This is a genomic window from Fructobacillus evanidus, from assembly GCF_963580165.1.
GTDB lineage: Bacteria > Bacillota > Bacilli > Lactobacillales > Lactobacillaceae > Fructobacillus > Fructobacillus evanidus.
This window is the reverse complement of record NZ_CAUZLM010000008.1, coordinates 1-56968: the sequence shown is the minus strand read 5'-3', so window position 1 is coordinate 56968 and position 56968 is coordinate 1. Positions and strand designations below refer to the sequence as shown.

The following is a 56968-nucleotide window of genomic DNA, read 5'->3' as shown; positions in this document are numbered from 1 at the left end:
GTATGTGTTCATGGGATATGGCGATTCATACACGTTGTGGTTGGCATCTGATTTCGTCAACATTGTCCTTTGGTTCACGGCATTATCTGCTGGTTATTCAGCTAGTTCATTGCCAATGTTGTTGACGATGGCGTTTTACTTGATGACAGCATTGTATGGTCGATTCGTATCAGTTTGGAGTAAATGACGGCATTGCTGTCAGAAAGGGCAGTGATGAGAACGAAAGTAGACAAGTGCTTTTATGGCTATTTCTCAGGACAATTTAAAAATGAGTACGAATGGCGATTGAAGAATTTAAAACATCCAACATCAAGAGCTGATGAAAATGTAGGTGGCGGAAAATTAGAAAACGTCAACACTGCAAAAGAATCTACCGAGAATCGAATTATCAAAGTTGAAGATGATGAACGATTGAATGAGATTATTCGATTAATTGATGCAGTTGACCGTTTTGTTCGTATTATTGACCATGATGAAGTCGAACTGCTAAGGATGCGTTATAAACGTCATCCAGATAAGTGGAACTTCATTTCGGTCAAATTGTGTAAATCAGACAGGCAATTGCAAGATGATTTGAAAAGTCTTAAGGCTGAATTCTTAGCTAGTTATTATTACCCTGTGGATAACTAATTTAGACGAACGACTTCGCTAAAACTTCGTACATTGTTCGTATTATGGCTAAAAAACGGCGTTAATATGGTAGTATGGAAAACTTAGATATTTAAGTATTTCCACAAGGGCACATATCTTCCAAACTACCAATGCCTCTTTTTAAAAACAAGATGTGCTCTTGTTTATGCAATCATGTAGCTCAATAGGACAGAGTGCGGGAAGCAGAATTTATTTCTGTTATCCCGAGGTTGCAGGTTCGACTCCTGTCATGATTGTAGGTTGCGGAAACAACCGAAAAACTCCTTTGAGAAAATAGTCAGTCTGGAATGGCTGGCGTACATATCGGTGGTTAAATGTGGCATTCAATCTCGGTAATTCGAGGAAAAAGAATGACCAAGTCGGATTGGTGCCTTGCCGCTGCATTAATCCTGTGGTATTTGCCGTTTGAAAACTAGAGCCTATCCAAGTTGCAGGTTATGGATTGTGGTATCAGGGGAGGCGTGACGAATCTGGTGCGGAAAATGTGGGATAGCTGGTTAGAGGTCACGGACTCTAATAGGGTAGCGGAAGCTATCAAAGCCTAGAAAGCGTTCTGGCCTTCAGCAAGTCAGTGTACATATCGAACTGTTGCAATTTTTGCAATGGTTCTTTTTATTTGGAGGAACAAAATGTACGAAGATAAAGAGATAAGAATGAAGCGACACAAAGAACAGGCAACGTCTGTCAATAAACAGTTCGCTACTGTGACTGATGAACGGCCAGATAAACACGATTATCGGCACGCTAACATGCGGGCAGGATTTCGAAACGGCGCTATCAATTACCACAAGCATATGAGGTGGTTGGACAAATGATAATAGCTTTATTAATAATCGTTATAGCATTGTTCCTGATTGAACTGATGGTCGATGCCATAGCACTGACGTTGGTGATTGTCTGGTTGTTCTTTGGATTAAAGGTAGCACTGATTGTGTTAGTAGTGATGTTGATATTAGGGTGGTTGTTTCATGCCAAGAGTTAAGCGATGTCGAGCAAATGGTTGTCATGCAATGGTGGCGTTTGATTCACGATATTGCAAACGACATCAAGACTTAGCAATGGACGAACCAAAGCCAGTGCGCAACACCTATCACTATAATCACCACACTAGGAATAGGAATGGTCAGAAGATAGATCAGTACAAGTTCTACAGAACACGCCAGTGGGTTCAATTGCGGCAGTCGACATTAGATGCGCAACATTATCTGTGTCAGTATTGTTTGGCTGATGGGATTGTAACCACTGCTAAAACAATCGACCATCGAATCCCGATAGAATTTGATAGCAACTTACGAGCAGACATCAACAACCTAGATGTTATCTGTTCGAGTTGTCACACTAAGAAGACAAACTGGGAAAGAAAGTGGTATGGCACTGGAAACGGCAACAAGTTGCGACAAGTTCGAGCGATTGACGATGTGAAAACAATAAATAAAATGATGAATGACGTTTAGAGTGCCTAATAGGCGTTTTAAGCGTTTTTTATTTGTGCGTGTGTAATTACACTAAAAATGTTTTAAAATCGCAAATACCCCCCCCTAACGTTTGAATGACGAGAGAGCGCTCACATATCGTCATCTTATAAAAAAATCGAATTTTCAAAATTTTTTACCCTGGGGGGGTGGTGGCCATGTAAAAGGAGGGCGGGAATGCCTAAAAAATCGAATAAAAACGTCAACGGTGGGCGCTTACGCAAAGACCCTCCCGACTATTTTGGAAGACAAGCGGGTGTCACATGGCGACAGATAGTCGATTTTTTAAAAGACTATCCAGACGTAACCAGAATTGATTCAAATTTGGTTGAAATGTATTGCACGCAGTATGAATTGTACCGAAACGCCTATAAGCACATTCAAGAACACGGTGAAGTGCAGGCAATTTATACATCCGTCCAAAACGCGGCCGGTGAAGTCATTGAAAAAGATTTCAAAGGCTATAAGCGAAATCCAATGACACAAATTTATAACGATGCAGTTAAGAATTTGAACAGCATTGGTTCAGAGTTAGGTCTATCACCTAAGAGTCGTCGCGCTTTGTTTGGCGAACTGTCCAATGGTGCTGATGATACTGAAGAAATTATGAAATTGTTTGGTGGTAGCTGATGAAAAAAATCGACTTAACCGTTTCGCATAAAGTTGACGAAGCGTTCGAACAATTGAATACAGACGAGATTAGAAGTAAGTACACTGACAAAGGAACACGCTATGCTTTCAAAGTTTTAAAAGGAGAAGTAACTGCTGGCTATATGATGAAGTTGGCAGCATTCCGCCACATCCGAGACTTGCAACGCCAAGGTGATGATGACTTTCCATTTACTTACTCAATGAAAAAGGCGGAACAGATTCTGCTATTTGCGTCCATGTGTCCAAATGTTGACACTGGTGAGCCAACAGAACTGATGGATTGGCAAGAGTTTATCCTAACTCAGTTGATAGCATGGCGCAATGAAGACAATGGTAAACGTTTCAGTCGTGCCATTGTTTCGGTAGCCCGTGGACAGGGCAAGACTTACCTGATGGCGATTGTCATGTCTTACTCTTACTTCATTGAATCGATCGGTTTGGAAAACCAGGACTTTTTAGTGTCATCCATCAATTGGAAGCAGACAACCAAGCTGTTTGGCTACATCAAGACCATGATGAAATCGTTGGCGCATGATTCCATTTTTAAGAAGCTGGCAGATGAAAGTGAGTTGGCCATTCAGAACGACCAAATCATCATGAAGAAACACAACAACGTGATTCGGGCCATCAGTCATGAATCAGGACAGTACGATTCCTACCATTTCACAACCGCTATCGTGGATGAGATTGGTGAAATCAAAAGCCGTGAGCGTATTTCTAAGATTGTATCTGGCCAGGTCAAAGTTAAAAATCGTCAGTTTATCCAGATTTCAACCGCTTATCCTGATCCGTCTGTGCCATTCCACGATGACCAGAAGATGATTCAACAAGCAATGGAACAAGATTATAACCGAGATGCCGACACGTATTTGGGTTTGATCTGGGCTCAAGATGATTTGGCGGAAACGTATGATGATGAGTCATGGATTAAGTCGAATCCGCTTTTGTATTTAAAGGGGCAATATGCCAACTTGATTTCTGGCTTACGAGACAAGCGAGATGCTGACAGTTTGTCGGGCACACTGTCCGACTTCCAAAACAAGAACCTGAACATGTGGCTACAAGAATCAACCAATTCATTTCTAAAACTAGCCGACATCGAGAAGTCTATTATTCCAACATTCAACATGGATGGCCGACAAGTCTATATGGGATTTGATTACTCCATGTTTTCAGATAACACGGCCATCGGCTTTGTCTTTCCATATGAGGAAGATGGCGAACGTAAGTGGCACATCTACCAGCACAGTTTTATTCCATGGGAGAAAGCAGGTTCAATCGAGGCCAAAGAAAAGCAAGATGGCATCGAGTATCGGCATCTGGCTGAACTCGGTTACTGTACCATCACAAGCCACCCGCAAGGCCTGATTAATTCTGACCAGGTGTATCAGTGGATGCGTGAATTCGTGGAAGACCATCGTTTGGATGTGGTGTTTTTTGGTTACGATGCTTGGGGTGCAAAGCCTGTCATTAAACAACTAGAAGCCAACAGTTCCTGGCCGTTGTTAGCTGTTCGTCAACGGACGAGTGAACTCAAAGATCCAACAAAGTTCCTGCAGTCATCAATGGTTGAAGGTTCATTGACTCGGTTGGATGACAAGATACTGGAAAAGGCGTTGATAAATGCCCAAATTATTGAAGATAAGATTGGCATTCAAGTCGATAAAGCAAAAGCTACGCTCAAAATTGATGTGGTCGATGCCATCATTGATGCGATGTATCAGAGCATGTACCATTTTGAGAGTTTTTCAACGGTCAACGACCCCAACCAACAGTATGAACGAATGACTGACGAACAAAAATTGGAGTTCTTATTGAATGAGTCGGGCATGGTATAGGAGATTTACAACATGATTAAACGTTTATTAGCGCCTATATGGCGCTTTTTTGATGTCATTTTTTTCACGATTTCGATGGTTTTTATCAATATTTTTGCGTTTTATTGGGGAAATCGATGGGGTTTTCTCAGTTTAGCAATCACATCATTTCTCGTGGCACGGGCCAGTGAAATTCTGGCCTATCAAATGAAAGGGGGTGATGATTAATGCCACTATTTAAGCCAAATTTCCAAAACGGTTTGGCAGTTCCAGGTGGTGAAGAGATTGGTTTTACCGACGGTGATGTTATTAACTTTTTAAACGTTGATGGTAATGACAACAAGTATGTAACGGCTGATAAAGCGTTGCAAAATTCAGATGTGTACTCCGTTGTTTATCAGTTGAGCTCTGATTTGGCGACTGCAAAGTTGAATGCTAATAAGAAACAGTCCCAAGCCATGATTGATAATCCAACAAATAACTGGTCAAACAGTCATGCGTTCTGGCAATCAGTGTTTGCTCAGTTGCTGTTAGGTGGGGAAGCCTTTGTTTATCGTTGGCGAAATGTGAATGGAAACGATATGCGCTGGGAGTATTTGAGGCCTAGTCAAGTGACTATTTATGCACTAGAGGACTTCTCAGGCGTTTACTACAATGCTTCATTTGACAGCCCATTGGTTGGCTACAAGGAAGCAATTCCAGCTAACGACATGATTCATTTTAGAATGATGAGTCAGAACGGTGGGGCTACTGGTATAAGCCCACTTAGTGCTTTGTCCAATGAATTTAAGATTAAGGACAATTCAAACAAGCTGACATTGAACGCGTTAACGCAGTCGGTTCTGTCGCCTGGAATTTTGAAGATGGATATGGGTCTGCTAAATGATAAAACCCGTGCTGCGGCTTCACGAAAGTTCATGCAACAGATTAACGAATCAAACGGCGGACCAATTGTGCTGGACAATTTGTCTGATTATTCGCCATTGGAAGTTAAGAATGATGTGTCAAAGCTATTGTCGCAAACGGATTGGACGGGGACACAGATTGCCAAGGTATATGGTGTACCTGATTCTGTTTTGAATGGGCAAGGAGACCAACAATCGTCTCTTAATATGATTGGCGGTGAATACGCCAAGGCATTGATGCGATTCGCCAATTCAATCACGTCTGAACTATCTAATAAGTTGGGTGCGAAGGTATCAATTGATTTGAAGCCTGCACTCGATCCACTGAACAACGACTTCGCCTCTAATATCCAATTACTCTCACAATATGGAACACTCTCACCAGAACAAGCACAGTGGTTGCTGAAGAACTCGGGATATTTGCCAGAAGACATGCCCGAGTATGTTGTGCCAGCATCACCACCTAGCGCTGGTGGAAAGGAGGAAAGTTAAATGACAGTTATTGATGTAAAAGGTCCAGTCGTGGATAACGAAACGGCCATGATGTATGACTTTTTCGGGATGAACTCGGTATCACCTAGCACAGTTAGCGCGGCAATTGATGAGGCCAACGATAACGATGATGTAACCGTTAATATCGCTTCAAACGGTGGCGATGTGTTCGCTGCTTCTGAGATTTATACGATGTTGCGGTCAGCGCCTAACAATGTGGTCGTAAACATCCAAGGTTTGGCAGCTAGTGCCGCTTCCGTGATTGCAATGGCTGGCGATACAGTCAACATCAGCCCGACAGCTCAAATTATGATTCACCAAGCATCCACAATTGCCCAAGGGAATAAAGACGACCTCGGCAAGCAAATCAACGCCTTGTCTGGTATCGACCAGTCAATTGCTTCAGCTTATGAAGAGAAGACGGGTATTGACCAAGGGCAGTTGTTGAACATGATGTCCAATGAAACGTGGATTGGTGCGAAGGATGCGGTTGACCAAGGGTTTGCCGACAACATTATGTTTGCAGAAGAACCAACACTACAAGCAGTCAACACTGTGTCGGACATTATTCCAAAGTCAGCCGTGGCCAAGTTCTTAAATTTGAAAGCTAAGGCTGATTTGGAAGACCAACACGAACAGGTTGATGAACCAGTGGCCGAACAAGACCCGTCAGAAAAGACGGAAAAATCAACAATTGAAGAAGAACACAACGATAGTCGCTTATCTGATTTACGCAATCAGAAAGCGGCTATTTTGTTAGGAAAAATTTAAGGAGAAAACTCAATGTCTAACATCAATGAATTAAACACTGTGTTTACAGATGCAGGTCAAAAGGTGTCTGATTTGCAAGCTAAGGCGCAAGCCATGGCTATCAATGACGAAGTGACAGCCGAAGAAGTGTCACAAATTAAGAATGAAATCGAAAATGCGATTGCTAAGCGCGACTTGGCCAAGCAAAACTTGGAACAGGCTCAAGAAGCTCAGGCGGTTGAAGTGTTGAACACTAAAGCTGAGCCTTTGAACAAAGAAGAAAAAGATTTGAAGGCTTCATTCGTTCAAGATTTTAAGGATATGATTACCGGCAATCCACGTTTCTTGAACTCCGTTAATTCAACGACTGATGGTTCAGGAACAAACGCAGGTTTGACAATTCCGCAAGACATTCAAACTCAGATTCACCTTTTGGTTCGTCAGTACGAATCATTACAAGAACTGGTCAAGGTTGAAACGGTCGGAACGTTGTCTGGTTCTCGGGTTTACGAGAAGTGGACTGACATTACGCCGTTGCAAAATTTGGATGCTGATGATGCCACTATTAGTGAAATCGACGAACCACATTTGACGATGGTTAAGTATTTGATTAAGCGTTATGCAGGGATTCAAACTGTTACAAACTCATTGTTGAAGGACACGGCTGAAAACATCATGGGTTGGTTGACAACATGGGTTTCTCGTAAGGTTGTCGTTACTCGTAACCAAGCGATTATTAACCAATTGAACCAAGCTCCTAAGAAGGCAACGGTTGCTAAGTTTGATGATATTAAGGATTTGATGGGGCAACTTGACCCTGCTATCCACATGTTGTCTAGCTTTGTTACCAATCAAGCAGGTTGGGTTGCTTTGAGCAAGGTAAAGACTGCCACTGGTAAGTATCTGTTGGAACAAGACCCAACTCAACCAGACCAGTACACAATTCTCGGACATCAATTGAAGGTCGTTTCAAATCGTTGGTTGCCTGATGTTTCAGGAAACCACCCATTGTACTTCGGTGCATTGGACCAAGCGGTTACATTGTTTGACCGCGAAGACATGACGATTCAAACAACTAACATTGGGGCTGGCTCATTTGAAACTGACACCACTAAGTTGCGTGTTATCGATCGTTTCGATGTACAACCAACTGATTCAGATGCTTACGTGGTGGCATCATTTGCTGCGTTGGCTGATCAACCATTTAATGGTTCAACACCAGCAGCGGCCGCATCACACTAAAATTTAAAAAGTCGCCTTAAAAATACACAGTCTGCACATGCAGGCGGCTGATAGGAGGCACAATGCTCGTATCAATTGATACATTGAAGTTGTCCTTACGAATTGATGGTAGTGCTGATGATGTTTTGTTGACGGGCTATTCAGAAGCGGCTGAGACGTACATCAAGAACGCTATTGGATATGATTATGATGATTTTTACACAGAAGAACGGGTAGCACCGCTATTTGAGACGGCAGTAATCGCCCTTGCAAGTAGTTATTACACGTTTAGAACGTCGTTATCATTGGTTCAGTCTTATCCAGTGGACGTTGCGGTTGAGTCGATTATTGGCCAATTACGTGGCGAATATTTGTTGTTCGAGGAGGAAAAGCAGAATGCAAATAAATCCACTTGAATTTAACGAGCGCTGTGAGTTTGGCGTAAATGATTACAAACCGTCACCTAAAAACGGGAACAACGTTCCAACGTTCCAGCATAAGTTTGCTCGTTGGTTTGGTTGGCGAACCCAGACGTTTAATCAGCAGTACGCCTTATTAGGTGTAACCAAAACAGTGACCAAGCAGATAGCGGTACGACATGACCCAGCAATTACACCAGACATGATGGTGCGAATCGATGGCGTTGTCTACCGTTTTATTTTGTTCTCGCCTGACAATCGGTCGATGCGTGAAACATACGACCTTCTAACCCTCGAGGAGGTGGTCAAGCCATGAGTGATTTTGAAAATATGATGAATGGGTATTTGGAGAAGGCCGGTGGATTGGTCAATTTAACTGTTGAGGAACGTTCGGAAGCAACTCAAAAGGGTGCGGAAGTGTTGAAAGAGAACATGTCTGATTTGACACGCTCACTTCACTACAACAAAAACCGCAAAATTGGCAAGATGCCTCACTTGGCTGATTCCATCACGACTGGTCAATTGGATGGCACAAAAGAGGATGGTGACACAGCGGTTGGCTTCACAACTAAAGACCATAATCACGCCCGAATTGCCAGGTTTTTAAATGATGGCACAGTCAAAATGCGGGGCGACCACTTCGTTGATAAGGGCTTTGTTGAGTACGAGGGCAAGGCATTTCAGACCATGGGGGATGCACTAACTGCTATCCAAGAAAGGAAGGCTAAATGACAGCATTAAGTAACTTATATGCAGTGATTGATGCCAACCCGACTTGGACTGGCAAGACTTACATCAAATCTGTACCTGAGACTATCGGGGAAAACAAAACATTCATCATCGTGCGGGACAGCACACAACAACTTCTGGATTTTGCAAGCAACTCATTTCAAACAATGCAGTTCGACATGCAAGTCCAGATTTTTTATAGCAACGAAAGCGATGACGATTTCGACCAAGTCGAAATGGACTTGATGCGTTATCTGCAATCAAACGGTTATTTTATTGAGAACGTTCGGGGACGAATTCAAGACCCTGACACTTTTCAAGATTACCAAACAATTATTTTAGGCAAACAAGAAAGGAATTAATACATGGCTACATTAGGTATTAAGCGGGCATGGGTTGCTCGTGTCGACCAAAATTTTAAAGTCATCACTGGGGTAAACGGCATCAATGGTCAGGCATCTGACACTGATGGCCGTTTTTTGATTGACGAGTCAAGTTCACAGGGCGTTGCATCAGCTAACATGACGAACTTGCAAGGGGCTTTGTCAGACATCTATGGATCTAACAAGCTTGTTTATAAGTCTGCTGCCAAGGGTAACGCCCAAACAGTGTTGACGGTTAATCATTTGCCAGCAGACGTTAAGCAACGAATGCTTGGCGCTGTTGATGATGGTCGTGGTGGCTACTCTATCAATGGAAAGGCCAACTCAAACAATCGTATCGCCTTGTTGGTGGAATCGTCTGATGCCTTCGACATCACTCAACCTGTTTACTTCGGTTTCTATGCTGGAATTGTGACAGAAGCATCCGAAAACGTTGCCACTAACGATGCTTCAGAAAAGCGGACACAAGATGCTTTGACATTTGGACACTTGGAGCGTGGTGATGACGGCTTTGGTAAACGATATTTCTCATGGCTTTCAAACTTTGATAAGACCAAGATGATGAATGATATTTTCCCTTCAGCATCTGGCACATCAGCTTATTCAAACACTTCAACGTCAACTGCAAGCACGACTGCTTCAACAACGACAGCAAGCAACTAATTTTTACGAGTCACCGCAAGGTGGCTTTTTATTATGGTCTGGATTAGGCCACCTATCAAGTTAAATTAAGGAGAATTTTATGGCCGTTTTAATCAACGTAAAAGAAGAACTCGGAATTTCTAAACCAATCAAGGTTAAGGAATCAAACGCGAATATGCGTAAAACACTTCAATTCCAAAAGGAAATGGCTCGTCTACAAGTTGAGCAAGAAAAATTGCAAGGTCGAGCTGATAAGTCTAAATCAGACGCACAGGCGGCGCAATTGATGTCAAATATGTTCGACATGATGATGAAGATGCTGGACAACGTTCAAGTCTACATCGTTGAAATCCTGCATCTTGATGAAGAAAAGCAGGACTACATTGAAGAAGAAATGGACTTTAATGAAACGATGGATCTAGCCAATAAGATTTCAGGAAAAATTATGAAGGTTGAACCGACTGATGCTACAGAAGAAGGTGATGATTTAAAAGCTTAAATGGGCGTTATGAGTTTTTTGATGATGCCTTGAAGGACTTTGATTATACGTATCAGCAGGTTTTACAGAATCTGCACATTTTGCCATCAGAATTTGATGAAGAAAATTATTATCGAATGGCCGAAATCGTTAGCGCACAAAAGAAGGAAGACCGTCCATTGTCTGGAAATGCCTTCTTGCGTTCGATTGGTATCGACCCCGATGCGATTAACGAAAGTGACCAAGGGAAGGAGGTATAAGACTTGAAAATTAGTAACGAGATGGCCACGAACCTGACCCTTGATATCAGTCATGCTAAAGGTCCGCTGAAAGACCTGACAGCCGAGGTTAAAACAGCCAACAGTGAGTGGAAAGTCCAGGAAGCTCAATTGAAGGCGGCGGGCGATGCTGTTGGGGCAAGTAAAGCCAAGTATGATGGCCTTAACCGAACGGTTAGCGAGCAAAAAGATAAGGTCGAAGCACTCAAGCAGTCGTTGGCTAACAACAACACTGAAACGACCAAGGGCCGTGAGTTGCAAGCCTATTTAACTAACGAATTGGCCAAAGCTGAACGGCAGTTAAATAGCTACAATGGCCAGTTAAACAAGGCTGAGGAAGCCTACAAATATCAGTCAAGCGGATTGGCCAAGGTCAACAATGATTTAAGCCACAACACGGAACTGACAGAAGCCAATGTCCGTCAGTTAAAGGCGGAAGGCAACGAATCAGAAGCCAATAAGGTTAAGTTAGCAGGGTTAACCAAGACCCGCGACAGTTTGAATAAGATTTTGAAAATTCAGACTGATGAATTAGACAAATTAGCTTCAACTGGCGATAAAAACTCAGAAGCCTACAAGAAGCAAGAGTTGCGTGTCGCTCAAATGTCGGCAAAAGTAGCGGAAGCTAATAAAGACATTAAAGAGTTGAATGAGCGAAACATTAAGCCAAAAACATCTGGAATTGATTCAGTTAAAGAAAAGCTTGATTCAATGAACAGTAAAGTTAAAGAAACGAATAGCCGTTTCCGAGACATGTTGGGCGCTCAACTAGTAGCAACAGGTATAATAAACGCCTTTTCTAGCATTCGGAGCCATATAACAGGAGTTGTTAGTGCTGGTGCTGATTACAATAAAACGATGCAAGGAATTCAATCCAGCTTTGACACGTTTACGAATGGTAATCAAAAATTAAACAAGCAACTAACCGACAATGTTGTCGCTATTAAGAATACATCCGGATATGCTGAGAACGTTGGCGCTGCAATGACAAAGGCGGCGTATGGCGTTAATCAAAATCAAGATTCCATTAAGAAATTAACCAATTCATTTGGTGTTTTAGGTCGTGCCTACGGTAAGAATGACGATTCAATGGCTGCTTCAGTTAAAATGTTTCAACAAATGAGTTCGACGGGCAAGATTACTTCTGGTTCCATCTCAAAGATGGACAAACAATTCAAGGGATTTGGCAATCAATTAGCTAAAACAATGGGAGTTTCTCGTACTCAGCTTGATAATTTTGCCAAAAGTGGAAAAATCAGCATGCAGGACGTTGCTAACGCGATGAATTCGTTAGCGGCTACAAAACCATTAGCTTTGGACAACTATTATAAGACTTTTGATGGTTTTACCAATCATTTTGAAAGCAGATATAAAGAGTTATCAGGTAAGATAACAGCTGGATTTTTCAATAACTCAAATACGATGTTGGCTAGTTTGTCGAAGTCATTAGACGGTAAACAAGTTGATGATGCGTTTAGTCGGTTGGGTGATTCGGTCAATAAAGCCGCTAACACAATCTTTGGTTCATTCTCAAAAACGTTTAAAACTGGTAAAAATCCAGTTGTGACGTTTGCAGATGATGCTTCAAAGGGTATTGAAAAATTTGGAAACTTTATTGCCAACCATGCTAAGGATATTCAAAACTTTTTCGAAATGGTTAAGGATTTAGGCAAAGCTGGATTTGGAACAATGGGAGCAACATTAAAAATTGTGCTTCCAATTTTGGAGTCCTTGGGAAAATTTGCTAAGAATCACCCGAAAGCATTCAAAGCGTTAGCAGTTGCTATTCTTGGTTTTAACCTTGCTTTAAAAGGTACTATCGGTGTTCTTGGAGGAATGAAGAAGGCATCGGATGCGTTTAAATTTGGGAAGGGACTATTTGTTAAAGTTGATGAAAAAACGAACGAAAAGGAACTTACCAAATTAGGTTCAGCGGTTAAGAAAACATTTACCGGAATTTGGTCAGCCACAAAAGCAATCGGTAGAGGGTTAAAATGGACTGCCAAATTAGCTTGGTCTAGTGTTAAAAAGTCACTAAGCCTTATCGGAAAGGCAGCCAAAGGAGTTGGCAAAGGTCTAAAATGGACGGCTAAGATGGCTTGGTCAGGTGTCAAGAAATCATTGAGTTTGATTGGTAAAGCTGCTAAAGGAGTTGGCAAAGGGCTAAAATGGACAGCTAAAATTGCTACTAATGTTGCAAAAAAGGCCCTTACTGGATTGCTTTCAGTTGGAAAAATGGTAGGCCGCGGATTGAAAACAGCTTTTGAATTTGCCAAGTCAAATCCATTGTTGATGATTGTTTCGGTAATTGGGCTAGTTATTGGTGCTTTAACTGAACTGTACCAGCACAATGCCAAATTTAGAAAATTTGTCAACGGTATGTTTAAGGCTGTTCAAGAGTTCATTGCTCCAATTGGTGACTTTTTTTCTGGCATTATGAAGGGCATCTGGGATGTTATTAGCACTTATCTTGGTTTTGTCGTTAAATTTTGGTCTACTGTCTGGAAGGGGATTAGTACAGTAGCCAGTGGTATATGGAACGGTATTTCGAGTTTCATTAGTGGTGCCATCCATGGAATCAGCTCAACGATTTCAAATGTATTGAGTGGTATTTCTGGCACTTGGAAAGAAGTGTGGGGCGGAATATCTTCATTTTTCGGCGGATTGTGGGACGGTATCGTCAACACAGTTGAAAAGGCCATCGACAAGATTAAGAGCGTTATTAATGGCGTTAAGGATGTAGTGGGTGGCATCGGTAAATCAATTGGTAAGATGATTCCACACTTCGCACGAGGTGGAATCGTTAGTCAAGGTGATCAAGTGGTCATGGTCAATGATGGCGATGGTCAGGATTATAAGGAATTAATCCAATTGCCAAACGGCAAGATGACCATGACTAATCAGCGTAATGCCTTGATCCCATTACCTATTGGCACACGGATTTATTCGGGCGAAGACACCAAGCAAATCATGAACCGTCATGGCATTAAGAACTATGCCAAAGGAGGCGTTGTCGGAGGTGGTAACACTTATGACATCGTTAACAACTACCACCCTTCAACGATTATCCCAATTAGTGGTGTTGAGTCGTCAGAAGGCTATGAGTTGCTGAACCGTTCAGCTAATTCGTTTAGTCAACCATCATCACAACCAGTTCAGGCATCAAATGGCGATGGCGCAAAGTTGGACCAAATCATCACCTTGTTAGCCATGATTCTTGGGGTTAATAAGGAACAGTTGAACTCTGGCCATCCTAGCAATAACAATGCGTTGACGGCATTGTATCAACAAATGTCGCGGGATAATTCCATGCGTAAGTATCAATCAATCTAGGAGGATTAGATGTCAGATTTCTTTGTAATGCGCAAAGGGCATGATGAACTAAATTTGTCAGATAAATTGCCTTCTGTGCGTTTTTTAGAATTAAATGTCGGGGCACCCCAGTTGACACCGACTTATAACTCGATTCAGGGGAGCGATGGTCAGCTATTACAGACAGTGTCTTTCAATAGTTCAACGGCCGTCGCTTCCTTTTTTATTGAAGGGCGTAATCGGTCAGAATTCAACTTGGCAAAGTCGGCGTTGCAACGTGAGTTGTATGCTCGAGCGCCAATCAGAATCAGGTCGAGTGATGATCCAGGGAAAGCCATGTGGGTTCTGGCTAACCCAACGGATATCAACCCATTAGCTAACAGTGATGATGTTAAGGTTGATTTAGCTTTCACGATTGTGAGCGGGACAAAGCTGACACCTTTTAATAGTGATGAGCTGGTCGAAAATCAAGACAAGTTGTCATTTGGGATGAACCTTGATTTAGACAATCTGCCCAGTTACCACTTCAATAGTAATAATTTTAACGTTTTCAATCCCAGCGACCTGGAAATTGACCCCTATATTCAACACCATCAACTGGTTTGGACGATTAAGGGCACAGGTCAAAGCGTGACGGTTAGCAATGCCACAAACGGCACGAGCTTCACTGCTAACACGAATTTGGGCAGTTCGGACACGTTGACCATGAATGGCATTACGCTGGCTAAGAACGGCACACAGGGCGGAATTGATACGGACTTTGGCCACATCATCCTAGCTCGTGGCGACAATAACATCACGATAACTGGTCTATCGAACGTTGATGTTACTGCGTCGTTCCCGTTCTTGTACTTTTAATTGAACAGTCGAGATAAGTTGGTAGTGCGGTCAAGAGACCAGTCAACGACCGTACCAGTGCAATCACTTGATTTTTCAACACTCCAGACAACTTGGGAAAAAAATAACAGCTATCAAATTGAGTTCACAGCTTATGATGATGATAGCCTAGCATTCAGCCTGCTGACGGTTGAAAATAGCGTTTTTTGGAATGGGCAAGAGTACATCATTAAACAGTCAACAGACGGTTATTCTGGTGGTGTGCATACGTTGCAAATCACAGCGACTCATGTGTTCTACCAGCTCAACAATAGGCGACAAAATGACGTACAAAAAGGGGATGTATCTTATACAATTCAGTCCGCTTTGCAGTTCTTAACCAGTCCTATTCAGGGCTATACGTTCAATGTGGTTGGTAATTTAAACAGCACGCAAACATTAACTGATTTTGGCAACTGTTCCATTGCTGATGGGTTAAGCACGATCGCATCATCATTTAACGTTTATGCCATTGTTCCTGATAATTACATGGTCAATTTGTACAGTGAGACGAGTTGGACAAACGATGTCCATAAGCAGTTCTTTTATCGTAACAACACCAGTGATGTACAGTTGCAATATGATTCATCAACAATTGTCAATCGGGTGCAAGTTGTTTCGACTAATGACACCCCACAATTTGCACCGTTTTATGTAACTGACGATGAATCGATTAAGCAGTGGGGCGTACGTGATGGCGAACGGGTGGAGAACGATAAGGACAACAACACTGACCCAAACGTTGCCACAGCAAAAGCCAAGATGGTCACAGTACCATCATTGACACTGACAGTGACTGTGCAGGAAAATGATGTGCACATGGGCGACATCTGGACGTTGGTCATTCCTGACAGCGGTATTACCACCAAAGTTCAAGTGGTGTCGATTGTTGACACGCCATTTTTAAAAAACAACATGCAAGTGACGTTAAATAACACGATGCAGAATTTCTTGGATTCATTTAATGCCAATTCAAAGCAATTGGCCAATATCCAGATTCAGAATAAAAATAAGGGCGTTTCATTCAACATGTGGACGGTCGGAAAGGTAACGGAGAATGGCTGATACACCAATCGTTCAATATCCTGATGCTAGCGGTAATCGAGCTTATGCTAAGACCCACGTTCAAGCGGTCGATGGACTAGACGACAAACTGTCTGAATATGCCAAAAAAACAGAACTTGCTAATACGGCGTCTTTAGCAACCCAATTCGATTTTTTAAAAACTGATAAAGCTATCTATAACCCAAATGACGTGGTTACGTTTAATCTGACGATGAACCAGAGCGTGGCACGAGTGAAAGTCACTAAATTTAGAAATGAACAAAATTTGGGTGAAGATACTGTCTTTGGTTATGGTAATAATTTCCAGTATCAATGGCAGTTAAATGGTGATGACAACGCCCAGTATTTGGTTAAGTTCTCGAATTTGGACAGCAATGGAAACATTGTTTTCAGTGATTTTATTGCCGTTCATGTGAATACGAATCCTGGTGTCTTTCCAATTATGGGCTTCTTGTCAAAATATGATAATTATGACCCCAATGGTCAACAGAAAATCATTGATTATCTGAACCGTCTGCATATCAATTATGTGCAATATTATGACTGGTTCGAGTATCATGACATTCCATTGTATACGGGTGACCGCAACCAACCATCAGCATATTGGACTGATTTTGCCAATCGGCCAACTAGACTGGATGTTATCCAAAAATATCTGGAATTGTGTCGTGAGCGCAACATGAAATCAATGGCATACGGACTGATGTATGGGGCAAGTACGAATCAAGACCAAAATGGCTGGAATGAATCATCATTCTTGTATAATTCGCCAACTAGTTCACCAAATCCAGGTAATGTGGCGGTCAACCCTTTGCCTCAACCAATGTTTAAAAATAATATTTATATTCTTAATTTTTTAAGTGATGATGTGAAACCAAAGATTTTCAGTGCTTGGCAGAAAGTATTTAATGCATTGCCATTTGATGGTTGGCACATTGATACGTTGGGCGATTTCGGAACAAAGTACATTTACAATTCTGGTTCAGTTGATAGCAATTTCTTAGCCAACGTTGGTTATAAGTATTTTGTGATGAATGCTAGAAATTACTTTGGTAGTGGTAAACAACTGGGCGTGAATGCAGTGGCAACTTATGGATATGATGCGGTTGCTAGTCAAGATGTAAATTATTTATACAGTGAACAGTGGGATTTTGAAGCCAAAAGTTATGATGACTTGCTTCAAAAAATCAAGCAAATGCGGTCAAATCGAAACGATATTGGGCTGATTATTCCAGCCTATATGCACAAGTCAGTTGACTGGTCACAACATGCGCAACAATTTAACACAGACGCTGTTAAGTTAACCAATGACATCATTATGGCTGGCGGTGCTAGTCATTTGGAGATGGGTGAGCACATGCTTAGTCGTGAGTATTTTCCAAATTCCGACATTACCATGTCGCAAGATTTGATTGATTATTTGCCAAAACAATACGATTTCATGGTTGCTTATCATAGGGAGCTTTCTATTAAAAACCCGACTGATTATTTCGTGATGAACACCCACAAGAACAGTAAGAATTACGTTAATACTTCCATGTTCACTGCTATTGAAAACAGTGACCAATACGTGACATCAGTGTCTATTATCAACACTAATGGGTTGAATGGTGACGATTGGCAAGATGCAAACGATAACAGAAAAATTCCTGACCCAATCTATAACGAGCAGGCCAAATTTAATTCATCATTTCGATATGTATTCTGTGCCACGATTGAAAACCCAGAACCCGTGATGCTACAACAAGACCAATGGGGGAATTTTGTGATACCAGAAATTAAAAATTATACATTGATTTGGGGGCTTAGATGAATTTCAATAACATCATTACCAAACTTTCAAATTTAAAAGCAAGCTATGATGCACTGGTGCAATCACTGATAGGGATTGGACTGGTTGAGGAGTTCCCAGAAATATCATTTGATAACAGCTATTCACACTATGATGTGACTGATTATCGTCAGATTTATGACGATTTGAATTTGGCAAGAAGCTGTGTGAACTGGTTGATTACTACAACCAATCAGAATGGCTATGTGGCAGATGATGGGGATGAATTGTCACCCGTTGATTTCGTGGTTATTGACTTAATTGATGGCCAAGAATTATCAGCCTATTACACCAGTAAATTGCAAGAAATGCAGACAGTGTTAGACCAGCTAAAAGCAATTTTGGTTGAAAACAACGTAATCAAAAATTAAGGAGGAATTATGGCACTAAAAACTTATGCTGAATTAGACATCAATATCACTGATGTCAATTCAACCACCCTTGTTCCAGCGTTAAACGGGCGACAGGGTGACAATAATCGTGAAGTATTCTTGTGGCTAAAAAACGGCAAGCAAGGATATGATTTGACAGGTAAAACTGTCACACTTTATGTAAAAGATGCAGCGGGCGTTGTAAAAACCGCCTCAACGATGAATGACCAGACTGGATTATCCACTGGTCATTTTTCTTTGCTCATTCCAAGCGCTGTTTATCAAGCGCCTGGTGCAGTGCAAGACTCATATATCCAAATCAAGCAAAATGACACCGTTACCACGTCAATTCCTGTTGCGTTCAATGTCGTGGAAAATACGATGTTGGTCACACAAACACAATCAGAAACATATTTGGATAGCGTTCAAAAGTTGGTTGATGATGCCAATAAGCGGTTAGCAACAGCTACAACGAATTTGCAATCAGTTGAGAATGCTATCCAAGCGTTGCAAGTAACTATCAACAATTTAAACAGCCAATTTAATTCAGATTTGTTCGCTCAAAAGGCCAAAGATAACACATTTACTGGCACTAACACATTTAATGGAAAGGGTGTGTTTAATGGTGACATTAATGCTAACTATGCCAAGGTTACTGGCAACATTGATGCTGGTGGTGATACTCACTTCAAGTCAACCACCCTAGACAGTTGGTCATTTGCAAATGGCGGATTTGAAGTGTCTGGTGGGTTGAAGAACCACGGAAACATCTTATCTGACACGTTGAACGTATCGGGCAATGTAACTGCTGGCGATGCTTCTCTTAAATCAGTTAATGCACCGGGTTGGTCAACGTTTTCTGGTGGAATTGATGCCACTAATATCACTAATGAAGGCTGGGCAAATTTCAAAAATGGAATTGCTGTGACAGCTGGAAATTCGACCTTTTCGGGTTCGATTGACTCAAAGAGAACCGTCCAGGCTGATATTTGGGATAACGGCCTAAATGGTCATTTGATTCGTTCTGGTAATCAAGTGACGATTCGTCTGTATGGAACTTTGATCTATGACCACGCATCATTTACCACGTTATTGTGGAGCATTCCAACTGGATACAGGCCTTTGGTTGAATCTGACATTTTGGCATCTGTTGGGTTTACTAAGGGGCTTATTCGAGTATTTCCAGATGGTTCAGCAGGCAATATTGATCAAACTTTTTACGCCACATCTGGCAAGAATAACGGCGGTGATAATGTGGCCTATGGATTTGGTTCATGGACGACAACAGACGATTTTCCATCATAAGGAGGTAACAAATGGCAGACGATACGCAAACAGTGACAGCAACACCACAACCAACAGAAGCACAGCAATCACCAATTGATGATGGCAACAAGACCTGGTGGTATGAATATGATGCCACGACATCAAAATACACACGGGCAATTTTTTCAAGCACACAGCCAGAAAATACAACAGCAGACGACCCACAAGGACTCTATGAACCAGTGTTTGATAAGACAGCAGGCAAGTGGACTGGGGAAACGGTTGATGACTTCATGAGCAAAATGAAGGCCCAAGCGGATGCGGTTGTTGATCCTGACAAGCAACAAACATCCCAAATGTTGCAAATGATTGTGGCATTAAAAGCCGAAGTTTCAACGCTTAAGGCGCAATCAGCAACCATAGCGACAACGACAGCACAGACTGCCGTGTCACAAACAGCCAGCCAGACAACTAGTCAATTAGCTAGTGAATCAACGACACAGTCGGCTAGTCAATCAACATCAGCAGTAACAGAAGGTGCTACAAATGCTTAACATGTTACAGGAATTATATCCACAGTACGTTGATAAGGCGTTCGTTCAGCAATGTGTGCAGGTTGGTTACTTGTCTGTGATTGATTACAAGTCACTGACGGGCGAGGATTACACAGGTTAGGAGGCGACATGCACTGGAGTTGGACTTTTTTTAATCAAATTGTTCCTACAATCAGCTCTATCGGTGGTTTTTTATATATTTTTTATAAGGTTGCTAAAAGTGACATCACTGAGCCGTTGCGAGAACAAAACGCAAAGCTGACAAATAGTATTGACCGTTTAAACGATACGATTTTGTCAATGAAAAAAGACGTTGATAATCTAGATGAAAAGCTAGACGATCACGAAAAACGAATCACAATCATGGAAACGACTGTTAAGACAATCACTCACGTTGATGAGTGATTTTTATTTTGGAGGAAAAATCAAATGAATTTTACTGATGCACAAGCACTTTTGACATTTGGCGCAATGTTGGTAATTATTTTTGCCCCACTTATTTATAAGGTAAACAACTATATCAAGGCACACACACGCAACGAACACATCAAGACGGCAACTGATATGGCGAATCAAGCAGTAGCAGCGTTGGTCAATTCAGACTTGAACACGTTGCCAAATCGTCAAAAGGCTGTGGCAGATTTGACCACACGAATTGCCAACAACAAGCTATCCAGCCATTTCACTAAGCAAGAAATTGAAAGCTATGTCGAAAAGGCCATTGCTGATTTGAACAAATAAGGAGGGCATACATGCTTAATTTTGCAGATATTTCATCAGTGCAAGGCACGAACCTATCTGGCATCTTGTCAGCCAATGATGGGGTGATTGTTAAGGCCACCGAGGGCAATTATTACGTCAACCCACAATTTAGCAACCAAGCTGGCCAAGTAACGTCAGCAGGTAAGTTGTTGGGTATTTACCACTTCATTAATGGTGGTGTGCCAGCCGAAACACAGGCACAGTATTTGTTGGATAACATCGGCGACTATGCCAACCGCAGTGATGTGCCATTGATTCTTGATTTTGAAAACAACGGGGCAACCAACGCTGATGGTAGTCCACAGTACCCACATTTGACAGGAACTGAAATCAAGCCATTTGCTGATTACATCAAGGCCAAGACAGGCAAGACCATTATGTTGTATGTTGGCCAGTCTGATGTGAAAAACTACAACTTGCAAAACATCGGCTTGCCAATGTGGGTGGCTGGTTATCCATTGAATGATGGGTCTGGCTACACACAAGAATTGCAGGAATGGGCAGATAGCCACTATTTCAGCGGGTTCAAAGACAAGATGTCCATGTGGCAGTACACGTCAACGCCTTATGACAAATCAGTCTTTTATGCTGACGAATCAGCCTGGAAGGGTCTGTCACTGGGAGGGCAAGTTGCCACGACACAGCCAGTAGTACAAAAGACTTCTATTCAAAAATTCAAGGAAGGTGGCGATAGGTTCGCATTACGTGGGTCATTTACTTGCAACACATGCCAGCGGGTCAACGGCATCTATCAAGTCATGGATGATGACTTGTGTGCTGACCCGTTTAGCTGGACAGACAACGGCATCCCAACTGGTTTGTTGAATGATTTGTCTGACCCAAGCGGACGAACTTTTGAAGACGGCGTACAGGTTCAATTTAAGCCACAGTATCAAACAGGTACGATTGACCGTTATTCAGTTAATGCCAACGCTGTTGGAATTGATTTCTTGGATGGTAATGGCCTGATTTGGTTCGATGCCGACAAGTTTTGGAATCACGCTTAATCAATGGGGCATTGCCCCGTACATATAATAGGAGGAAAATGATGGATAATAAAAAGTTGAACAAGTTGATTGCGGACGATAACAAGCATACGAACCACCTCGATAAGCGAATGAGCCGAATGATGCATGACCACAGTTATGATGTGATTGATGTAGACAAGCAGGTTCAGCAATCAATGACCTTTGGCCAAAAAGTAGCTGATAGGGTGGCCAAGTTTGGTGGAAGTTGGACGTTCTTAATTTCGTTCATCGTGATTCTAGTGGGTTGGATAACGGTCAACAGCCTACATCTATTTGGTGCTAATTTTGACCCGTTTCCATTCATCCTGCTCAACCTATTCTTGTCGATGGTGTCAGCACTTCAAGCGCCACTGATTATGATGAGCCAGAATCGTGCCAGCGATTATGACCGAATGAATTCCAAGAACGACTATCACATCAACTTGAAATCAGAAGAAGAAATCAGAATTCTACACTCAAAGTTGGACCATCTGATCCATGAAGACCAACCCAACAACATCAAGATTCAAAAGATGCAAATGCAGATGTTGGATGAAATCAGTAAGCAACTAGCCGAACTAAAAAAAAATAAATAAGCCCTGATGGGCGTACATATGATATAATCTAAACAACTCTTGTAGCTTTTCACTATTTGAGTTTTTCACATTAATGGCCTGCAATCGTGCAGGCTTTTTATATGATATAATTTATCGAACTCTTTTGAGTTCCTTAACTGTGAGGCCTACCAATTGTGGTAGGTCTTTTTTTAGTGCAATCAACGTCTGATATTGTAGGAAAAATAAATCCAAAAACTTTTGTAAAACCTATTGACTATATGACAACTGTCATATATACTGTAAATATAGTCAAGTACAGGAAAGAAAGAGGACAACATTATGACAGACGTACAAGCAGTAGCAACATTCATTGAAAACTGGAAGCAAGTAAACGACACAATTGATAAGTTCCATCATGAATCAGCATGGGACAACATGACACAGGAACAAGCAAATGTTATTAACGCTTTCCGAATCAAGCAAAGCGAAATGGAAGACACTTATGATTTCTATAGTCGTCAAGACGAAATCATGGTAAGCAGGTTGAACAACTGGTTAGTAGAAATTGCAAATTACAATGAATTTTACAACGACAACATCAAGAAATTGACAGCGATCACAGAAGCCTAACGGCTTTTTTATTTGGGAGAACATTATGGACATCAAACAGAAGATTGAAATTCTATTTAAGAGTGATTTAAGCGGATATGCAATTGCTAAACAGTCAGGGGTTAACCAGGCCGTTGTGAGTAAGCTAATGAATGGTCAGCGTGAAATTGGAAAACTATCACTAGATTCAGCTCAAAAGTTGGCTGATTTGTATGATGAACGAATTAACGAAGTTGAACTACCTGACAATTACAAAGTTATTCGTGAGGTCATGCGTCATGAATTTAAAGAAATTCTTGAAAGTCAGTTGGATCTATACAGGGAAGACCCAAACGGAGACGATAAATTAGTATTCAACTACTTACATGGCGAATTTTTGAAAGTGCTGAGTGACAATCAGGCTATTTTTGAAATGGCCGAATACGCTAATAGTATGGTTGAGCCAGTCCAGCAGATGATTGATGAATTATGATATAATTGACTTATCAAAAAATAACTAAAATCGTCCAAGAGGTAGCCGAGCAGATAGCTTGGCTATTTTTTGTTATTATGAGCTTATGGGCGCTGTTGTGAAGGTTACTATGACAATAAAAAGCGCCCCGAATCAATTAAGATTTGAGGCGTTTTTTTTAATGAAATACCCCACTTGTCCCCCAAAAGGGGTACAAACGTTGATATATCAACGTGTATCATGCACTGAGGGGGAGTCGAACCCTCGACCTGCCGGGTAGAAACCGGCTGCTCTATCCAGCTGAGCTACCAGTGCAAAAGATAGAAAACTAACACTATTAAGAATAGCAAAAAATAGACAAAATTACTATTAAAAATTTGTGGCAACAAAGAAGTGGGGGAAAGCCCGTTCGCCTATTGTTACAAGGAAATCCTTGTTATCTAGAGGTTCATCACTGATAATTGTGGGTACAGACATAAAAGGAGATAGAAATGTTAACTTATTTTTATTTGGCCGTGGCCATTATCGCTGAAACGACTGGTACGACTTTGATTGGCAGTACGGCTGGTTTTACAAAATTGTTACCGACAATTTTGACTCTTAGCTGCTATGCCCTATCCTTCTACCTTTTGGCGCTTGTCGTCAAATCGATGCCCGTTTACCTCGCTTATGCAATCTGGTCTGCAAGTGGTATACTAGTTGTCACGTGCTTAAGTGTTGTCTTGTTCAACGTGCATTTGAACTGGCAAACAATCGTTGGCCTGACCTTTTTGGTCCTAGGGGTGGTTTTGGTTAACATCTTTGGCAACGTACATTAAAATGTTCGGGGAAGACTGTCCCTGAGCCGTTGGAGGAGATTTATGAGTAACGAACAATCGACGTCTGGTTATACTTGGCAGGACGTAAAGACGAACATGAAACAGATTTTCACCTGGTCTTATTACAAAGAGGGATTTTCTGGTTGGGATAAGCAATCTTACATCTGGTTGGCAATTGGTCTAGTAGTCATCTTGGCTACCGGTTTCCCACATGGTTTGGAAACTTTGTCGATTTTGTCCATGATTGGTGGAGCAATCGGTTTCGCTTGTACTTTGGCTATTACGGCCAACAAGCGAATTAACGGCCTGCTTGGTTTTATCTCAGCAATTTTGATTTCTATTGTCGCCTTTCACTCAAAAAACTACTCTGATATCGTGATGCAGATGGTTTATGTGGTGTCATTGGATTTGAATTTCATGTTTTTTGGTAACGCATGGCAAAATCGGAAGATTAAGGCAATGAACACGAACGGTTGGCTTTTGGCTTTGGCAACGTTCGTGGTGGCGTTCTTCTTGCTCTTCATGATGGACACGCATTTGCTGATTTCCCCACGGCCATGGCTTGATGCTTTCTCTGCTGCGATTGGTGTAACAGGGGCTGCATTAACGATTGCCAAGTTCCACTCACAGTATTGGATGTGGACGTTGCAAGGCTTAATGTCAGTGACTCTTTGGGGAGTAACGGCATTGCAGGGGGACGCCAACTGGGTCTTGTTTGCAACTTATATCCTTTATTTAGGAAACGATGTGATTGGCTTGTTCTTCTCGCCATGGTCACGAGCTACAAAGGCAGCTAATGCTAAATAAGGCTTGGTAGCGGTCATATTTTTACCAACGAAAAAGGTCGATAATTGTCGTTTAGGACAATTATTCGACCTTTTGTGTTAATCTGCTTGATATTTAAGTCAATTTAATTCTTTGTTGTTATAATCAAGACAAGTTGAATCGCTTTATCCTTTTAAAGATTGGAGAAGTTACATGACTAAGAAGTTAACGGATGCTCGTGTCTTACGTTCAAGGCAGGTTCTTCGTTCAGCAGCGATTGAATTATTATCAAGAACAGATCGTTTCTCAATTGCCGAATTATTGTTGAAGGGTCGCGTGACTCGCGGAACCTTTTACCGACACTATAATAATAAGGCGGACTTGATCAATGATGTCAATCGGGAACTTATTCGTCAGTTTACGGAAAAGACTGAAGGGAAGTTTCGTGTACGTGAAGTGTTGGAAGTTATTTCAGAGCAAGGAATATTCTATAATGCCGTTTTGAATAACGGTCAGGATAAGTCTTTAATGGTTGATTTAATGGCTGCGCTACGCGAACAACGTGATCGAGCCTTGGCTGATGTAAGTGATGAAAAATTAAAGAAACACTTGATTTATCAGTGGGAAATCATTGTCGCTGGTTTTTGGGCTTGTGTGTCTTTGTGGCTACAAGATTCGATGGCGCTGACCTATGATGAAATTCTCGAAGAATTTCGTGAAATTTGGCGGGTAACGATGACGAGGACGAAAAAGACGGGACTATTACTTTTTGATTTTGACGTTTAGTTGTTAATGACGCAAAATTAAGTAAATCTAAATTAGTGAAGACGCATTGGAATCATTGTTTCGATTATGCGTCAAAACGGCTAAAAATAAAGATTTCCTTGATAAAACGAGGGAACTTTGATAAACTTAATTAGTTGTTAGCGCAGCTACAACCACACATCTCAGGTTCAAGAAGCTAGCAATAGCCGCCTCGAGATGGTGAGTCTAAGTATAAAAGGAGAATTCAATAATGGCCTACGCAATTATTGTTACTGGCGGCAAGCAATATAAAGTCGCTGAAGGCGATACCATCTTTGTTGAAAAGTTGGACGCACAAGAAGGGGACAAGGTTGTTTTCGACCAAGTCGTCTTGACTGACTCAAAGATCGGTACCCCATTTGTTGATGGTGCTAAGGTTTCTGGAACTGTTGAAAAGCAGGGTAAGGAAAAGAAGGTTGTTACTTTCAAGTACCGTCCTAAGAAGCATTCCCACACAAAGCAGGGACACCGCCAACCATATACACGCGTGAAGATTGATTCCATCGCGTAATCATCACTGTTAAAGGAGAATAGACTTATGTTGATGAATCAAGATAACTTGCAACTCTTTGCCCACCACAAGGGGGGTGGATCATCTGCCAACGGTCGTGACTCAGCTGGTCGTCGTTTAGGTACGAAGGTCGCTGATGGACAAGCCTTGACTGCTGGTTCAATCATTTACCGCCAACGTGGAACACACATCTACCCAGGTCAAAACGTTAAAAAGGGTGGCGATGACACACTTTTTGCTTTGACTGACGGTGTTGTTAAGTTCGAACGCAAGGGTCGCGACAAGCGCCAAGTTTCCGTTTATACTCGGGAAGAATACAATCAGTTACTTGCTAACGCCTAACTAATTGGGAAGAACAGCTTCGGCTGTTTTTTTTTGCCCAAATTTTGCTTTATTCGGTCTTTTGAAACATTGGACGAGCATTTTGTATTTCTTAAAATAAAATGAGAACTTTCTTTTAGAGAGCTTCAAACTTATGGTACAATAACCGCAAGATATATTAAAATTTGGAGGGTCATACCGTGGGATTTTATGAAGAACGTTTGAACAAGTTTCAAAAGCTGTTGAAGAAGTTGGACTTGCAGGGAATGATTATTTCCAATGCCTCGAACTTGAACTACCTGATTGGTTTTGGTGGGGTTCCTGGTGATGGTGTTTTGGTCGTATCATTGGCCGATGCCGCTTTCATCACCGATGCTCGTTACGAAAACGAGTATGTTGGTACGTTACCACAGGGCGTTTCATTGAAGGTTACGCGTCAATACTACGAAAAGGCTGTGGAAGTTGTTCGCGAATTTGGGATTGAAAAGCTTGGCTTCGAATCTGATTTGCCATACGCTTTCTATGAAGAGTTGGATGACTTGTTACCAGCCAATGTAAGTTTTGACGCCGTTCCAGGCGCTGTTGAAGCATTGCGCGAAACAAAGGATGATCAAGAAGCTGATGCCTTGCGTAAGGCTGCTCAAGCATCAATCAAAGCCTTCAATGCTTTGTTGAAGGAAGTTAAGGTTGGGATGACTGAAAAGGAAGTTGCCAACCGCTTGGATGTCTTGCAAAAGGAATTTGGGGCGGAAAAGCCTTCCTTTGAAACGATTGTCGCTTCTGGCTACCGTTCAGCGATGCCACACGGAATGGCCAGTGATAAGAAGTTAGAAGCTGGTGAATTGGTCACTGTTGACTTCGGTTACTACGTTGATGGCTACACTTCTGACGTTACCCGGACGTTTGCCTTGGGCGAAGTTGATCCTGAATTGAAGAAGATTTATGAAATCGTCAAGGAAGCTAACGAAAACACGATTGATGTTTTGAAGGCTGGTATTTCAGCTTCTGAAGTTGACCGCGTTGCCCGTGACTTTATCACGGAAAAGGGTTACGGCGAAGAATTCCAACACTCAACTGGCCACGGTGCTGGTTTGGATATTCACGAAGGTCCTTACCTTTCGTCACGGTCAAGTGATGAAGTTCAAGTTGGTAACCTTTTGACGGTTGAACCTGGAATTTATTTGGCCGGCAAGGGTGGTGTCCGGATTGAAGACGATGTTTTGATTACAAAGGACGGCCATGAAGTTTTGACTGCTGATTTGCCAAAGGACTTGATTGTTTTACCAGTTGACTAAATGTATAAGTGATTTCAATAAAGACCGAACTCGGATGTGTTCGGCCTTTTTTAATTTTGGAACATAACTTAGTGATTTAATTTGACTAGGTAATGAGATTTATTTAATTTTTATCAAAGAAGGCGTACTGCTATTCGACGATTTAGACCTTATTTTTTGTGGATACTTTTTTGATAAAAGCTTTCTGAAAAACGTCCTTTAATGATAAGATAAGATGAACGGGGGTAAGCTATGGAAGCCATACAATTACGACACACCAATGATTTGCATTCGCACTTTGAGGCCTGGCCACGCATACGTCGCTTTTTGCTAGCTGAAAAGACTGCGGATACAACCTTTAACTTCGATATTGGTGATGCTATTGACCGCTTCCATCCGCTAACCGACGCTACTTTGGGCAAGGCGAATGTCGACTTGATGAATGCTGCTCATTATGACGCTGTTACGATTGGTAATAATGAAGGTTTGGGCATGGCCCATGCTGATTTGAATCATTTATACGATCAAGCAAATTATCCGGTGATTCTGGCGAACTTGAAGGAATTACCAAGGGGAAATCAGCCTGCCTGGGCAGAACCTTACAAGATATTGACCACTAACAATCAGACGAAGGTGGCCATTATTGGTTTGACGGCTCCCTATCAAATGACTTACCGGTCACTGGACTGGCAACCACTACCGGTTGAAGACGTTTTGGACGACTTGGTGCCAAAATTGCGAAGAGAGGCTGACTTGGTAATCTTGCTTTCGCACTTGGGCTTACCCACCGACCGTGATTTGGCCGAAAAATACGATTTAGACGTGATTATTGGGGCACATACGCACCATGTTTTGCCTGATGGTGAAATGGATCATGGTACGTTGCTGGCGGCTGCAGGACGTTACGGCGACCATGCTGGCCAAATTGATTTGGTTGTAGACGACCAGCATCATGTGGTTTCGAAACAGGCACGAGCCATTCCTCTCGGTGAACTAGCAACCGAACCTGGTGATTTGGCTGAGATTCAGGCTCTCCATGATCGAGGGGCAGAGTTAGAAGAAGCAAAGAAAATTGTTCATTTTGATCATGAACAAACGATTTCCGACCAAGGTCAAGCTTGTTTAGACGCGTTGAAGGAAACGACGGGCTTGCCCGTTGCCTTTTGTTCTTCTGGCTTGTTCTTACAGGATTTGCCGGAAGGAACGGATACGGCTGAAGACTTCCTAGAATCCATGCCACATGCGATTCACCCAATGGTGACGACTTTAACTGGGGCGGAATTGATGGCCTTGGCCGCTGAGTTCCAAGAGCGGCGCACTGATTTGGTCGATCAAAAGATGAAGGGGTCTGGTTTCCGCGGTAAGGTCTTTGGTCACCTATTGATTGATGGCCTTGACCGTGATGATGACGGCCAATTGCGGTATGCTGGTCGGGTAGTTGAACCGGAAAAAGCTTATCAAATTGCAACTTTGGACCATTATCGCTGGATTAACTTTTTTCAAGTGTTGGATGAGGCGCCCGCTAAAATCAATCAAAAAATCTTTCTGCGCGAATTACTCGCACAATATTATCAAAAACATGCCCAGTAGATTGAAGAGCTACTGGTGGCTGAAGAGGAATTATGAACCACGAAAGTCTTAAAGAACGGACAATTACCCAACAAGCTGAGCGTGAAAAAGAATTTCAGGTCAGCGTTTTTGGGGATGAAATTACTATCGATGGGTTGAAGTTGACTTTGCAGGAAAACTTCAAGGATGCCTTTGATGCGAGCAAATTAGCAATCCGCTATACGCCACTTTTAAAGCAGTATGACTACATTGTTGGCGACATTTCGGCAGACCAATTGCGCTTGCGCGGTTTTTACCAAGAAGACCGGGAAGTGACTGTTGACCAAAAAATCAGTGCCTTGGCTGATTATCTGTATGAATATGTTAATTTCGGTGCCCCTTACTTTGTCTTATCGAATGCTGCTCCGGCCTTCCGTCCTGTCAGGGTTCATGATTTCCTAGCCGACTGGGAAGCTGCTAATCCTAAAAAGCCAGTGCGTAAGCCATCAAGTCCAAAGAAACCGACTAATGGCCGTAAAACTGCTAAGGTTTCCAATGGTCGCAACCAACGCCCAAGCAACAGTGGTGGACGGGATAGTGACCAAAGAAAGAATAGCAGTGGTTCGGCTAAGCGTGGTCAAAACGGAAACGGCTCAAGGCGGAATAATAATCAACATCGCTTTAAAAAAATTGAGCGGAATACCAATGAGGCGGTTCAAGAATCATCTAATCAGAAGCAGGGGGAGGAATCTGCTAGTCAAGCTTCTGCTAAGAAGGAGTCGACAGTTAATAACCGTCACCGCAATCAACAGCAGAAGGCCAACCAGGCCGGTGGACCAAGACGCAAGCGTCAAGGAACGAAGAGCGGTCAAGGTAGCGGTCAACGCCAAAAATCGAAGACTCAAGGTCAAAACCGTCAGGATGGGTTCAACCAGAAGAACACTCGCCAAGGTCAAAGTACCAAGGCGGGCCAGGCTGGTAAGAATTCAAAGTTGCAACGGGCAAAGCAAGGCAATAACATTTCACCTAATTCGCCAAAGCAAACTTCCGTCCCTTCAAAGGGTAAAAATACACAATCTTGTGCAAAATCAGCCAATAATAAGCGTTCCTTTACGATTAAGGAACGACAATAACAAGTATAAAACCAGTAATCGCAATCGATCACTGGTTTTATTTTGACAATCGAAGTATTTCTTGCTAATATTTTAGTTACCTAATCAAATTAAATAGGGTTACTAAAAAAGAGGAGCATGTTGATGACACCAACATCACGTTTACAAGACTTAACGAAAGGCGCTGTTTTTGTTGCGCTATTAATTGTTTTTGCAATGATTCCAGGAATTCCGCTTGGTTTCTTACCGGTACCAATCGTGTTACAAAACCTGGCTGTTATGCTGGTTGTCCTGATTTTAGGACCAAAACGGGGAACGATGGTGATGGCTGTCTTCTTACTTTTGGCAGCTGTCGGTCTGCCTGTCCTTTCCGGTGGTCGAGGTGGTTTAGCTGTCTTGACTGGTCCAACAGCTGGTTATATTTGGGCTTGGTTGCTTTTCCCGGCTGTTTACTGGGGTTTGAATCGCTTGGTTTTTGGTCATCGAAACTTAGCCCAACCAGCTTGGTGGCAGAGTGTTGTTTTACTAATCATCGTTGATTTGATTTTAGACTTTGGCATGGGAGCCGCTTGGCTGCACTTCAACCAGGGGCTTGGCTTCTGGTCTGCCTACTGGGCAAACATGGCCTTTGTCCCGGGTGATCTCCTTAAAATCGCATTGGCAGTCTTCTTGGATCAAGCTCTTTGGCAGGCGAGTCAGCATTAAGGTTTTAGCGGTTGCGGGGAGGCTGCTTTGCGGCCGTACTAGTCGGTGACGATTGGAAGGAAGACTTGATGAAAAAACAGGAACTCAGCACTAAAAATCGGGTTCTGACCATTCTATTAACGCAGCCCGGTGTTTATTTTTCTGGCGACAGCTTGGCCCAGTCCTTGGATTTATCACGCGAATCAATCTGGAAAGCCGTGCGGTCGTTAAAGGCTGACGGCCATCAAATTGCGAGTCGTAAGAAGGCTGGCTATGCTTACTTACGCAGTCAGCAAGTGGATGCTCTCGTGCTAAATCAGTGGCTGCATCTTTTGGGTTCTGATTTGGTTGAAAATCAGCAGCCAGTGGTGCAAGTTTTTGAACAAATTGGTTCTACCCAGGCCTATGCAAAGGATATGGTTGCCAAGCAGCCTTTGATAAGACCGGCCTTGCTGGTTGCTCGAGAGCAAAGTGGGGGCTATGGTCGCCAGGGTAGAGCATTTTATTCGCCAAAGGATAGGGGATTATATGTCTCGCTAGCACTGCCCATTCCGGTTAATACACAGCTATCACCCAGTCTCTTAACGACATCGGCCGCTGTTGCTCTAGTTCAGGGACTGCAAACTTTTTTCCCGGCCGCTCCCTTTCAACTAAAATGGGTCAACGACCTGATTTTGCACGGCCATAAAATTGGTGGCGTGATTACAGAAGGCGTTTTTGATTTTGAGAGCCAGCAATACTCGGCTGTGATTCTTGGCTTTGCCATTAACTTGATGCCGGGTGCTTTTCCGAATGGGCTCGAGTCCAAGGCGGGGACAGTGCTGGCAGACAGCGAAGCTGATTTGGACTTAAATGTGATTTTAGCTCAATTGGTCGTGAACCTCTTAAAAATGGCAGATACTTACCAAAACGGTGACTATCTGCCGGTTTACCGCAAGCTTTCCTTATTGATTGGCCACGCCATTACTGTTAAGGTTGGTACAGATGAAAAAACAGGGGTAGTGACTGGTATTAGCGACCAGGGTGGTTTAATCATGGTTGAGGATAATACAGGACAACCGCAAACGCTTTATGCGGGTGAGGTGACCAAGGTCAAGCTCCTGGAAAACTTAAATTTGTAGGAAAGAGAATTGCCGACATGGACTTTGTATTTGCTTCGAATAATTCTGCTAAAACCAAGGAAATGGCCGTTTTGGCTCATGAAATGGGCCATAGCGTGACCAATTATCGGGATATCTTGGGAAAGGAATTGGCTTTTCCGGAGGAAACGACCGATTCACAGTTAGAAAACGCAAAGGCCAAAGCCACTTTTATTCACCAGTATTTGCCGGATGATTGGATTTTGGCTGATGACACTGGCTTATACTTGCAGGCTTTTCCCGACCGTTTTGGCGTCACCTCTTCGCGTGAATTTAAAAGCTTGAATGTGATTGGTAAGGAAGCCGAGATTAACTATATTTTGAGCCTTTACGACCAAGGGCAGGATCGGTCGGCCTATCTTTTGGCTGTTTTGGCAGCCTGCAGTCCAGCTGGCCAATTGTATACTGGTGCCGGAAAGGGTGGCGTTAAGATTGCCACGGAACCACGGCGTGGAGACTTAATTGGTGGATTGGACGACATTATGGAGGCCGAGAACGGGTTGACTTTGTCCGAAATGACCCTGTCTGAATTAGTCACCTATCACGACCGTGCCCGAGCTTTAGTTCAGGTTTTAGAGGGAATTAAAGCGGCAAATTAACCAAACTCTTTTCAAAAATCAGAAAGTAACACTGGACCGATTGCCACTGTGTTGATACGAACGACGAAATTTGGATGAACAAGTTTCGGGATTCATATCCATGGTGGCGTCGGTTTTTCTTTTGGTAGATTTCATGGTGGCTTTTGATTAAAGGCCTCGATTTTTGAAAAAGACAGCTAATCATGCTAAAATAGTAAGGTTGATTTTACTGGGCTTTTAAAAAAGCCGAAAGGAGGGCTTATGACAACTGCTAAGAGTGCATTTTGGCAAAAGATTGTGGATGAAGCCAAAGATGAAAACGGGAACAAGCGGCCATTCTTTTCAATGGCACCAATGGAAGCAGTCACGGATACAATTTTCCGTCGTGTGGTTGCCAAAGCTGGTGGGCCGGATGTGTATTATACGGAGTTCACGAACGCTGCCTCAATGGTTCACCCTGAGGCAAAGTTTTCCGTTCAGGGTCGGTTAGCGGTTGCGCCGGGCGAAAAAATGCCGATTGCTCAAATCTGGGGATCAAAGCCAGAAGTGATTGCTGGAGCAGCTAAGTTGCTTCCTGAAATGGGTTATCAGGCCGTTGATTTAAACATGGGTTGCCCAGATGGCACGGTTATCAAGAACGATGCCGGATCTGATTTGATCCGCCATCCGGACCGAGCCAAGGCATTAATCGCTGCAGCCAAGGAAAGTGGTCTGCCCGTATCTGTGAAGACGCGGCTAGGATTTTATAAAGTCGAGGAGTACCACGACTGGTTGACGATGATTTTTGAACAGGATGTTCAAGTTCTGACAATTCATTTGCGGACTCGAAAGGAAATGTCAAAGGTTGATGCTCACTTCGAGTTGATCGATGACATTATTGCCATGCGTGATCGGTTGGCACCGGATACACTTCTCCAAATCAATGGGGATGTCAAGGACTACGAGCATGGTTTGGCCTTGGTTGCCGAACACCCTGGTATTGATGGGGTGATGATTGGCCGTGGCGTCTTAAACGACCCATACGCCTTTGAACCAGGCCATCAGGACCACACTTTGGCAGAATCAATCGCTCTTTTGGAATTGCAATTGGACTTGTTTGATGAAGTGAATAAGACGGCTTCTATCAAGAACTTTGAAGCATTGAAGCGTTACTTTAAGATTTACCTGCGGGGCTTCCCTCATGCTTCTCAGTTGCGCCAATTGCTGATGGAAACTCACGCAACTGATCAAGTGCGGGCTTTATTGGCGGAACACGTTGGTGACCTCTTACAGGCACCTGCACGTTAAGGGATCTCATCATTGTGATTGGTTAAGCCGCGATGAGATAAGCCAACAAATTAAGACATATTGTTTGAATAAGTAAAAAGGACTGATAACCGGTATTTTTCGGTGTCAGTCCTTTTAAGTTGCTTTTAAATTGTAGTAGTGAATGTATTTTTGCTGGCTTTATCAAGAGTGGTAAATCGGCGTTCTTTTTATTTTTGCATGGTATTGAATAAATCGATGATAAATGTCTAAAAACAGCTTTATACCAATGTTTTCGAGGGCTTTATGCTATAGTATTTGTATAGCAAACAAGCGTGAATGGTGGCTATCCTTTTTCAAAGGAGGTGGTGCTATGGTGTCAAAACCAACAATCACATTCTAAGAAAGGAGATGCCAAGGTGTCGGTGACGACTGCCTTACAATTAATGCTGGCTTTCGGAACTTTTGTTCTGATATTGCTGGTATTAGTGATTGAGCTTATTAAATTAAGCCAAAAAAATAACCATCACAAGCTTTGACGAGCTGATGGTTATTTACAATAACTAAAGGTAGCCACCGTTTTACGGGTTTGCTAGAAAGCGTTGTAGTTGCCACTACAGCGCTTTTTCTACACCATCATTATAACACCAAGATGTCCGAGTGCCAATAGGGAGGTTGGGATGAGTGTTAAAATGCACGTGGACGCGATGAATGATTTGAGTTCTGGTTTTAGTTAATGCTATAATAGCAGTATTGAATAAAAACTTTGGTTGAGGTCATACTCAAGGCGGAGCCTAACGGGGGAGTTAGGTTCACTTGGAGTGGGCCTTTTTCTTTGCTCATTTCAAGCTGATCTGGCTATAAATGAGGAGGAAGAAAATGACGATTTGGACATTTGGATTGATTTTGTTTGGGGCCTTGATGATGTCTTGGTTAGCGGAGCGCTTGCGCCTGCCGACGGTTGTTGGTCAAATTGGTGCAGGAATTATTTTGGGACCGGCAGGTTTTCATCTGCTGTCTGCTAATCACAGTTTGGCCACGTGGGCAGAGGTCGGGGTTTTGCTCTTGATGTTTCTGGCTGGGATTGAATCTGATTTAGGATTGTTAAAGCGCCATGCCCGACAGGCAGTGACGGTTGCTCTAGCTGGAGTGATCACACCCTTTGCGGTCTTTTTGATTTTGGGATTGATTCTGGGGATGACGGATGAAAAGTCTCTTTTTTGGGCGGTGCTGTTCTCGGCCACATCCGTTTCAATTACGGCGCAAATTTTAACCGAATATCATCAGGTCAAATCAGATGCCGGGGCGACAATCTTGGGAGCAGCCGTTTTAGATGATATTTTGGCGATTTTGATGTGGACGGTCTACCAAACGGTCTTTGGGATTGGCGAGGAGACTCAGCGCCCCCTATGGTTCACCATTTTATTGATGGTCATGTTTTTACTTGTGCTAATAGCGGTTTTGCTTTACGTGCTACCCAAAATTTTGCCAGCAATCGGTCGCTTGTCGCTACCGGGGGCTGTTCTGACTTTTGCACTGGTCATTGTTTTACTCAGTGCAACCTTGTCAGAGAAAATTGGCCTTTCGGGAGCCATCGTGGCCTTTGTTGTCGGCGTGCTCTTTTCTCGACAGAAATCAGCCGCGGCGATTGAACACGGCGTCACTTTAATTGGTCAAACCGTCTTTATTCCGATTTTCTTTGTTAATATCGGGTTAAAGGTTACTCTGGCCGGCCAGTTAGCTAATCTGCCGTTGATTGCACTTTTGACAGTCTTCGCGATTTTGACGAAGTTCTTTGGGGCCTACTTTGGAGCTCGGCTAGTCAAGGTGCCGGTTCGTGATGCTCGGGTTGTCGGTGTTGGCATGGTTTCACGTGGTGAAATGGCGATTGTGATTGCTGATTTGGCACTGTCAGCTCATGCGTTGAGTTCGGGTCATTATGCAATGTTGACCCTAGTGATTCTGTTAACGACAATTTTCACGCCGATTGCCTTAAAACCTTTATTAAGAAAATAAGTGGACTGATAACTTGAATAGCCATTGGTTTATGGGACGTGAAATCAACGAAAACGAAATAAGTCAACTGATAGGGAATTATAGTCCTTCTATAACAGACAATTTAGCTGACAGAAAATGACTGCAGATAAGACCGAGTTTTCTCGGTCTTTTTTTGCTAAAAAAGGCTTGGTTTCAGTCTTTTTAAAGGTTCGCTTTTTGTTGGCCTATGCTATAATGAGTCTATGCGATTAACTAGACAAGATGTGACAAAAATTTTACAAAAACACGACCTACTCGTCAGCGAACCAACTGATGATTTGGTCTTTGACCATGTCCACTATGACACCCGTCAGGTTCAGGACCAGACGCTCTTTGTTGTTAAGGGGGCCTTTAAGGCGGAATACCTCGACGGAGTTGATGGTGTGACAGCTTTGGTAGCTGACCATGATTTGGGTACTGATTTGCCTCAGTGGTTGGTGAACGATAGCCAAAAAGCTCTGTCGGTGTTGTCGATGGCCTACTTTGATTATCCACAAGACCAGCTTTGGATTGGTGCCTTTACGGGAACCAAGGGGAAGACAACGGCGGCCTACTTTGCCTATACGATGCTGAAGGAAGCAACTGCAGGAAAGACGGCTTTGTTTTCAACGGTCGATCGAATTGTTGGCCCTAAGCCGGCGGATAAGAAGAAATCAGATTTGACCACACCCGAATCCTTTGAGCTCTTTAAAGATATGCGTCGAGCAGTTGACAATGGGATGACCCACTTGGTGATGGAAGTTTCCTCACAGGCATATTTGCGCAACCGTGTTTATGGTTTGCGCTTTAATGTGGGCGCCTTTTTGAATATTTCACCGGACCATATCGGACCAAACGAGCATCCAACTTTTGCTGATTATTTGGCACATAAGGAGATGCTGTTGGATAATTCCGACCACGTGATTTTAAACGCGGGAATGGACCACTACCAGGAAATCTTTGACCGCGCTGCTAGTCGACATGACCGGGTGCTGACTTATGGTCGCGCCGGAACGACACCTGTTAATGGTCAGCAACCATTAGTGACCTTTACGAGTCAAGAGTCCGCTTTGCACGAGTCACATTTTACGGTGACAGCTGGTGCGGCGGTGCCTGATTTACAGGTGATTAGTGGTGGCTACCGCTTGAACTTGCCTGGCGACTTTAACGAGGAAAACGCCGTGGCGTCGCTCATGATGGTCGGGCTAGCCGGAGCTGACCATCAGTCAATGGTGAAGGGGCTGGATGAAGTCACGATTCCAGGTCGGATGCTTTCATTAAAGTTGCCTGGTCACGGGGTCGCTTTTGTCGATTACGCCCATAACTACGTTTCCTTACTATCGCTTTTGGCCTTTGCCAAGGCGCAGTCCCCAGACGGACAAGTCATTGTGGTTTTGGGTGCACCAGGAAATAAAGGTGTTTCCCGCCGAGCTGATTTTGCTAAGGTCTTGTCACAAAAGGCTGACCAGGTCTTCTTAACGGCTGACGACCCCCAATACGAAAGCCCATTGACAATTGCTCAAACGATTGCTGATGGTATCACGAATGACCATGTCCTAGTTCACTTTGAGATGGACCGGATTACTGCCATTCACCAGGCGATTGATTTAGCTGGCGAAAACGACTTGGTTGTCGTTGCCGGTAAGGGTGAGGATCCTTACCAAAAGGTTAACGGAGTCGATACACCTTACATCGGTGATTATGCCGCTGTGAAGGAATGCCAGCAGGCCCTTTTGGCCGGCCAGGGATTACTCGTGGAGGATTAGCCATGACAGCTTTTTACCAAGATAAAAACGTCCTTTTAGCCGTAACGGGCGGTGTCGCAGCCTATAAGGCAGCCGAATTAACGCGTCTGTTGATTAAGGCTGGGGCCAATGTGAAAGTGGTGATGACGGATGTGGCCCAAGAATTTTTACCAGCCAAGACTTTGGCGGTGCTTTCGACGCATCCCGTTTTGACTGATGTGAGTTGGCAAGGACCTAGCAGCGCTGTTGACCACGTTCACTTAGCGAAGTGGGCTGACTTGATTGTGCTGGCACCTTTGACGGCCAATACCCTGGCTAAATTAGCTTTGGGACTGGCCGACAACGTGTTAACGGCAACGGTCATGGCTAGTGCAGCCCACAAGGTGGCTGTACCCGCGATGAATGACGTGATGTGGAGTAATCCCGCGGTGCAGCGTAATGTAAATCAGCTGAAAATAGATGGTTATGACTTTATCGGACCAGCTAGTGGTTTTTTGGCCGAAGGCTATGAAGCCAAGGGCAGAATGGTAGAACCGACTGAAATCGTGACAGATATTGCTGATTTACACTCTGACAACTTCCAAGATGCTGTTTTCGAAGAGAAGCCCTTAGCCGGCAAAAAAGTTGTAATTACTGCGGGTGGAACGCGAGAACCAATCGATCCAGTGCGCTATTTGACCAATAAGTCTTCTGGTAAAATGGGTTATGCCTTAGCCGAAGCTGCCCGTGCAGCCGGTGCAACCGTCACATTGGTCGCGGCCACCTCACGACAGGTAAGCCCAGCTATTCAGGTTATTTTGGTTGGTGATACGAGAGAGATGTTGGCAGCCGTTCAAAAAGAAATGGCCACAGCTGATGTTTATATCGGCGCTGCGGCGGTATCTGATTTCCGGGTTGCTGAAGTAGCTGATCACAAGGTTAAGAAGCACGGTGATGAGCACATGATTTTAGATTTGGTGCAAAATCCCGACATCTTAAAGACCGTTGGCGAGGCGAAAAAGCCAAGACAGGTTGTCGTTGGTTTTGCGGCCGAAACCGAAAACCTGGTCGAAAATGCCCAGGCAAAATTAGTCAAAAAGCATGCCGATTTGATTGTGGCGAATAATGTTTTAGAGGAAGGCGCTGGCTTTAACAAGGATACAAACAAGGTGACGTTGGTCACCGCTGACCAAGAGCCAATCCAGGTAGCGGCCAAATTGAAGACAGAAGTTGCTGAAGACATTATCGCTCTGGTAGCTGATTTACTAACATCTTAAAACTTTATGGTATAATAGTGACCTATATGAAAGTAAGCAGGAGGCTGTGATGAGCAAGGAAGACGAAAAGCAAGAATCCAAGTATCACGTGGGGGATGAGTTGCTCGCCCCAGCATACGGAAATCTGGAAAACCCCTTTACCGGTAAGGTTGAAAAGGTTTACGAAAATGCATTGTTGGTCGAAATCATCGAAAATGATCCAGCCGACCAACCAGCCGTCAATGAAATGAACCACCGCGCTGTTGTTCGAATGGCCGATGTGGAAGTCATCAAGGCAGCACCCCAGGACAAAAAGTCTGAATAAGACATCCTGGTTGTAATTGAAAAAGATAGAAGGCAGGTGCCCAGCTTTGCAGTGACCTTAACGTTAGTGTGAGTTAAGGGCTGGCCCTGGCCCGCGCGGCTTTTTCTGCTCAGAATTTGATAACAAAGTGGCCATTAAGGCTATTAGAGTGGTACCGCGGGCAGGGCTCGTCTCTTTGGTTAATAAGAGACGAGTCCTCTTTTGCAAGATAGTGAAATTTTTAATAAAAGGATAATACAATGGCAACGAATCAAGCAGTGACTTCCGCCTTACAGGCGGTCCTACCTGACATGACAGCTGAAGAAATCGCAAGCAAGGTGGAAGCGCCCAAGGATACTAAGATGGGTGACTTGGCCTTTCCAACTTTTACTTTGGCAAAGGTCTTAAAGAAGGCCCCACAGCAAATTGCAGCCGACCTTGTCGAACAAATCGACCAAAGTGGCTTTGAAAAGGTTGTCGCAACCGGCCCTTACATCAACTTCTTCTTGGATAAGAAGGCGATGACACAAGAGACATTGACTGCTGTTTTGACGGCTGGCGACCAATACGGAAAGAATGACCGAGGTCAGGGGCGAAACATCGCTTTGGATATGTCATCACCAAACATTGCTAAGCCAATGTCAATGGGACACTTGCGTTCAACAGTGATTGGCAATGCTTTGGCGAACTTAGCTGAAGAAAACGGTTACCAGCCAGTTAAAATTAACCATCTTGGTGACTGGGGAACCCAGTTTGGTAAGCTGATTTACGCTTATAAGACATGGGGATCGGAAGAAGAAGTTAAGGCCGACCCAATTGCCACTCTCTTGAAGTACTATGTGGAATTCCACGATAAGGCGAAGAAAGACCCATCATTGGATGATGAGGGTCGTGCTTGGTTTAAAAAGCTTGAAGATGGCGACCCAGAGGCGAAGCGCTTATGGGCCTGGTTCCGTGAGGAATCATTGAAGGAATTTACGGAAATTTATGACCGCTTGGGCATCGAATTTGATTCCTTTAATGGGGAAGCTTTCTACAACGACAAGATGGATAAGGTCGTTGATATGTTGGAAGCAAAGAACCTCTTGCAGGAATCACAAGGGGCGCAAATCGTTGACTTGTCCTCAATCAATGAGAACTTGACCCCAGCGATGATTAAGCGAACTGATGGTGCTACTTTGTACATGACTCGTGATTTGGCAGCGGCCATTTACCGTAAGGAAACTTATGATTTTGCGAAGTCTTTGTATGTCGTTGGTGGCGAACAGCGTGAGCACTTTGTGCAATTAAAGGCTGTTTTGACTTTGCTTGGATTACCATGGGCGGACGATGTTGAACACATTTCCTTTGGTTTGATTACCTTTAACGGTAAGAAGATGTCAACTCGTAAGGGTGACGTTGTCTTGTTGAAGGATGTTTTGGATGATGCCCACGAGCTGGCTCTTTCACAAATTAACGAAAAAAATCCTGATTTGGCCAATAAAGACCAGGTTGCCGAAGAAGTCGGTGCTGGAGCGGTGGTCTTCCACGATTTGATGAATGACCGGACCAACAACTTTGACTTTAACCTTGGCGAAGTCGTTCGCTTTGAAGGGGATACCGGACCATACGTGCAGTATACGAATGCACGGGCTCAATCAATCCTTCGGAAAGCTGGCGTTGTGGTTGACGAAGGGCAAATCAGTCTCGATGATTCACAAACATGGGACATTGTGACAACTTTGGCGAATTTCCCTGATACTGTTGCGCGGGCTTTTGACCACCGCGAACCATCAGTGATTGCTAAATATGCATTAACGCTGGCTCGCTCATTCAATAAGTACTATGCTAATTCTAAGATTTTGGCAGAAGATGAAAACTTGAATGGTCGTCTCGCTTTGGTGAAGGCCGTATCCACGACTTTGACAATTGCACTCTCAATTCTTGGTGTGCAAGCACCAAAGGAAATGTAAAAACTCTTTTTATCGGTGACCACCTGTGCGTTATGCGGCAGGCATGAGCCCTGTTGGTTAAAGGAAAACGGATGAAAGCAAAATTTTCACTTAAAAATACAGCCTTTTGGAAACGAACGGCCCCGACTTGGAATCGCTATCAAATCGGTCGACTTCTGATTCTGATTTTTATGTCGCTGTTCTTAGTGACCTCAGTCTACTTAGTGACGATGGCCAAGACGACGCACGTACAGAAACTGGAATCATCACTGTCACAAACGACGAATATCTACGATAGTTCGAATAACTACGCTGGGTCGTTGTACTCGCAAAAGGGTACGTATGTTAAATATGATCAGATTTCACAGAACATGCGCGATGCCGTTTTGTCGATTGAAGATCGTAACTTTTATAAGGAACACGGGTTCTCCGTTTCTGGCCTTGGTCGAGCAGCATACTTGTTTGTTCGTAACCGCTTGACCGGTTCACATGTTATCTCTGGTGGTGGGTCAACGATTACTCAGCAACTGGTAAAAAATGCCTATTTGACTCAAGAGCAAACCTTTACTCGAAAAGCCAAAGAAATTTTCTTGTCCATGCAAGTTGAACAGGTTTATGCGAAAAATCAGATTTTGACGATGTACCTGAATAATGCATGGTTTGGTCATGGTGTTTGGGGGGTTGAAGATGCTTCAGAGAAGTACTTTGGTGTTCACGCCAAGGACTTGACAACCGAACAGGCAGCTACTTTGGCCGGTATGCTGACGAATCCATCTGGATTTAACCCAATTGATAATCCAGACCGATCGAAGGCTCGAAGAAATTTGGTTTTGCAAACAATGTATGAAAACAAGAAGCTGACTAAGGAGCAGGAAAAGACTGCTCAGGCAACTGACATTGTGCTGCATGACAACTATACGGGTGATGAATCGTATCATTATCCATGGTTCTTTGATGCCGTGATGAACGAAGCCGTCAATAAGTACGGTTTGGATGAAAAAGACATCATGAACCGGGGGTATAAAATCTATACAACCCTGAACCAAAAAGACCAGGAAAACATGCAAAATGATTTCCAGAAGAGTAGTCTCTTTGGAAATCAGTCACAGGCACAGGCGGCTTCGATTGTCTTAGATGCTAAGACGGGTGGTGTTCGAGCCGTTATTGGTGGCCGTGAAACCCAACATACTTTCCGTGGCTTTAACCGTGCCACTCAGTCACAATTGCAACCCGGATCCATTATTAAGCCTTTGGTTGTTTATGCGCCAGCATTGGAAGCGGGTTACAGTATCAATACCAAGTTACCTAATAAGAAGATGACCTTTGGTACGAATAATTATTCGCCAAATAATGCGCTGAATGTCGAAACGGCCGATGTACCAATGTATGTGGCCTTAGAGCATTCTTACAATATTCCAGCTGTTTATTTGCTGAATAAGTTAGGTGTAAATGTTGGTTGGGACTCTGGTAAAAAGTTTGGCTTGCCACTGGTTGATGCAGATAAAAACTATGCTTTGGCCCTTGGTGGTTTGACGACTGGTGTGTCACCATCTCAAATGGCGTCCGCCTATACGGCTTTTGCAAACGGTGGAACGATGTCACAAGCCCACTATATTACCAAAATTGTTGATTCTTCTGGCAAGGTGATTGTGGCTCAGCCAAAGGTAACTCAAAAGCAAGTGATTTCAAAATCAGTTGCGGATAATATGACAAAAATGATGCTTGGTACTTATACCAGCGGAACTGGAACGGGTGCAGCACCATCTGGTTATAAGATTGCCGGTAAAACTGGAACTACTGAAAATCCTAATGATTCAAACAATGCGAACTCCTCAAAGGATTCATGGGCTGTGGCCTATACCAAGGATATCGTTCAAGTTTCTTGGGAAGGTTTGGAAGGCGACAATACGAGTTCTCTACCAATCGGCTTGATGGGGACAATTGGTTACTTCGTGAAGACTTCATTGGGTCAAATTTTACCAAATACGACAGGTGATAACTTTAGTGTTTCAGACGCTAGTCAAACGAACACTAGCAATACTAATACTTCATCATCTTCATCATCAAATTGGTTCACGAACGCAGCAAATAACTTTAGTAACGGTGTGAATACCACAGTTGCTGGTGCGGCTAAAGTATGGGATACTATTACAGGAGCATTTAAATAGTAATTATTAGTGATTTCACTACTCCGATTTGCATTTGAAAGGGATAATAATGACAGTTAACATTTACGATAACGCAAACGAAATGGCTAAGGTTTTGATCGAAACTGATCAATACAAGTCATGGCAAACTGCCTTTGACGCAGTTCAAGGCGATGATGCTGCGAAGGATTTGTTTAAGCAATTCCAGGCAATCCAAATGACTGTGCAACAAATGATGCAAGCACAGCAACAACCTACTCCTGACCAAGAAAAGGAATGGGATGCTGTCGCTAAGCAAGTCCAAGAAAACGACAAGATTAAGGACTTGATGGCCGCAGAACAGATTTTGAACACGTTGTTGGGTGAAATCAACGAAATCGTGACAAAGCCTGTGTCTGAGTCATACGCCAAGGTACAACAAGCTTAATTTGTTCGAATAAATCAGAAAAAGGCTGAATGGTTTAACCGTTCGGCTTTTTTCTATTAGAAGCCAAACTTACCAAAAGTTTTGGCTTCTTTTTGTGTGATTTGCAAACCTTAACCGTCTAACTTGACCGAGGGCAAAAAAAGGCAAGACCATCGTGGTGCAATGGTCTTGCCTAAGCTAATTTTGATTTAAAAGATGTTGTGATAAATGGCTTTGACCGCGTTATCAACGTCCTTGGATTCGACACCAAGCATAATTGAAATTTCAGAAGCACCTTGGTTCACCATCTGCAACGAAATACCGGCGTCCTTTAGTGGTGTAACGATTTCGGTAAAGGCACCAACACGGTTAATCATTCCTTGACCGACAACCATGATAATGGCAAAGTCATCATGCCAAGCCATTGTATCGGGCGACAATTCCCGCTCAATATCTGTTTGGATTTGTTCGATTTGTTCTTTATTGAGACTCTTCTTGTTGAAGATAATCGTCAAGTCATCAATTCCAGAAGGCATGTGTTCGTAAGGAACGCCATGCCGGTCCAAAATCTTTAGAATACGCATAGTGAAGCCGATTTCCTTGTTTAACAGATACCGGTGCAGGTAAAGGGCACAGAAGTTGTCTGAAGCGGCAATTCCTGTTACACGGCGTTCCGGTTTATTTTGTTCGGCTGGGCCAATCCAAGTACCCGGAGCAGTTGGGTCATTGGTATTTTTAACGTTAATTGGTACCTGAGCTTGAATAGCCGGGATGATGGCTTCATCGTGGAAGACGGCAAAGCCAGCGTAAGATAATTCTCGCATTTCACTATAAGACATGTTCTTAATAGCTGCTGGGTGACTGACCAACCGGGGGTTGACGGCGTAAATAGCAGAGACGTCTGTAAAGTTTTCATAGACTTCTGCCATTAAGCCACGAGCTAAAATCGCACCGGTGATGTCGGAACCGCCACGAGAAAAGGTAACCATCTCGCCACGGTCATTGTAACCAAAGAAACCAGGAAAAATATAACGGGTATCATCTTTGATTTCAAAGGCGCCAAGGTCTCGATAAGTGGCTTTTTCATTTAGGGTTGCGGTTGTTGCATCGGTTTCCATATGAAGCTGTTTTGGGTCGACGAAGACTGCCTTTTCACCTTTAGCTTGCAGAATCAAGGTCAGTAATTGCGCGTTTAAATACTCGCCATGGGCGGCAAAGGCAGCTCGCAAATAAGAGTAAGAGCGATAATGATGATTTGCCAATTGGTCAATTTGGTCAGGAATCGTTTGGAAAACCTCTTGGTCGAGGTTAAAGTGGTCGGCAATGGTCTGATAGCGTTCCTTTAACGCTAAGACCGTTTCAGTAGCATCCTCATCGTTGATAGTTTCGTTGGCATAGCGAATCAAGAGGTCGGTGACTTTGATTGGAAATTCTTTTGCCTTACCAGGGGCGGAGGTCACGATAACCTGCCGGCTTTCGTCCTGATTTAAAATATCGATGACGCGTTCAAACTGGGCTCCAGTTGCTAAAGAGGAACCGCCGAATTTTGTTACTTTCATAATACTGCCGGTAAGAAATCGGCACTCCTTTCATAAATCAAAACAGAATGTGTGCCTTTAGTCCAATGAACCTGTGAGGGTGGCACCGGTGTGTTGGACAGCTAAAATGGTTGCTGTGCCGTTCAGCTTGAGACCATTAATGGCTTCAAGTAACTGGTCAGCGTGTCCTCGTTCAACTATTGAGACAACTGTCGGTCCAGCTCCCGACAGGTATGTCCCGGCTAGGTCAAGGCTGTGTGCTAAAGCACGAATTTGTAAAAATTCTGGTGCTAAATCAGCCCGGTAGGGTTCATGCATTTGATCTTCTTCTACTAAATCCATTAATCGCTTTTGGTCACCTAAGTAGCAAGCGGCAACCAAGTTGGCAAGGTGTTGACTTTGGTGAACGGCCGTTTTGAGCGGTAAGTTTGCAGGCAAAGCTGCCCTTGCTTCCGCTGTTTTTAATGGGTAGTCCGGAATAAAGGTAACCGCGACCAAATTTTTTGGTAGTGGAAGGGTAGTGGCTTGTACGCCATTTTGGTTATCGTCTGTTAATTGTAGGCCACCTAAAATAGTTGGCGCCACATTATCAGGGTGGCCTTCAAGGGCTGCTGCTTCTTGCAGAACTTGGTGACGATCAATCGTTTGATCGACTAAGTAGTGCCCCAAGAAAAGACCGGCCACTAATGCTGATGAGGAAGACCCAAGACCACGAGCCAGTGGAATGTCACTTTTAACGATTAGTTGGTGGGGTGTAATATCTGGATCAACGAGTCGAGCAGTTTGAACAATGAGATTGGTTTCATCGTTTGGAATATCTGCGCCAAATGGGTGATCCACTTGCCAAGTATCAGTTTTTGGACCAACGGTTACGGTTAAATTAAGGTTTAATGCAAGTCCAAGACAATCAAAACCAAGACCAAGATTGGCAGAACTTGCGGGTACAGTGATGGTTAGCATGGATAAATCACAAACTCCTTTGCTAATGTCCGATTAGTTGTTAAGGCGTCAAGAAGGGCGTCATGCTGATCTTTGGACATTTCTTTGGTATAAAGGACGAGCTGAGAGCCAAGACGGTTATTTTCGTGGCTGGCTTGACGAACAATCAACGAACGGAGTTCGTCCTTGGTGTCTTGGCTGACACTGTTTGCACCAGTTGTATTCAGAATCCAGCAATAGGCTTGAGCTCGTTCGCCAGCTAATGTCATTTTCCTTTCTGGCAACGGTTGCTTAGCGTCCTTTGGTGCCGTTGCGGCAGCCAAAATATCGGCTAAGACGGCTTGGGCCGTTGGGCGTGCACCAGCCCCAGGGCCATAGAAAAGCGTTTGACCAAGGTTATCACTGTTTACTGCAATAGCATTATTCTCATTGTGAACCTGTGACAGAGGCGATTGTGGTAGCACAACCTGGGGAGCAACGATAACGACTACTGAATCGGCACTGATTTGATCGATGCGGAAAAGAAGCTTGAGTTGGCCACCAAGTGTTTTAACGGCAGCGATATCCTCATCGGTAATCTTCTGAATACCGGTAATTTGAATGTCTTTTAATCTGGCTTCCAATCCAAAGACCAGGCGGGCCAAGATGATGGCCTTGTAAGCAGCATCGTAGCCAGCGACATCATTTGTGGGGTCCGCTTCGGCAAATCCTAAGTCTTGTGCTTGCTTTAGGGCAGTTTCGTAAGAAAGGTCATTATCGGCCATTTGGGTCAACATATAGTTGGTTGTGCCGTTCACAATCCCAGCTAACGAGCGGATTGTATCGGTGCGGAAATATTCACGTAGGGTACCGATAATTGGAATCCCACCGGCAACGGCTGCTTCGTATAAGAGGGGCACCTGCGCTTTGTTTGCTAAGTCAAGGAGTTCTTCTCCAGCGGTCGCAATCAGGTCCTTATTGGCTGTAATAACCGGCTTTTTACTTGCCAAAGCGGACTTAATCCAGTTTTTAGCGGAGCCAGGACCACCGGCAACTTCGACAACCAAATCAATTTCTGGATCATCTAAGATGTCCTTTGGGTCGGTGGTCAGTTGGATGGTGGGGTCTAAACCAGGGCGGTCCTTGGTTAAAGAAGAGACCATCGCGGTTTTTACGGTCAGGTCTAAACCAGTATTTGCACTGATTTTTTCTTTTTGTTCCTCTAAGATGGTTAACAAGCCCATCCCAACTGTTCCTAAGCCAAAAAGGCCAATCTTAACTTCCATGATGACTCCTTCTATCGTTTTTTACTGTCAAGTAAGGATAATTTCCTATTAACTTTACCATTTTCCCGCCTAAAAAGGAATGTTTTTGTTATAATATCATTAGAAATCAATGAGATTGAAGGAGTACGTCATGGAATATGTCTCGACCCGGGGAGAAGCCCCTGCTGTTTCTGCCGCCCAGGCCATCCTCCAGGGCTTAGCACCGGATGGTGGTTTGTACGTGCCAAATCAGTGGCCGACTTTGAACTTGGATTTAAAGACCATCGGTCAACAATCCTACCAGGATTTGGCGACTGAAATTTTTGCTGCTTTTTTGCCTGATTTTACAAAAGCAGAGATTCAAGCCGTTGTACAGGCAGCTTATGGTAGCCAATGGGATACCGATAAAATTGTGCCGGTCAAAGATGCTGGGAACAATTTGCACTATTTGGAGCTTTTTCATGGTCCGACATTGGCCTTCAAAGATATTGCCCTTCAGGCCTTGCCTCACTTAGTGATTGCAGCGGCTAAGAAGGAAGGCCTTGATAAGGAGATTGCCATCTTAACGGCGACCTCCGGTGATACTGGTACTGCAGCAATGGCTGGATTTGCAGATGTACCTGGTACAAAAATTGCAGTTTTGTACCCACAGGTTGGAGTTTCGGACATCCAGCGCCAGCAAATGGTCTCTGAACCCGGAAAAAATACTTATGTTTACGGGATAGAAGGGAACTTTGATGATGCCCAGCAGGCGGTTAAGCGTCTTTTGGGCGATTCTGATTTTGCTACTTTTTTAAAGGAAGAAGATATTCAAATTTCTTCAGCGAACTCAATTAACATCGGTCGTTTGGTTCCACAAATCGTCTATTATTTTTACGGCTATGGCCAATTGATTGAAAAAGGTCAGATTAAGCCTGGTGAAGAAATTGACGTACTTGTCCCAACTGGTAACTTTGGGAACATGTTAGCAGCCTACTATGCTAGTCAAATCGGTTTGCCGGTGGCTGATTTTACGGTCGCTTCGAACGAAAATCATGTTTTAACAGAATTATTCCAAACAGGGGTATATAATAAAAACCGTGACTTCAAGGTGACGAATGCGCCGGCTATGGATATTTTGGTGTCGTCAAACTTAGAGCGTCTCTTGTACTTTGCTGGCGGTCAGGATGCTGATTTGATCAAAAAAGATATGGCAGACTTGCAAAGTCAAGGCCAGTATCAATTGGCAGAAAAAACGAGATCTGGTTTAGCGAAGTTTTCTGCTGGTTGGACTAATCAAGAACAGGTAGAAGAAACGATACGAAAGACGTTCCTATCTTCTGGTTATTTGATTGATCCGCACACGGCCGTGGCGGTTCATCAATACCATGACGATGGTCACCAGACCCTTTTGGCCGCAACTGCTAGCCCCTATAAGTTCCCACAAACGGTTCTTGAGGCACTTGGCGAAGAAGTTGTTGGTGGTGAAGGTGGCTTGACTGCTTTGGCAGCAGCAACCAAAACACAAATTCCTGACCAATTGAAGGATTTGTTCCAGCGACCTGTTCGTCATCGGACGTTTATCCAGGCAGCTGATATTCAAAAGCAGATTGAAAGCGCCTTGAAGACAGACTAATTTTCTTCTGTTGTTTATTATGTCATTTAAAAAGAAAGAGAGAATTTTTTTATGGTAGCAAAGACAGCCTATAATGTAGCAGTGCTCGGTGCAACGGGTGCTGTTGGACGTCGAATTTTGGACCAGTTGGCCCAGTCAACAATTCCGGTTGGTGAAGTCAAGGCCTTAGCTTCTGCTCGTTCAGCCGGTCAAAAAATTAGCTTTAAGGACCAAGAATTAACGGTCGAAGAAGCAACTGAAGATTCCTTTGCAGGTGTTGATATTGTTTTGGCCTCAGCCGGTGGATCTACCTCAAAGGCTTTGGCTCCGGCTGCTGTTAAGGCTGGTGCTGTTGTGGTCGATAACTCTTCATACTGGCGAATGAACGATCAGGTGCCACTAGTTGTACCTGAAGTCAACGCCACTGCTCTCAAGGAACATCAAGGAATCATTGCCAATCCTAATTGCTCAACGACGCAATTGGTGATGGCGCTTGACCCAGTTTACCGAGAATTTGGTTTGAACCAGGTGATTATTTCGACTTACCAGGCGGCTTCAGGTGCTGGAAAGGCAGCAATGGATGAGGTTTTGGCTGAAGCTCAGGCTCGTTTGTTGGGTGACGACATGGCAGAATTGGCCCATGTCCTACCGGTGAAGGGTGATAAAAAGCATTTCCCATTAGCCTTTAACTTGTTGCCACAGATTGATGTCTTCGAAGAAGAAGGCTACACACACGAAGAATACAAGATGATCCACGAAACGAAGAAGATTATCTTGGGTGACAAGAATGCTAAGGCCATCAAAGTGACTGGTACGGCTGTTCGTGTGCCAGTTATGATTGGTCACGGTGAAAGTGTTTATATCGATACTGGCGATGAGAAGGTCACAACTGATCAGATTCGTCAGGCAATCGGTGCCGTTGATAATGTGATTATTGAGGATGACCCAGCTACACAAACTTACCCACAACCTCTTTTGGCTGAAGGTAAGCGTGAAACATTTGTGGGCCGCATTCGTCCTGATTTGGAAAATCCGGGTGCCTTCCACTTGTGGGTTGTTTCAGACAACTTGTTGAAGGGTGCTGCCTGGAATACAGTTGAAATTGCCCAAACATTGGTTGAAATGGACTTGGTCCGTGTACCAGCTGACTCAACTTTTGCATAAATAATTTTGAAAAGCCACCAATTTATTCATTGGTGGCTTTTTAGTGCCCTTATTTTGCTATTAAAAAAAGCCCGACTACAAAAATGTAGTCGGGGGCTTTAGGCAAGTTTGTTTTTAGTAAATCGCGTCGCGGTAAAGGGAAACAACTTTTCCCAAAATGGAAACAGATTCCAAGATGATAGGGGCCATTGTATCGTTTTCCGGTTGAAGGCGGTAGTGACCACCTTCTTGGAAGAAGCGCTTAACAGTGGCTTCGTTGTCCTCGTTCATGGCAACGACGATATCGCCATTATCGGCATTTTGTTGGCGACGGACGATTACTTTGTCGCCATCCAAAATACCGATGTTAATCATGGATTCACCACGAACATTCAGCATAAAGAGGTCACCATCATAGGGAATCAGATTTTCTGGAATGGGGAAGAACTCGGTTGCTTCTTGTTCGACGGCTAAAATCGGTTGGCCAGCTGTGACCAATCCTAGGACTGGAATTTTACCGGAAGTGGCCGAAATTCCGAGGATTTCAAAACCGGCTGGTGTCACTTCAATAGCGCGTGCCTTAGTTCCTTCTCCCTTCTTCTCAAGGTAGCCGTTTTTAATCAAACGGGCAATGTGGCCGTGGATGGTTGAAGAGGAAGATAGGCCGACTGCTTCACCAATTTCACGAATGGTGGGTGGGAAACCATTTTTACTTTGATAGTCGTGAATAAATCTCAAGACTTGAATTTGTTTTGAATCAGAACTTGCCATATGTACTTTCCTACCTGTATTTGCTACGTTTATCTTAGCGAATTTTAACCTGAAAAGCAAACAAATGTTCGCGAAAAAACCTTAAGAAATATTAAATTTTATTACAAAATGGGGATTAAATTTAAAATAGTGGATAAAGAAATTTTTTTATTCGAGTTATCGACCTGTTTTCCACTGTTTTTGTAAAAAAATACTGTCTTGCTTGCCTTTATGCTATAATATCTTATAGATTTTCGTAGTTAAAGGAGACCAATAATGGTTGTATTAGTTGGAATTTTGGCTTTGGTCGTTGGTTTGGTTGGGGGATTCTTCTTGGCCCGCTTTACGATGAAGTCGTACTTGGCAAAGAACCCACCCATTTCAGAAGAAATGATGAAGTCAATGATGATGTCAATGGGCCAGAAGCCATCACAAAAGAAGTTGAATCAGATGATGGCTCAAATGAAGGCACAAAATGCCAAAGCACAAAAAAAATAAGCCAAACGGCTTATTTTTTTTGTGCTTTTGGATCGATGTATACCCAGTTGGGATCGATTTCTTTGTCCAAGGCATCAAAAGATTCTTGAATCTTTTGATTGTATTCGGCAATTTTTTCGTCCGTCAAGCGGGCCTTAGGATCAATCACAATTGGTTCACCAAAATTAATTGTGGTATTATTGCGTTTAAATAGATGTGAAAACTTCACGGGACCTTGATAAACTGCTGGAACAATCGGCTTCTTTGAAAGCTTGGCAATCAGGATTGATCCTGATTTTAACTTTTGAGAATGCCGTGATCCGGTTGGAAACATAATAAGTGAGCGATTGCCATTCTTTAACTCGTTGATGGGATATTTGATGGTATCGGTACCGACATTGCGCCGATCAACTGGAAAGGCCCCCAAAGTGGTAATCAAGGCGCGCAAAGCAGGATTTTTGAAAAGCTCCTTCTTGGCCATAAAAATGAAGCGCTTTGGATAGGCCGCCATGGCATACCAAACGGGATCCCACCAAGAACGGTGTGGTCCGACCAAAACGTAGTTTTCGTTTTTTGGTAGGCGCTCCTTGTGAAGATAGGTAACGCGACCATTAATAATGGCCACAAAGGTCACTGTAAAGACCCGGATAAAGCGATAGAATAACATCTGCTTGTCCCTTTCTAATTGACTTAACAGAATAATTTTACTTAGTTTATGGAGATATTGCAACAGACCATGGTAGCAGAAGAATTACGAGCAGGTGAGCGCCTTGACGGCTTGCCATCACAACAGATTCAAATTATCCAAAATCCAGATATGTTTTCGTACTCGTTAGATGCCGTGCTCTTGGCATATTTTGCCAAACCTAAACAAAAAGGACGGGGCCTGTCGGTTGATTTAGGGGCAGGAACGGGAGCGATTGGCCTCTTTTATGCCGCCAAGGTTACCGGCCAGGTAAAATTAGTTGAGCTGCAACAAGACTTAGCGGAAATGGCCCAACGCTCGGTCGTTTTAAACCACTTGGAAGACCGCGTGAGCGTGATTCAGTCTGATATGCAGGAAATTTTTGCGGATATTAAGCCTGGTTCAGTGGACACTGTTCTGTCCAACCCACCTTATTTTTCCGTGAATGAAAAGACCAAGCAAAACCTTGATGAGCATTATCAGCTGGCCCGGCATGAAATTGCCATCGATTTGCCCCGTTTAGCGCAAGTTGCCAATAAGCTGTTAAAGAATAACGGTAAATTTTACTTGGTTCATCGGCCAGATCGGTTAGAAGACATTATGTCTGCCCTTTCTGCCCGGAAATTAGCGGTCAAACGCATTCAATTTGTGTACGGCAAGGCCGACCGTGAGGCCAACATGGTCTTGGTCGAAGCGATTAAGGCGGGTAAGCCGGGGGGCGTTCGAATTTTGCCACCAATTATTGCCTATACAGCAAACGACGAATACACGCCCCAGGTACAAGAAATTTTGTATGGGCAACCTTGGCAGCTGTAAGTCAATTACAGGTGGTTGCGCGAGGAGGGGGTTTTGATAACCTTCGAGGAGGGAGATGGGAATCATGACGGATGATCATGACAAAACTTATGATTTTTATGTGCTCTATACGGCCGACGGTTATTTTTATGGTGGGTTTTCCGATGATGCCCACCGACGTTTTTTGGTCCATCAAGCGGGGAAGGGGGCCAAGTTTACTCGAGTGAAGTCCAGACATCCATTACAGCTGATTTACCAAGAAACATTTGCTAATAAACACGATGCCCTTTCGGCCGAGGCTAAATTTAAGCACCTGAGCCGCCCACAAAAAGAAGCCTTTCTAATAGAACGAGAAGTAGATTCGACAATTTGGCAAAAATAGGTAGAGGGACTTTATGAGACTCTTAATCCATGATAAAATGGGATAAATCATTTGAATTGAAGGTGGCAAATAATGATTACTACTTTTGAATTAAACAATGTTATTGGGCGCCAAGTGTCTTTTAAAGACTGCGACCCAAGAGAGAAGTTAGTGAAGGTTATTGGCAATTTTTATCACTATGATTTAGTTTCAGGGACTAATGTGGTCCCTGAAGAAACCTATGTGATTAAGCGTGCCGAGGGGAACGTCTTAATCCTCCAGAAAAAGTAAGGACGGTATTTATGTCGATTTTGGTGATTGTCATCATTGTTGTGATCGTTTTGGCCCTGGTTTCCTTTAAGATTGTGCCACAAAATAGTGTTGGCCTTTTGGAAACATTGGGTAAGTATTCTTCGACACGGCAGACGGGTTTGAATTTTCGTTTGCCTTTGGTACAAAAAATCAGGACGGTTTCCTTAGCCTTGCAGCCACTGAAGTTGGCTGGTTATTCAGTTATTACCAAGGATAACGCTGATATTGGGGCAACGGTGACGTTAAACTTCCATATCACAGACCCTGTGAAGTATTCATATGAGAACACGAATTCGATTGAATCCATGCAACAATTGGTTCGAGGCCATTTGCGCGACATCATTGGTCGGATGGAATTGAACGAAGCTTTGGGGTCGACGAGTCAGATCAACAAGGATTTGGCCGAAGCGATTGGTGATTTAACGAATACCTATGGTATTAATGTTGACCGGATTAACATCGATGAATTGAAGCCCAGTGCAGCTATCCAGTCTTCAATGGATACGCAACTGAAGGCAGATCGAGAACGAGTGGCAGCTATTTCGCAAGCTGAAGGTGAGGCCAAGTCCATCGAATTGCGCGCAAAGGCTAATAACGAAGCTTTGATTGCCACTGCTAAGGCCAACGCTGAGGCAACGCGAACAAAAGCGGATGCCGAAAGTTACCGGATTGATAAGGTTCAGGCTGCTTTGAAGAACGCAGACCAAAACTATTTCAATAACCAGTCGATTAATGCTTTCGAGGCTTTGGCTAAGTCAGATGCCAACTTGATTGTCACGAATGGTGCTGATTTGGACCAAACTGGGCAAAGTGCTATTTTGGCCAAAACTTTAGGTCAAGAATTAGCAAAAGAACAAGATTAAGAATATTTGCCAGCCGGTTGTGGTTGGCTTTTTCTTTGGACTGATTTTCACTAGTTAAAAATCAGAAAAATCCTTGCTTTTCGGTCAAAACCTTAGTAAACTAGTACCTGTTGTGAATACAACGAAAATACACACGGTAAACGAGAACGTGCAGGTGCAAGTGATTGATCATTTGTCAGCGCGGACCAAGAATTTACCGGAGGTTAAACCTAGGAGGCCACTATGGCAGTTATTACAATGAAGGAACTCCTCGAAGCAGGGGTTCACTTTGGACACCAAACTCGTCGTTGGAACCCAAAGATGGCACCATACATCTTTACGGAACGTAACGGCATTCACATCATCGACTTGCAAAAGACTGTTAAGTTGATCGACGAAGCTTACAACTTTATTCGTAACGCTTCAGCTGATGGTGCTAACATCTTGTTTGTTGGTACTAAGAAGCAAGCATCTGATGCAATCGCTGAAGAAGCAACACGTGCTGGTCAATTCTACATCAACCACCGTTGGTTGGGTGGAACTTTGACTAACTGGAACACAATCAAGACACGTGTTCAACGTTTGAAGGACTTGAAGGCAATGGCCGAAGACGGTACTTTCGAACAACTTCCTAAGAAGGAAGTTGTCTTGTTGAACAAGCAACGTGAAAAGTTGGAAAAGTTCTTGGGTGGAATCGAAGACATGCAAGACTTGCCAGATGTTTTGTTTGTTGTTGATCCTAAGAAGGAAGAAATCGCTGTTAAGGAAGCCAACATGCTCAACATTCCTGTTGTTGCTATGATTGACACAAACGCCGATCCCGACGATGTTGATGTTAAGATTCCTGCAAACGATGACGCTATCCGTGCCATCCGTTTGATCACTGCTAAGATGGCTGATGCCGTTATCGAAGGCCGTCAAGGTCAAGACAACGCTGCTGAAGATGCTTTCATCGAAGGTGACGAAAACACGGAATCAATCGAAGAAATCACAACAATCGTTGAAAAAGACAACTAAGTTGAAATTAGTTTATTGATTTGCCGTTCCGGTGGACCTGCTTGGGACGCTGAACGGCTTTTTCTATGCTATACTAGAGACTGTTAAAAGATAATAAAGAAGCTAAAGGAGCATTTGCATGGCTGTTACTGCAAAGTTAGTGAAGGAATTACGTGATAAGACATCTGTTGGAATGATGGATGCCAAGAAGGCTTTGGTTGAAGCTGAAGGCGACATTGAAAAGGCAATCGACTTGTTGCGTGAAAAAGGAATGGCAAAAGCCGCTAAGAAGGGTGACCGTGTTGCTGCCGAAGGTATGACTTACGTGATGACTGAAGGCAACAAGGCTGCCATCATCGAATTGAACTCAGAAACTGATTTCGTTGCTGGTAACAAGGAATTTAATGACTTGTTAGTTGCTGTTACTAAGACAATCTTGGAAAAGCAACCTGCAGACGTTGAAGCTGCTTTGGCTTTGCCAGTTGCTGGTGAAGAAGACCGGACTGTTAACGACAAGATCATCAACGTTTCTCAGATTACTGGTGAAAAGATTACTTTGCGTCGTTTCGCTACTGCTGAAAAGACTGACGGTGAAGTCTTCGGTGCATACTCACACATGGGTGGTTCAATCTCTGCTTTGGCCGTTTTGACTGGTTCAAATGAAGAAGCAGCCCGTGACGTGGCCATGCACATCGCCGCTATCGCTCCACAGTACGTTTCTGATGACCAAGTTCCTGCAGATGTTGTTGCCAAGGAAAAGGAAGTTCAATTGGCTTCTGAAGACTTGAATGGTAAGCCTGACAACATCAAGGAAAAGATGGTTGAAGGACGGATCAAGAAGTTCTTGGCTGACATCACTTTGTTGGATCAAGACTTTGTTAAGAATGGTGACCAAAAGGTTGCTGATTTCGTTAAGCAAAACGACATGACTGTTAAGTCATTCGTTCGTTACCAAGTTGGTGAAGGTATCGAAAAGCAAACAACAAACTTGGCTGAAGAAGTTGCTAAGCAAATCAACAACTAAGTTCATTTAAAAAGTATCCAAGAATTGATATGAACCCCGAAATTTGGACAACCAAATTTCGGGGTTTTACTATGTCTAAATTATCAAAAGAAGACAAAGTTAATATTTATTATCTTTGGAAAAAACAATGCTATAG

At 43.4% G+C, this 56968-nt stretch carries 64 protein-coding genes, 2 tRNA genes and 1 other annotated feature (1 of these 67 cut by a window edge); of the genes, 60 read left to right on the top strand and 6 right to left on the bottom strand.

Annotation, left to right across the window (positions count from 1 at the left end; translation table 11 throughout):
• The 31 genes from pnuC (AABI08_RS06810) to AABI08_RS06660 form a co-directional block, all read left to right on the top strand.
• Positions 1-187: the end of a nicotinamide riboside transporter PnuC gene (gene pnuC / locus AABI08_RS06810; RefSeq protein ID WP_338344562.1), read on the top strand. The gene continues 506 nt to the left of window position 1, outside the view; the window shows 187 of its 693 coding nt (coding positions 507-693); its start codon lies beyond the left edge, outside the window; its stop codon occupies positions 185-187.
• Positions 184-630 carry a hypothetical protein gene (locus AABI08_RS06805; protein ID WP_338344559.1) on the top strand — a complete coding sequence of 149 codons (447 nt, stop codon included), beginning with the start codon at positions 184-186 and terminating at the stop codon, positions 628-630. Before pnuC (AABI08_RS06810) ends, AABI08_RS06805 begins: the two co-directional genes overlap by 4 nt.
• Positions 631-800: 170 nt before the next feature.
• Positions 801-887, top strand: a tRNA-OTHER gene (locus tag AABI08_RS06800).
• Between the two features lie 732 nt (positions 888-1619).
• Positions 1620-2105 carry an HNH endonuclease signature motif containing protein gene (locus AABI08_RS06795; protein ID WP_338344557.1) on the top strand — a complete coding sequence of 162 codons (486 nt, stop codon included), beginning with the start codon at positions 1620-1622 and terminating at the stop codon, positions 2103-2105.
• Between the two features lie 195 nt (positions 2106-2300).
• Positions 2301-2753: a phage terminase small subunit P27 family gene (locus AABI08_RS06790; RefSeq protein WP_338344555.1), complete on the top strand. Its 453-nt coding sequence runs from the start codon at positions 2301-2303 to the stop codon at positions 2751-2753.
• Complete coding sequence (locus AABI08_RS06785) at positions 2753-4612, top strand: terminase large subunit (RefSeq protein WP_338344553.1); 1860 nt, start codon at positions 2753-2755, stop codon at positions 4610-4612. The genes AABI08_RS06790 and AABI08_RS06785 overlap by 1 nt, the downstream gene beginning before the upstream one ends.
• A gap of 12 nt (positions 4613-4624) precedes the next feature.
• Positions 4625-4819, top strand: coding sequence for a DUF1056 family protein (locus AABI08_RS06780; protein WP_338344552.1), 195 nt, complete (start codon positions 4625-4627; stop codon positions 4817-4819).
• Positions 4819-5988 (top strand): phage portal protein, encoded by a 1170-nt coding sequence (locus AABI08_RS06775; RefSeq protein WP_338344549.1) that lies wholly within the window; start codon positions 4819-4821, stop codon positions 5986-5988. The genes AABI08_RS06780 and AABI08_RS06775 overlap by 1 nt, the downstream gene beginning before the upstream one ends.
• The gene (locus AABI08_RS06770; protein ID WP_338344547.1) at positions 5989-6759 is read left to right on the top strand and encodes a head maturation protease, ClpP-related; all 771 of its coding nucleotides are present in this window, start codon (positions 5989-5991) and stop codon (positions 6757-6759) included.
• Positions 6760-6771: 12 nt separating this feature from the next.
• Positions 6772-7980, top strand: a complete 1209-nt coding sequence (locus AABI08_RS06765; protein WP_338344545.1) for a phage major capsid protein — start codon at positions 6772-6774, stop codon at positions 7978-7980.
• 62 nt (positions 7981-8042) lie between these two features.
• Positions 8043-8375 (top strand): head-tail connector protein, encoded by a 333-nt coding sequence (locus AABI08_RS06760; protein WP_338344543.1) that lies wholly within the window; start codon positions 8043-8045, stop codon positions 8373-8375.
• A complete protein-coding gene (locus AABI08_RS06755; protein WP_338344541.1) occupies positions 8356-8694 on the top strand; it encodes a phage head closure protein in 339 nt (112 codons plus the stop codon). The genes AABI08_RS06760 and AABI08_RS06755 overlap by 20 nt, the downstream gene beginning before the upstream one ends.
• Positions 8691-9110, top strand: a complete 420-nt coding sequence (locus AABI08_RS06750) for an HK97-gp10 family putative phage morphogenesis protein (RefSeq protein WP_338344539.1) — start codon at positions 8691-8693, stop codon at positions 9108-9110. Before AABI08_RS06755 ends, AABI08_RS06750 begins: the two co-directional genes overlap by 4 nt.
• Entirely contained in the window at positions 9107-9469 is a 363-nt protein-coding gene (locus AABI08_RS06745; RefSeq protein WP_338344537.1) for a DUF806 family protein, read from the top strand. Before AABI08_RS06750 ends, AABI08_RS06745 begins: the two co-directional genes overlap by 4 nt.
• A 3-nt stretch (positions 9470-9472) precedes the next feature.
• A complete protein-coding gene (locus tag AABI08_RS06740) occupies positions 9473-10153 on the top strand; it encodes a major tail protein (RefSeq protein ID WP_338344536.1) in 681 nt (226 codons plus the stop codon).
• Positions 10154-10232: 79 nt separating this feature from the next.
• Positions 10233-10631 carry a phage tail tube assembly chaperone gene (locus AABI08_RS06735; protein WP_338344535.1) on the top strand — a complete coding sequence of 133 codons (399 nt, stop codon included), beginning with the start codon at positions 10233-10235 and terminating at the stop codon, positions 10629-10631.
• Positions 10632-10660: 29 nt separating this feature from the next.
• Positions 10661-10870 (top strand): hypothetical protein, encoded by a 210-nt coding sequence (locus AABI08_RS06730; protein ID WP_338344534.1) that lies wholly within the window; start codon positions 10661-10663, stop codon positions 10868-10870.
• 3 nt (positions 10871-10873) lie between these two features.
• Complete coding sequence (locus AABI08_RS06725; protein ID WP_338344533.1) at positions 10874-14221, top strand: tape measure protein; 3348 nt, start codon at positions 10874-10876, stop codon at positions 14219-14221.
• A gap of 9 nt (positions 14222-14230) precedes the next feature.
• Complete coding sequence (locus AABI08_RS06720) at positions 14231-15058, top strand: phage tail domain-containing protein (RefSeq protein WP_338344532.1); 828 nt, start codon at positions 14231-14233, stop codon at positions 15056-15058.
• Between the two features lie 24 nt (positions 15059-15082).
• The gene (locus AABI08_RS06715) at positions 15083-16141 is read left to right on the top strand and encodes a prophage endopeptidase tail family protein (protein WP_338344617.1); all 1059 of its coding nucleotides are present in this window, start codon (positions 15083-15085) and stop codon (positions 16139-16141) included.
• Positions 16134-17954, top strand: coding sequence for a glycoside hydrolase family 66 protein (locus AABI08_RS06710; protein ID WP_338344531.1), 1821 nt, complete (start codon positions 16134-16136; stop codon positions 17952-17954). Before AABI08_RS06715 ends, AABI08_RS06710 begins: the two co-directional genes overlap by 8 nt.
• On the top strand, positions 17951-18343 hold the full coding sequence (locus AABI08_RS06705) for a hypothetical protein (protein ID WP_338344530.1): 393 nt from the start codon (positions 17951-17953) through the stop codon (positions 18341-18343). Before AABI08_RS06710 ends, AABI08_RS06705 begins: the two co-directional genes overlap by 4 nt.
• Positions 18344-18352: 9 nt before the next feature.
• On the top strand, positions 18353-19648 hold the full coding sequence (locus AABI08_RS06700; RefSeq protein ID WP_338344529.1) for a BppU family phage baseplate upper protein: 1296 nt from the start codon (positions 18353-18355) through the stop codon (positions 19646-19648).
• A gap of 11 nt (positions 19649-19659) precedes the next feature.
• Positions 19660-20163, top strand: coding sequence for a hypothetical protein (locus AABI08_RS06695; protein WP_338344528.1), 504 nt, complete (start codon positions 19660-19662; stop codon positions 20161-20163).
• Complete coding sequence (locus tag AABI08_RS06690) at positions 20156-20284, top strand: hypothetical protein (RefSeq protein ID WP_338344527.1); 129 nt, start codon at positions 20156-20158, stop codon at positions 20282-20284. The genes AABI08_RS06695 and AABI08_RS06690 overlap by 8 nt, the downstream gene beginning before the upstream one ends.
• 8 nt (positions 20285-20292) lie before the next feature.
• A complete protein-coding gene (locus AABI08_RS06685) occupies positions 20293-20568 on the top strand; it encodes a hypothetical protein (RefSeq protein WP_338344526.1) in 276 nt (91 codons plus the stop codon).
• A 24-nt stretch (positions 20569-20592) separates the two neighbouring features.
• Positions 20593-20904: a hypothetical protein gene (locus AABI08_RS06680; RefSeq protein WP_338344525.1), complete on the top strand. Its 312-nt coding sequence runs from the start codon at positions 20593-20595 to the stop codon at positions 20902-20904.
• A gap of 11 nt (positions 20905-20915) precedes the next feature.
• A complete protein-coding gene (locus AABI08_RS06675) occupies positions 20916-21932 on the top strand; it encodes a GH25 family lysozyme (protein ID WP_338344524.1) in 1017 nt (338 codons plus the stop codon).
• A 41-nt stretch (positions 21933-21973) separates the two neighbouring features.
• Entirely contained in the window at positions 21974-22528 is a 555-nt protein-coding gene (locus tag AABI08_RS06670) for a DUF1003 domain-containing protein (RefSeq protein WP_338344523.1), read from the top strand.
• A gap of 300 nt (positions 22529-22828) precedes the next feature.
• Positions 22829-23119: a hypothetical protein gene (locus tag AABI08_RS06665; protein ID WP_338344522.1), complete on the top strand. Its 291-nt coding sequence runs from the start codon at positions 22829-22831 to the stop codon at positions 23117-23119.
• Positions 23120-23144: 25 nt separating this feature from the next.
• On the top strand, positions 23145-23570 hold the full coding sequence (locus AABI08_RS06660) for a helix-turn-helix domain-containing protein (protein ID WP_338344521.1): 426 nt from the start codon (positions 23145-23147) through the stop codon (positions 23568-23570).
• Positions 23571-23790: 220 nt separating this feature from the next.
• On the opposite strand, the gene AABI08_RS06655 is transcribed toward AABI08_RS06660, so the two are convergent.
• Positions 23791-23864: transfer RNA gene (locus tag AABI08_RS06655), tRNA-Arg, on the bottom strand.
• 176 nt (positions 23865-24040) lie between these two features.
• Here AABI08_RS06655 and AABI08_RS06650 point away from each other — a divergent pair.
• The 20 genes from AABI08_RS06650 (at position 24041) to AABI08_RS06560 (ending at position 44153) form a co-directional block, all read left to right on the top strand.
• A complete protein-coding gene (locus AABI08_RS06650) occupies positions 24041-24367 on the top strand; it encodes a DMT family transporter (RefSeq protein WP_059393431.1) in 327 nt (108 codons plus the stop codon).
• Positions 24368-24409: 42 nt separating this feature from the next.
• Entirely contained in the window at positions 24410-25174 is a 765-nt protein-coding gene (pnuC, locus tag AABI08_RS06645) for a nicotinamide riboside transporter PnuC (protein WP_338344384.1), read from the top strand.
• 171 nt (positions 25175-25345) lie between these two features.
• Positions 25346-25918, top strand: coding sequence for a TetR/AcrR family transcriptional regulator (locus AABI08_RS06640; protein WP_059393429.1), 573 nt, complete (start codon positions 25346-25348; stop codon positions 25916-25918).
• 140 nt (positions 25919-26058) lie between these two features.
• Positions 26059-26134 (top strand) — a sequence feature (ribosomal protein L21 leader region).
• A gap of 13 nt (positions 26135-26147) precedes the next feature.
• Positions 26148-26447: a 50S ribosomal protein L21 gene (gene rplU / locus AABI08_RS06635; RefSeq protein WP_047975142.1), complete on the top strand. Its 300-nt coding sequence runs from the start codon at positions 26148-26150 to the stop codon at positions 26445-26447.
• A gap of 27 nt (positions 26448-26474) precedes the next feature.
• Entirely contained in the window at positions 26475-26789 is a 315-nt protein-coding gene (gene rpmA, locus AABI08_RS06630) for a 50S ribosomal protein L27 (RefSeq protein WP_047975143.1), read from the top strand.
• 179 nt (positions 26790-26968) lie between these two features.
• Positions 26969-28063 (top strand): M24 family metallopeptidase, encoded by a 1095-nt coding sequence (locus tag AABI08_RS06625; RefSeq protein ID WP_168778231.1) that lies wholly within the window; start codon positions 26969-26971, stop codon positions 28061-28063.
• Positions 28064-28294: 231 nt separating this feature from the next.
• Positions 28295-29632 (top strand): bifunctional metallophosphatase/5'-nucleotidase, encoded by a 1338-nt coding sequence (locus tag AABI08_RS06620; protein ID WP_338344385.1) that lies wholly within the window; start codon positions 28295-28297, stop codon positions 29630-29632.
• Positions 29633-29664: 32 nt separating this feature from the next.
• Positions 29665-30723: a YutD-like domain-containing protein gene (locus tag AABI08_RS08435; RefSeq protein WP_421823476.1), complete on the top strand. Its 1059-nt coding sequence runs from the start codon at positions 29665-29667 to the stop codon at positions 30721-30723.
• Positions 30724-30846: 123 nt separating this feature from the next.
• Positions 30847-31407, top strand: a complete 561-nt coding sequence (locus tag AABI08_RS06610; protein ID WP_338344386.1) for a biotin transporter BioY — start codon at positions 30847-30849, stop codon at positions 31405-31407.
• A gap of 68 nt (positions 31408-31475) precedes the next feature.
• On the top strand, positions 31476-32507 hold the full coding sequence (locus tag AABI08_RS06605) for a biotin--[acetyl-CoA-carboxylase] ligase (RefSeq protein WP_338344388.1): 1032 nt from the start codon (positions 31476-31478) through the stop codon (positions 32505-32507).
• Positions 32508-32524: 17 nt separating this feature from the next.
• The gene (locus tag AABI08_RS06600; RefSeq protein ID WP_338344389.1) at positions 32525-33124 is read left to right on the top strand and encodes a non-canonical purine NTP pyrophosphatase; all 600 of its coding nucleotides are present in this window, start codon (positions 32525-32527) and stop codon (positions 33122-33124) included.
• A gap of 240 nt (positions 33125-33364) precedes the next feature.
• The gene (locus AABI08_RS06595; RefSeq protein WP_338344390.1) at positions 33365-34390 is read left to right on the top strand and encodes a tRNA dihydrouridine synthase; all 1026 of its coding nucleotides are present in this window, start codon (positions 33365-33367) and stop codon (positions 34388-34390) included.
• A 293-nt stretch (positions 34391-34683) separates the two neighbouring features.
• The gene (locus AABI08_RS08430) at positions 34684-34887 is read left to right on the top strand and encodes a putative holin-like toxin (RefSeq protein WP_421823503.1); all 204 of its coding nucleotides are present in this window, start codon (positions 34684-34686) and stop codon (positions 34885-34887) included.
• Positions 34888-35227: 340 nt separating this feature from the next.
• The gene (locus AABI08_RS06590; protein ID WP_338344392.1) at positions 35228-36364 is read left to right on the top strand and encodes a cation:proton antiporter; all 1137 of its coding nucleotides are present in this window, start codon (positions 35228-35230) and stop codon (positions 36362-36364) included.
• 224 nt (positions 36365-36588) lie between these two features.
• Positions 36589-38130 carry a UDP-N-acetylmuramyl-tripeptide synthetase gene (murE, locus tag AABI08_RS06585; RefSeq protein ID WP_338344394.1) on the top strand — a complete coding sequence of 514 codons (1542 nt, stop codon included), beginning with the start codon at positions 36589-36591 and terminating at the stop codon, positions 38128-38130.
• A 2-nt stretch (positions 38131-38132) separates the two neighbouring features.
• Positions 38133-39365, top strand: a complete 1233-nt coding sequence (gene coaBC, locus AABI08_RS06580) for a bifunctional phosphopantothenoylcysteine decarboxylase/phosphopantothenate--cysteine ligase CoaBC (protein ID WP_338344395.1) — start codon at positions 38133-38135, stop codon at positions 39363-39365.
• A 49-nt stretch (positions 39366-39414) separates the two neighbouring features.
• Entirely contained in the window at positions 39415-39669 is a 255-nt protein-coding gene (locus tag AABI08_RS06575; RefSeq protein WP_252773868.1) for a hypothetical protein, read from the top strand.
• A gap of 239 nt (positions 39670-39908) precedes the next feature.
• Positions 39909-41600, top strand: coding sequence for an arginine--tRNA ligase (argS, locus tag AABI08_RS06570; RefSeq protein WP_338344398.1), 1692 nt, complete (start codon positions 39909-39911; stop codon positions 41598-41600).
• 71 nt (positions 41601-41671) lie between these two features.
• Positions 41672-43747, top strand: a complete 2076-nt coding sequence (locus AABI08_RS06565; protein ID WP_338344400.1) for a PBP1A family penicillin-binding protein — start codon at positions 41672-41674, stop codon at positions 43745-43747.
• Between the two features lie 49 nt (positions 43748-43796).
• Positions 43797-44153, top strand: a complete 357-nt coding sequence (locus AABI08_RS06560) for a YlbF family regulator (protein ID WP_338344401.1) — start codon at positions 43797-43799, stop codon at positions 44151-44153.
• 188 nt (positions 44154-44341) lie between these two features.
• Here the strand turns inward: AABI08_RS06560 and AABI08_RS06555 are convergent, their stop codons facing one another.
• From AABI08_RS06555 to AABI08_RS06545, 3 genes are read right to left on the bottom strand one after another with little or no spacing between them, the layout of a single operon-like run.
• Positions 44342-45691: an aspartate kinase gene (locus AABI08_RS06555; protein WP_338344402.1), complete on the bottom strand. Its 1350-nt coding sequence runs from the start codon at positions 45689-45691 to the stop codon at positions 44342-44344.
• A 57-nt stretch (positions 45692-45748) separates the two neighbouring features.
• On the bottom strand, positions 45749-46630 hold the full coding sequence (gene thrB / locus AABI08_RS06550) for a homoserine kinase (RefSeq protein ID WP_338344404.1): 882 nt from the start codon (positions 46628-46630) through the stop codon (positions 45749-45751).
• Positions 46624-47874 carry a homoserine dehydrogenase gene (locus tag AABI08_RS06545; protein ID WP_338344405.1) on the bottom strand — a complete coding sequence of 417 codons (1251 nt, stop codon included), beginning with the start codon at positions 47872-47874 and terminating at the stop codon, positions 46624-46626. Before AABI08_RS06545 ends, thrB begins: the two co-directional genes overlap by 7 nt.
• Before the next feature lie 130 nt (positions 47875-48004).
• Between AABI08_RS06545 and thrC the strand changes: the two genes are divergently transcribed.
• Both thrC and AABI08_RS06535 read left to right on the top strand, forming a co-directional pair.
• On the top strand, positions 48005-49468 hold the full coding sequence (gene thrC, locus AABI08_RS06540; RefSeq protein ID WP_338344406.1) for a threonine synthase: 1464 nt from the start codon (positions 48005-48007) through the stop codon (positions 49466-49468).
• Between the two features lie 51 nt (positions 49469-49519).
• Positions 49520-50611 (top strand): aspartate-semialdehyde dehydrogenase, encoded by a 1092-nt coding sequence (locus tag AABI08_RS06535; protein WP_338344407.1) that lies wholly within the window; start codon positions 49520-49522, stop codon positions 50609-50611.
• A gap of 114 nt (positions 50612-50725) precedes the next feature.
• Here the strand turns inward: AABI08_RS06535 and lexA are convergent, their stop codons facing one another.
• Positions 50726-51361, bottom strand: a complete 636-nt coding sequence (lexA, locus tag AABI08_RS06530) for a transcriptional repressor LexA (protein WP_168778247.1) — start codon at positions 51359-51361, stop codon at positions 50726-50728.
• Between the two features lie 255 nt (positions 51362-51616).
• Here lexA and AABI08_RS06525 point away from each other — a divergent pair, with 255 nt between their 5' ends.
• On the top strand, positions 51617-51838 hold the full coding sequence (locus tag AABI08_RS06525; RefSeq protein WP_047974479.1) for a YneF family protein: 222 nt from the start codon (positions 51617-51619) through the stop codon (positions 51836-51838).
• A 10-nt stretch (positions 51839-51848) separates the two neighbouring features.
• Here AABI08_RS06525 and AABI08_RS06520 read toward each other — a convergent pair whose 3' ends face one another.
• Positions 51849-52484 (bottom strand): lysophospholipid acyltransferase family protein, encoded by a 636-nt coding sequence (locus tag AABI08_RS06520; protein WP_338344409.1) that lies wholly within the window; start codon positions 52482-52484, stop codon positions 51849-51851.
• 69 nt (positions 52485-52553) lie between these two features.
• On the opposite strand from AABI08_RS06520, the gene AABI08_RS06515 reads away from it, so the two are divergent.
• The 6 genes from AABI08_RS06515 (at position 52554) to tsf (ending at position 56832) form a co-directional block, all read left to right on the top strand.
• Positions 52554-53318: a tRNA1(Val) (adenine(37)-N6)-methyltransferase gene (locus AABI08_RS06515; RefSeq protein ID WP_338344410.1), complete on the top strand. Its 765-nt coding sequence runs from the start codon at positions 52554-52556 to the stop codon at positions 53316-53318.
• A 64-nt stretch (positions 53319-53382) separates the two neighbouring features.
• Positions 53383-53679: a GIY-YIG nuclease family protein gene (locus AABI08_RS06510; RefSeq protein WP_338344411.1), complete on the top strand. Its 297-nt coding sequence runs from the start codon at positions 53383-53385 to the stop codon at positions 53677-53679.
• Positions 53680-53751: 72 nt separating this feature from the next.
• Complete coding sequence (locus tag AABI08_RS06505) at positions 53752-53949, top strand: hypothetical protein (RefSeq protein ID WP_338344412.1); 198 nt, start codon at positions 53752-53754, stop codon at positions 53947-53949.
• Between the two features lie 56 nt (positions 53950-54005).
• Complete coding sequence (locus AABI08_RS06500) at positions 54006-54833, top strand: SPFH domain-containing protein (protein ID WP_338344414.1); 828 nt, start codon at positions 54006-54008, stop codon at positions 54831-54833.
• Between the two features lie 222 nt (positions 54834-55055).
• Positions 55056-55829, top strand: a complete 774-nt coding sequence (gene rpsB / locus AABI08_RS06495; RefSeq protein ID WP_047974475.1) for a 30S ribosomal protein S2 — start codon at positions 55056-55058, stop codon at positions 55827-55829.
• Between the two features lie 118 nt (positions 55830-55947).
• Positions 55948-56832, top strand: a complete 885-nt coding sequence (gene tsf, locus AABI08_RS06490) for a translation elongation factor Ts (protein ID WP_059393405.1) — start codon at positions 55948-55950, stop codon at positions 56830-56832.
• The last annotated feature ends 136 nt before the right edge of the window (positions 56833-56968 follow it).

Bases quoted from the DNA above. Each gene is read 5' to 3' on its own strand.
- AABI08_RS08435 (WP_421823476.1), top strand. From the start codon at position 29,665: ATGAACCACGAAAGTCTTAAAGAACGGACAATTACCCAACAAGCTGAG.
- AABI08_RS06680 (WP_338344525.1), top strand. From the start codon at position 20,593: ATGAATTTTACTGATGCACAAGCACTTTTGACATTTGGCGCAATGTTG.
- AABI08_RS06670 (WP_338344523.1), top strand. From the start codon at position 21,974: ATGGATAATAAAAAGTTGAACAAGTTGATTGCGGACGATAACAAGCAT.
- AABI08_RS06555 (WP_338344402.1), bottom strand. From the start codon at position 45,691: ATGAAAGTAACAAAATTCGGCGGTTCCTCTTTAGCAACTGGAGCCCAG.
- tsf (WP_059393405.1), top strand. From the start codon at position 55,948: ATGGCTGTTACTGCAAAGTTAGTGAAGGAATTACGTGATAAGACATCT.
- AABI08_RS06640 (WP_059393429.1), top strand. From the start codon at position 25,346: ATGACTAAGAAGTTAACGGATGCTCGTGTCTTACGTTCAAGGCAGGTT.
- AABI08_RS06505 (WP_338344412.1), top strand. From the start codon at position 53,752: ATGATTACTACTTTTGAATTAAACAATGTTATTGGGCGCCAAGTGTCT.
- AABI08_RS06600 (WP_338344389.1), top strand. From the start codon at position 32,525: ATGGACTTTGTATTTGCTTCGAATAATTCTGCTAAAACCAAGGAAATG.
- AABI08_RS06610 (WP_338344386.1), top strand. From the start codon at position 30,847: ATGACACCAACATCACGTTTACAAGACTTAACGAAAGGCGCTGTTTTT.
- AABI08_RS06525 (WP_047974479.1), top strand. From the start codon at position 51,617: ATGGTTGTATTAGTTGGAATTTTGGCTTTGGTCGTTGGTTTGGTTGGG.
- AABI08_RS06740 (WP_338344536.1), top strand. From the start codon at position 9,473: ATGGCTACATTAGGTATTAAGCGGGCATGGGTTGCTCGTGTCGACCAA.
- AABI08_RS06665 (WP_338344522.1), top strand. From the start codon at position 22,829: ATGACAGACGTACAAGCAGTAGCAACATTCATTGAAAACTGGAAGCAA.
- AABI08_RS06760 (WP_338344543.1), top strand. From the start codon at position 8,043: ATGCTCGTATCAATTGATACATTGAAGTTGTCCTTACGAATTGATGGT.
- AABI08_RS06690 (WP_338344527.1), top strand. From the start codon at position 20,156: ATGCTTAACATGTTACAGGAATTATATCCACAGTACGTTGATAAGGCG.
- AABI08_RS06755 (WP_338344541.1), top strand. From the start codon at position 8,356: ATGCAAATAAATCCACTTGAATTTAACGAGCGCTGTGAGTTTGGCGTA.
- AABI08_RS06545 (WP_338344405.1), bottom strand. From the start codon at position 47,874: ATGGAAGTTAAGATTGGCCTTTTTGGCTTAGGAACAGTTGGGATGGGC.
- rplU (WP_047975142.1), top strand. From the start codon at position 26,148: ATGGCCTACGCAATTATTGTTACTGGCGGCAAGCAATATAAAGTCGCT.
- AABI08_RS06620 (WP_338344385.1), top strand. From the start codon at position 28,295: ATGGAAGCCATACAATTACGACACACCAATGATTTGCATTCGCACTTT.
- AABI08_RS06775 (WP_338344549.1), top strand. From the start codon at position 4,819: ATGCCACTATTTAAGCCAAATTTCCAAAACGGTTTGGCAGTTCCAGGT.
- AABI08_RS06565 (WP_338344400.1), top strand. From the start codon at position 41,672: ATGAAAGCAAAATTTTCACTTAAAAATACAGCCTTTTGGAAACGAACG.
- AABI08_RS06735 (WP_338344535.1), top strand. From the start codon at position 10,233: ATGGCCGTTTTAATCAACGTAAAAGAAGAACTCGGAATTTCTAAACCA.
- AABI08_RS06535 (WP_338344407.1), top strand. From the start codon at position 49,520: ATGGTAGCAAAGACAGCCTATAATGTAGCAGTGCTCGGTGCAACGGGT.
- AABI08_RS06770 (WP_338344547.1), top strand. From the start codon at position 5,989: ATGACAGTTATTGATGTAAAAGGTCCAGTCGTGGATAACGAAACGGCC.
- AABI08_RS06605 (WP_338344388.1), top strand. From the start codon at position 31,476: ATGAAAAAACAGGAACTCAGCACTAAAAATCGGGTTCTGACCATTCTA.
- AABI08_RS06510 (WP_338344411.1), top strand. From the start codon at position 53,383: ATGACGGATGATCATGACAAAACTTATGATTTTTATGTGCTCTATACG.
- AABI08_RS06590 (WP_338344392.1), top strand. From the start codon at position 35,228: ATGACGATTTGGACATTTGGATTGATTTTGTTTGGGGCCTTGATGATG.
- AABI08_RS06575 (WP_252773868.1), top strand. From the start codon at position 39,415: ATGAGCAAGGAAGACGAAAAGCAAGAATCCAAGTATCACGTGGGGGAT.
- AABI08_RS06675 (WP_338344524.1), top strand. From the start codon at position 20,916: ATGCTTAATTTTGCAGATATTTCATCAGTGCAAGGCACGAACCTATCT.
- AABI08_RS06705 (WP_338344530.1), top strand. From the start codon at position 17,951: ATGAATTTCAATAACATCATTACCAAACTTTCAAATTTAAAAGCAAGC.
- AABI08_RS06660 (WP_338344521.1), top strand. From the start codon at position 23,145: ATGGACATCAAACAGAAGATTGAAATTCTATTTAAGAGTGATTTAAGC.
- pnuC (WP_338344384.1), top strand. From the start codon at position 24,410: ATGAGTAACGAACAATCGACGTCTGGTTATACTTGGCAGGACGTAAAG.
- AABI08_RS06745 (WP_338344537.1), top strand. From the start codon at position 9,107: ATGACAGCATTAAGTAACTTATATGCAGTGATTGATGCCAACCCGACT.
- AABI08_RS06795 (WP_338344557.1), top strand. From the start codon at position 1,620: ATGCCAAGAGTTAAGCGATGTCGAGCAAATGGTTGTCATGCAATGGTG.
- AABI08_RS06560 (WP_338344401.1), top strand. From the start codon at position 43,797: ATGACAGTTAACATTTACGATAACGCAAACGAAATGGCTAAGGTTTTG.
- AABI08_RS06515 (WP_338344410.1), top strand. From the start codon at position 52,554: ATGGTAGCAGAAGAATTACGAGCAGGTGAGCGCCTTGACGGCTTGCCA.
- AABI08_RS06700 (WP_338344529.1), top strand. From the start codon at position 18,353: ATGGCACTAAAAACTTATGCTGAATTAGACATCAATATCACTGATGTC.
- AABI08_RS06520 (WP_338344409.1), bottom strand. From the start codon at position 52,484: ATGTTATTCTATCGCTTTATCCGGGTCTTTACAGTGACCTTTGTGGCC.
- thrC (WP_338344406.1), top strand. From the start codon at position 48,005: ATGGAATATGTCTCGACCCGGGGAGAAGCCCCTGCTGTTTCTGCCGCC.
- AABI08_RS06750 (WP_338344539.1), top strand. From the start codon at position 8,691: ATGAGTGATTTTGAAAATATGATGAATGGGTATTTGGAGAAGGCCGGT.
- rpsB (WP_047974475.1), top strand. From the start codon at position 55,056: ATGGCAGTTATTACAATGAAGGAACTCCTCGAAGCAGGGGTTCACTTT.
- AABI08_RS06790 (WP_338344555.1), top strand. From the start codon at position 2,301: ATGCCTAAAAAATCGAATAAAAACGTCAACGGTGGGCGCTTACGCAAA.
- argS (WP_338344398.1), top strand. From the start codon at position 39,909: ATGGCAACGAATCAAGCAGTGACTTCCGCCTTACAGGCGGTCCTACCT.
- AABI08_RS06695 (WP_338344528.1), top strand. From the start codon at position 19,660: ATGGCAGACGATACGCAAACAGTGACAGCAACACCACAACCAACAGAA.
- AABI08_RS06785 (WP_338344553.1), top strand. From the start codon at position 2,753: ATGAAAAAAATCGACTTAACCGTTTCGCATAAAGTTGACGAAGCGTTC.
- murE (WP_338344394.1), top strand. From the start codon at position 36,589: ATGCGATTAACTAGACAAGATGTGACAAAAATTTTACAAAAACACGAC.
- coaBC (WP_338344395.1), top strand. From the start codon at position 38,133: ATGACAGCTTTTTACCAAGATAAAAACGTCCTTTTAGCCGTAACGGGC.
- AABI08_RS06685 (WP_338344526.1), top strand. From the start codon at position 20,293: ATGCACTGGAGTTGGACTTTTTTTAATCAAATTGTTCCTACAATCAGC.
- AABI08_RS06595 (WP_338344390.1), top strand. From the start codon at position 33,365: ATGACAACTGCTAAGAGTGCATTTTGGCAAAAGATTGTGGATGAAGCC.
- AABI08_RS06780 (WP_338344552.1), top strand. From the start codon at position 4,625: ATGATTAAACGTTTATTAGCGCCTATATGGCGCTTTTTTGATGTCATT.
- rpmA (WP_047975143.1), top strand. From the start codon at position 26,475: ATGTTGATGAATCAAGATAACTTGCAACTCTTTGCCCACCACAAGGGG.
- AABI08_RS06765 (WP_338344545.1), top strand. From the start codon at position 6,772: ATGTCTAACATCAATGAATTAAACACTGTGTTTACAGATGCAGGTCAA.
- lexA (WP_168778247.1), bottom strand. From the start codon at position 51,361: ATGGCAAGTTCTGATTCAAAACAAATTCAAGTCTTGAGATTTATTCAC.
- AABI08_RS06805 (WP_338344559.1), top strand. From the start codon at position 184: ATGACGGCATTGCTGTCAGAAAGGGCAGTGATGAGAACGAAAGTAGAC.
- AABI08_RS06710 (WP_338344531.1), top strand. From the start codon at position 16,134: ATGGCTGATACACCAATCGTTCAATATCCTGATGCTAGCGGTAATCGA.
- AABI08_RS06650 (WP_059393431.1), top strand. From the start codon at position 24,041: ATGTTAACTTATTTTTATTTGGCCGTGGCCATTATCGCTGAAACGACT.
- thrB (WP_338344404.1), bottom strand. From the start codon at position 46,630: ATGCTAACCATCACTGTACCCGCAAGTTCTGCCAATCTTGGTCTTGGT.
- AABI08_RS06720 (WP_338344532.1), top strand. From the start codon at position 14,231: ATGTCAGATTTCTTTGTAATGCGCAAAGGGCATGATGAACTAAATTTG.